Genomic DNA, 57,322 nt, shown 5'->3' on the forward strand with positions numbered 1-57,322 from the left:
GCATGCGCTCTAGCGGGGCCTTGTTTACTTTCAGATATTTAATCTCTTCTTTAAAAGATTCAATTTCAAGTTTATTATTCACGCCCGAAATGAGCATCGAGAAGAAATCATAAGGATCAAAGATTACAAGCAAAGTTTGGCTTACAGCCTTTTTCATTAAAGGCGCCAGGTTCTGTTGGCTCAGTAAAATATGATTAGACACAACAGACATATAAGTAGCCAATGCTTCTTTAACTTCCGGATGCTCATAATCAAAGTATACACTTTTATTTTTCCGGGTCTCCTCCTTCCAGGCTTTAAACAACTCGCGGATTACAAAAAGATTAACCTGGTGAACACTGGATAATGACAAAATTTCTTTCCCGGTTATCTGATCTTTATCAGAAAAAAAACTCCGCATTACTTTATCCGAATAAGCATCTGCATAACGGGCAATAGCGTCTAAACTTATCTTCTCATCCATAATTAAAGATATGCCATTAAATAGCGTAATTGGCAATTATAAAGTTAAAACTTCTTGATTCAAATTAAATACCAATTTATCCATGGCCAAGATCCTCATCCGAAACCTTTTTGGGAAAATGATTGAAGTACAGGATCGTAGCAGAACGCTCTTACAACACTTTCATGATAATAGAATTGATTGGATGCATGCGTGCGGTGGAAAAGGGAGGTGCACCTCCTGTAAGGTAATTGTTGAACAAGGAATGGAGAATCTGGGAGATCTAAGCGTACCGGAACAGCGATACCGGCAAAATAATGGGCTAAAAAGTAATGAAAGACTCTCCTGTCAATCAAAACCAATTGGCGATATTGTCGTTTCAGCGCCTGCATTCTATAAATTACCCCATGTAGCATACAGCGATTAACACGCTTCCGGCTTATTGATTTAGACAACCATCTGTTAAATTGCACCATGTTTATTGAACCACATCTGGGCAGCAAAAGACACAACGAAAGGGTTGGATGGATAGAGGTAATATGCGGATGCATGTTCTCCGGAAAAACGGAAGAACTTATCAGAAGGCTCAACAGGGCTCTTATAGCAAAACAAAAGGTAGAAATCTTTAAACCGGTTGTCGATAAAAGATATCATCCCGAAAACATCGTCTCTCATAACGAAAACACCATCCGGTCAACACCTGTTAATTTTGCAAGTGACATTCTTCTTCTCGCGGGCGACTGCGAAGTGGTCGGTATTGACGAAGCCCAGTTTTTTGATGATGCAATAGTTGAAGTATGTAATTCCCTTGCTAATAGTGGAAAGCGGGTTATTATAGCAGGCCTCGATATGGACTATGAAGGTAAACCTTTCGGGCCCATGCCTTATCTGCTTGCAGTAGCAGAATTTGTTACAAAAGTACACGCTATCTGTGCCCAAACTGGCGAACTTGCATCTTTCTCTTATCGCTTTAGCGATAACGACAAACAGGTCATGCTTGGCGAACAGGGTGAATACGAAGCAAGAAGCAGAAAAGCCTTTTTCGAAGGAATGAAAGCAAGAAAGAAATGACGTCTAGAAAAAACACGATCCGCCTTTCTCAGATCTTTAATTTCATTTTCTCCTTTCTGTTCTGCCTTACCATCAATCATACAAAGGCACAAACCGATATCCCTGTTGGTACGTGGCGCATGCACCTTTCCTTCAATAACATCAAAGCCATTGCCCAAGGATCTGATAGGGTTTATGCAGCGTCTGACGTAGCTGTTTTAATCTTTGACCGCACAGACAATAGTTTAGACACATATACAAAACTTTCAGGACTAACAGGTGCAGGCATAACAGACATTGCCTACAACGAAAATACCAATCAGCTCATAATCGCTTATGAAGATGGCAATCTCGATCTTATCAAAGAAAATGAAGTAGTAAACTTTACACGACTAAGAGACCTCAATACCATTGTAGGTTCAAAAAGGATTAACCACATCACTATCAGTAACCGAATCGCTTACCTTTCTACGGATTATGGAGTCGTTCTCCTGGATCTAAACAACAACGAAGTAAAAGAGACCTGGCGCGACTTAGGCTCACAAGGTACAAATCTGAGCATATTTAAAAGTATCATCTACAAAGACAGCATAAGCCTTGCAACAAGTAAAGGTGTACTCATTGGTAGCTTAAAAAATAACCTGCTAGATTACAACAACTGGAAACGGATTGACAGCGGCGAACTTGCAGATACTGTTCACTCAATAGCAACGTTTAACAATACCCTCTTCATTGGTATAAATGGCAAAGGACTTTACCAGTACAATAACCAGGCTTTCGTTAATACAGGTTTGTTAAATGACATCAAGTTCCTCGCGCTTGAAGGAGCAGAAGAAAATCTGGCAATTACAGGATCGCAAAAATTATGGTTGTTAAACAAAAACAATCAACTACAGCAAATTGCTAATGACAACCTTCCTTCACCACAAAAAGCAATAATCGATCAGCATGGTTACTACTGGATTGCCGACGCTAAAAATGGACTCGTATCTAATATCAGTGGCACCTTTACTTCCTTCCTTCCCAACGGACCAACAATTACAAGTGCATTTCGCCTTAAACACATAAACAACAGACTCTATGCTTTGAGCGGAGGTTATACATCCTTAGGTATACCGTTAGGGAACGATGGCCACATCAATTATTTCGAAAATGGTCAATGGAAGTTATCCTCTTTACCTTTAACAGATGTTACTGACATTGCCGATTTAAGTAACACCACCTTTACTGCCTCCTATGGTAGTGGTATTTCCGCTGAAACCTCTTCCGGTTCTACAATCTATAACAATACCAATAGTCCGCTGCAAAACATCAATCCTGATGGAAAAGGCATCTATATAACCGCACTGGAAAATTCTTCACAAGGTGTCTTTGTGGCTAACTACGGCGCAGCTTCTCCCATCCACCTTCTTAAACAAGACAACACCTGGAATTCTTACATAGTTAATTATGCTTTGGGCAGATATCCCTTGCGGGTCGCGTCAGATTTCAGCAGCAACTTATGGATGGCTATAGATCCAAGACAAGGTGGTGGAATTATTGTTCTGAATACACAAACCGGAGAGAATATTTGGCTTAATGAAAGTGCAGGATCAGGAGGTTTACCCAGCAGAGCTGTTCGATCACTGGCACTGGACCGCGAAGGTAACATTTGGGTAGGAACCAACTCGGGCATCGCCTATTTCTATTCGCAAAAAGCAGACGCTGTTAAACCAGTTTTTGAAAACAGATTTCTCTTAAGAGACGAAATAATTACAGCAATTGCTATTGATGGAGGTAACAGAAAGTGGATCGGCACACAACAAGGTGCCTGGCTTTTCAATCCTACCGGCGAATCATTAGTGCATCGTTTTACTACTGAGAACAGTCCGCTCCCATCTAACCACATCTCCGACATATCCATCAACCACCAAACGGGTGAAGTATTCTTTTCAACGGATAAAGGAATTATCTCGTACAGAAGCGATGCTACCGTAGCAGAAGTAAAGCCTGACAACATCAAAATATTTCCCAATCCTGTCACTCCTGAATTTTCAGGAACCGTAGGCATTACAGGCTTAAGCGAAAATGCTTCTGTAAAGATTACTGATGTTAGCGGTAAATTGGTTTGGCAAGTACAAGCCAATGGCGGTACTGCCACCTGGAACGTTCGTGACTACAAAGGAAGAAGAGCTGCCACTGGCGTGTATCTTGTTTTTGCATCGAAAGATGATGGCTCAGAAAGCATGGTTGGAAAAATAGCAGTTATTGAATAAGCCGTGGTACATAAAACACGAGGTATTGTTTTCAGATTTGTTAAGTATGGAGAAACCTCTATAATCGTAACAATCTTTACCGAAACTTTCGGATTGCAATCCTACATTGTCAACGGTATTCGAAGCAAGAGCGCAAAAAACAAAATAGCCCTTTACCAACCCCTCACGCTCCTTAACCTTGTAGTATACCACCGCGAAAATGCGAACATTGAAAGAATAAAAGAGATTCAATGCTTCCATCCCTACACTACCATTCCATCCGATATAAAGAAGTCTACCATTGCACTTTTTCTTGCTGAATTATTGAATAAGATAGTCAAAGACGAAAGCCACGCTAAAGACCTATTCGAATTTATCAGCCAGTCCTTCATTACCCTCGATCTACTTGAAGAAAACTTCGAGAACTTCCACCTTCAGTTTATGCTTAAACTAAGCCGTTACTTAGGCTTTGGGGTGCAAAATGTCAACGAAGTTTTAGGAGGAAGGGTAACAAGCGAAGAAATTGAGAAAATCCTCGCCACGGTCTTAAAATCAGACTACCAGACTGCCATTAAAATGGCCGCAGATCAACGAAGAGAACTACTCGACTTGCTTCTAAAATTCTATGCAGAGCACATAGAAACCCTGGGAGAAATGAACTCAGTAACCATCCTGAGGGAAATTCTGCACTAACCAACTTTCCCAATCCTCACTTTCCATTTTTCTTAGACTTATGGCCAAAAGTGGCAATACTTGCCTTTTTAACCCTATTTCCCGACGTCTCACCTCCTATCAGATTCCCAGTTGAGCGGCTATTAACCTGACATCATCCCTAGGATGCTTCGAGGATGCTTCGACCATGCTTCGACTATGCCTCGAGTATGCCACGACTTTGCCTCGAGTCAAGGTATCTACAGGTCAATATCAGACCTGCATTAAGTTCACCGTACCATACACCACAGATACCTATAATTCTTACCGAAATGCTGGTTTTGCTTTAACAGGGCCTTAGAAGTAGCGCTAATAAAAACTGACCACCCTTTCTGGGATTAGTAGTCAGCAGGAAAAAAAGAATGTAGTGGTTATACACCCCGTACCTCAATACCAGGTTTTTCAGCAATAGGAATCGGTGCTTTGGTTATATAACAGGGGCTTCCTGGGAATACACTGGGTAAAGACTGTCAAAAAAGTGCGTTCTATCGCCTTTTCAATTAAAAAATGTTGACGATGTTAATTTTCTATTACTCTATCCGTAATAGTTAGAATCGATCCTGAAAGTTGCGTCTCGTATGTTCTTAGGGGTCGCCATGCCGCACCACTGGTAGGAGTTCCAGTAGCAAAATCAAATGTAGAATTACAACACGGATCAAACATATAGAGGTTAGAGGCATGTACCTCTACAGTAGAGCAAGCTTCGTTAGGTCTATAAGAGCAATTTCTCTCGTAAGCAATAAAAGTAGTAGGATTAGCCTGGTAAAGAATAATACCGCGTACACCACCACTGTTTATATAAGTATTACCAGAGGTTCTTAATTTTTGGTATTCCGGAAGATTCAGGTTAATCGAAATGGTACCAAAGCTGGCAAAGGGAATCTGATCATCCGATAAATCACGATCACACGACAACACTACCATAAGCATTACCAACACAAGCACGTTCCGTACCTTGTCAAAGCAATCTGTATTAAAATATCTCATCATCATTTCGCTATGTCTTCCTGTTGCCATTGTGAAATTTCAATTTAGCATCAGCAAGCGGTACATAGGTAACGGTCTAATCCTTTTAATTGTATAGAACCTTTCTGGTATTCTTAGTGGGAATGGCGCAGCAACACCAATCATCAAACAATGCCTTCTGTGTGAAACTGCTTAAGGAAGCGAATATCGTTTTCAGAATAAAGTCTTAAATCATTAACCTGGTAGCGCAGCTGGGTAACCCTTTCAATACCCATACCAAATGCAAAACCAGTAAACTCCTCAGGATCTACACCACAGTTTTTCAATACGTTTGGATGTACCATACCAGCACCGGCAATCTCTACCCAACCACTCTTTTTACAAACAACACAACCACTGCCTTTACAGATAAGACAAGTTACGTCTATTTCAGCACTAGGTTCTGTAAATGGAAAGAATGATGGTCTTAAGCGAAGCTTGATATCTTTACCATACATCTCTTTTGCAAAGTGAAACAAGGTCTGCTTAAGGTCTGCAAAGCTCACATTCTTGTCGACATACAATCCTTCAACCTGGTGAAAGAAACAATGTGCCCTTGCAGAGATAGCTTCATTTCTATAAACCCGCCCTGGCATAATAGCACGAACAGGAGGGCGTTGTTTTTCCAGCAAACGAATCTGCACATTGGATGTATGTGTTCTTAACAATATATCTCCACCTTCCTTATTTGATTTTTCAATAAAGAATGTATCCTGCATTTCACGGGCCGGGTGATTCTCAGGAAAATTCAAAGCAGAGAAGTTGTGCCAGTCATCTTCAATTTCTGGTCCATCTGCTACATTAAAACCCAGACGCTCGAAAATCTCAATAATACGTAGCCTTGTAAGTGTTAAGGGATGAAGATTTCCTACCTTATTTGGCACAGGAGGAAGCGTGAGATCTATATCTATATTACTACCGCCGGAAGACTCAAGGGCTTCATTAAGGGCAGCAAACTTGCTCTCAGCAGCCTGCTTTAACTCATTCAATACCTTTCCTACCTGCTTTTTCTGCTCAACAGGTACTTTCTTAAGATCTTCAAAAAGCTCAGCCAATGCACCCTTTTTGCTGATATATTTAAGCCTGAAATTCTCTAGTTCCTGTTTGGTGGAGGCAGCGAAATCTGATACTTCCTTTAATAACACCTGTATTTTTTCTTCCATTTCACCTGTTTTCGAGGTACAAACTTAAAGAATCAATCAGATAACCGCTATTTTTTATAAAAAGACCTTATTTTTTCACAGATATATCCAATCTGATTTTCCTCAAGCTCAGGATAAATAGGTAAGGAAAGGATATCCTTTTCTAATTGATTGGCGATAGGGTAATCATTTGGATCCAAATCTAAATACCTATAAGCTGGCAGGTTGGTTAGTGCTTGAGGATAATGAATCATAGTTTGAATGCCATGTTCAAGAAGATAGGCACTCAGCTCGTCTCTTAAGGCTGCTCTAACAGCATAGATATGATAAGTATGCCGTGATGAAGGCCTGACAAAGGGAACCGTTATTTCAGGTATGTCTTTTAACCCCTCATTGTACAATAAAGCATTCTTTATTCTCTTAACAGTCCAATCCTCTAAGTAAGGAAGCTTGATTAACAAAACGGCTGCCTGTAGTGTGTCCATTCTGCTGTTAAAACCCTCCATCAGATGGTCATCTTTCCTTAAAGCTCCATGATTTGCCAGCCTTCTAACTTTCTCAGTCAGTACAGGGTCGCTTGTTGTTATACAGCCTGCATCCCCATAAGCTCCGAGATTCTTTGTTGGATAAAAACTAAAGGCAGCCAGATGACCAACACTGCCAGCAACTTTGTGGTTATCTTCAGTTAGATGACCCTGCGCACAATCTTCAATTAGCGTTAGCCCGTGCGCATTACATAGATTCTTTAAATCTTCCGCGGGAGCACCCTGCCCGTATAAGTGTACGGCAATAACAGCTTTTGTCTTCGTATTGATCTTCTTCTTTACAGCATCAACATCAATGGTATAACTTCTGGAATCAACATCAGCAAAGACCGGCCTTGCACCACATGCTGAAACAGTTTCGGAACTGGAAATCCAGCTCCATGCGGGCGTAATGACTTCATCCCCTGCTTTAATGTCAACTGCTTTTAGGGCCAGAAAAAGAGAATCTGTGCCGTTACCTGTATTAATGCAATACTTGGATCCGACTATCTTAGAGAATTTCTCTTCAAACTCAAATACTTCCTTACCCTTAGCAAACTGAAAATTAGCTACCGCTGATAAAAGCCCTGCATCCATTCGCTCTTTAAAGGATTCATACTGCGCTTTTAAATCAATGAAGGGAATGTTCATATTAAGTTTTCTTGTCTCAATTGCTTAATCAAAAAGAAATGCAAAAGAAAACTTAATGTAAGAGATAACGCAACAACAAAGAATAAGACAGTCAGCTCCGAAATAGACTTCATCATCAACGCTCCGCTTATAAAGAACAAATGGATACTGGTAAGCAGTAATACAGCCTCTTGATGGCTCAACCCTATTCGTAACAATGAATGATGGATATGCCTTTTATCAGGTGTTAAAGGCGAAACTCCCAAGGACAACCGAATGATTATTATTCTTATAGTATCAACAACTGGAATTATAATAACAGATATTGCTGTTGAAACCGACGCTTCAAACCTGACGATACTGTTTAATGGCAAATCATAATTTATGTTGATGAATTTAATTGCAGCGATGGATATCATCATGCCGATAAGAAGCGCACCTGTGTCGCCCATAAAAATCTGAGAAGGTTGCCAGTTGAAAATCAGAAAACCGATAATCGCGCCAACCATTGCGAAACAAATAATACTCAGGTAAGTTTCTCCTACTACATAAAACCAGGTTCCAAAGAAAATAAGGCACACAACCGAAAAAGAACCTGCAAGGCCGTCAATTCCATCAATCAAGTTAAAAGCATTTGTAAGAATAATGATGGTAAAAATCGTAAGCGGATAACTAATCCAATCATTAAAATGAATATTACCAAAGAGACCATAGAAAGAAGAGAGCTTTATGTCCAAAAGAAAAAAGGCAACACTACCGGCAAGAGCTTGCCCTAGAATTTTTACTAAAGGCTTAATTTGAACCAGGTCGTCGAAAAGGCCTAGAACAAATGTGATAGATAAAACGGCAAGAATTATTTTCAATGCAGGCCATTCAACAGCATCGATCCAGAAAACTGATGATGCAAGGAAACCAGAGAAGATTGCAACCCCGCCTATGGATGGCGTTACCTGTTTGTGAATTCTCCTCCCGCCCGGGACATCAACAAACTTTTTTTTTTAGAATACTTAATTAAAATCGGGAATATTAAGACCGATACAATCAAGGAAGTTAGTACAGCACCAATAACACTGGTCATAAAAAGTATACAAGTCTATAAAGATAGACAATAGTATACTACGTGAGGCCAAGGTGTAATATTAGTACGCATTTTGATCTCCTTTAGCCATAGAGATCACTGTTGCTATAATAATCTTAAGATCCAAAAGGAAAGACCAGTTTTCTATGTAAAAGCGATCAAGCTTAACGCGGTTTTTCATCTCAATTAAATTCTGCGTTTCACCTCGATAGCCCTTACTTTGTGCCAGTCCAGTAATTCCTGGCTTAACATTATGACGAGCCATAAACTTGGTAATAAGCCGCGAGTACTCCTCCGTATGTTTTAACATATGAGGTCTTGGACCTACAACAGACATGGCACCTTGAAGAACATTGATAAATTGCGGCAATTCGTCCAAACTAGTTCTTCTCAAGAAAGCTCCAACCTTCGTAATCCGCGAATCTGATTTTGTTGCTTGTTTAGAGTCTGCCTCATTGTTAACATACATAGTTCTGAATTTGAGGCAGAGAAAATCATTATTGTCTTTACCAGTTCGTTTTTGTCTAAAGAAAACTGGCCCTTTAGAATCCAACTTGATTAATATCGCTATAAGAGGAAACAACCACGATGCAATAAATAGAAGGAATAACGAAGAAAACATGATATCGAATCCACGTTTTACTATTTGATTCTGCCTGTCATCCAGAGGAATCGATGAGACATTTAAAACCGGTATATGGTCATACCTCTCTAATTCCAACCCCTTGAAAGAGAAGGCCCTAAAATCTGTAATCACTTTCACTTTTATAAGCTGGTTCTCACAGTAATCTATTATCTTCTTTATTTGGCCGTATTTAACATAAGGAAGGCAACAGTAAACTTCATCCACAAGAAGTTTATTAGTCTCAATATACTCCTCCAATTCATTAATGTCTCCTAGCTTCTTTTTACCATTTGCATGATCATCAAAATAACCAACAAACCTGTAACCATATTCTGGATGTACAGCAAAAAAAACCTCAAGTTGTTTTGCTATTGATCCAAAACCAATAATCACAACATTTCTATAATTATAGCCTCTCGCTCGATATATACTAAGAGAATAGTACAAACTGAGCCTCCAAAATAGTACAATAATTAGAAATGCAAAGTGAACAACCAGAGGTCCCCATTTATGCACAATAACAAAATCTAATAGATATATGGCAGTACACGTAATTAACAAATGCTGCCCAACTGAGTATACGATTGAACTACTAAGCTTCAACAGAGAATTAACTCTGTTTGACTTATAAGGGTTAGCATAAAAAACTATTGCAAGCCAAGAAAGATTGAGAACCGCTAGAAAAAGAAACCATGAATTTTCTGATGTATCAATTATAAAATGGCCTGTAAGATACAATGTTAATACCAATCCATTCAGAGCTAGGATATCACCCAAAAAAGTAAGGATTCTTAGATATTTCGAGTACCTGTGATGTTGCATAGAGTGGGTTTTGGCAAAATTAAAAAATAAAAACCAATTTAAAATCCATCTCAATAGCTTAGACACAATAGACTTTAATTTAGTTGGAATAGAACTTATAATAGAAGAGTTTTGTATTTGTATTAAGTTGTAATATTAATTGCTGGCGATGTACTTAAGGAGTTTTACAGAAGAACAATGAGCTAAAGAAAGTAAAAAAGATAATTCCCTTATTTACCTCAAGCATCGATTCTGTAAGTGAGGCAATTGAGAATAGTACCAAAAATGATAGAAAGAGATAATCTTTTGTTCTAATCGCTCTGAAAATCAGATATAAAAGGCTGGAAAAAAGTAAAAACAAGCCTAATACACCCAAATCTATTGTAGTTTCCAAATATTGGTTATGAGCATTATAGGAAATATCTGGATAGAACAATAATGCTGCGTAATTTTTAGCTCGATAACACTCTTCCAACTCGTCTATCGCATCTCCTGTACCCACTCCAACAAATAAATTTTCCTTTACAATATCAAAGCCGCAATCCCACATCAGCAACCGTTCTGCCCTCCCACCCCATTGTTTTTCTATTGTATACTCTGATTTATAATTTATTGCCTCTTTAAATCTCTCCCTATTTATGGGATTCAAAAAAACCAACACCAAAAAAATTAAGCTTAATACACCGAATGAAATAAATGCTCTTAACAATTTCTGCTTCTTTTTAAAATAGATAATTAAGAATGCAAATGAAATAATGTAAAAAGCTAATATCTCAGCTCTCGCTGATAATAAAAAAAGAAAGATTATGAGATAAATTAAGACAAGATAAAAAACTAAATGACGTATAGCTTTATCCGTACCTTTTGGCCTGTAGAAATAAAAAATTACAAAGCAGGAAAAACAAATATACATTGCAAGATATATAGGATGAATACCTATTACCTCTACTAACGGATAATAGAAAAAATATTCAATTGAAAAATTTAATAGGAAACGATAAATAGCGTATGAGAGACAAATTAGAGAAGAGAGAAGACATGCTACAACAAAAACAGTTAAGATATTTTTAAACGCTTTAGCAGTTAATCCCGGTAAACTGGATAGCAACACGGGAAAAATTATAAAGGTCATTTTCTTCTCCAATTCAAAAAAGGCTTGCCTACTATTATCTGAGTAGAAAACACCTACAAAATGAAGTAAATAGAATAGTGAGAAAAATAACACGAGCCCGTTTTTAATATGTAGATTTCTTTGAAATAGCCAGTTTAAAGCTAAAAGAATGATAAAAAAGTTTGTTATTTTAGGTAACGATGTAAGCGGTAATGTGCCAACTATAATCGATAATAAAATGATATTTAACCTCTCCGAGTAGCTTTTTATCTCGCTAATTTTCATATACTTCTATCCTTAGCTCTACCCTGAAGCCATTCCTTAATTATCAAAAAAATGAATAACGTATTTGTAAATAAATAGCGTTTCCACATTCGCTTTGGCTCCTGGATTAATCGATACAGCCATTCAAGAGATAGTTTTTGCATCCATTTTGGAGCACGCCTCTTCAGTCCAGCAAAAACCGCAAATGCTCCTCCAACACCTAAAAGTGGAGCATTAATCCTTTCTGAGTATTTAGCCATCCAAGTTTCCTGTTTCGGGCACCCCATCCCAACTAACACAAGATTTGCATTAGACCCGTTTATTTGTTTAACATAGCTCTCCGCTTCCTCTTCAGAGAATTCATTAAAAGAGGGAGAAATTCTACCAGCTATTTTGAACGCCGGATAAAGGATTCTAAGTCGACTCTCAATTGCGCTCAGGACATCCGGTGTAGATCCAAATAAAAAAACCGAAAGTTCATTTTCAGCACATGCCTTAATAATAGAGGGCATAAAATCCATCCCTGCAATCCTGTCCTGCTTCACACCATAAAACAAACGCAGCACCTTTACTATAGGCATACCATCCGCAAATAGAAAGGTGGCGGCATTGACAGCCTGGGAAAATGTTTTTTTCTTATACGCCTCAATGGCCATATGGGCATTAACAAAACATGCATATCCTGCTTGTTTTGCGCGGCCTAATGCTATAATACTTGTAATGGCATTGTTATAGCGTATCAAATCGATGTTAAGAACGATCACTTTTCTCCTTTCTGTAGAAGCTGGCAGTAGCATAGATGGAATCCCGATGATATCGAAGTTAAAAAGACCGTAAACTATTATTTTTGCAACTTATATAATTGAGTTTAGAAACTAAATATCTATTACAGAATTAAGTTTCAAAATTCCTCTATCAATTGGAAACATGTTATAGTCAATATTACATGGATTAACTGAGGAGTTCTAGACCTTAACAACTCAACTTCATCACCTATTCCTCAAAATACACCTAAACAACACGAAGGGCACACCTTTAATGTTAGCAACCTATCACATTATTGAAGAGTAAACAGACAATAGTTATCACTGTTACTCATAACTCAGTAAACCTCAGTCTTTAGCAAATAATAACCTCTAAGCAGCAATTAAAAAGTTAAACTAGTAAGAAATAGCTAAATTGTTAATAGAGAATTCTCTATATTTCTATAATAGGATTGTAATGTAAAATTTTTCAGAAACAATGACCTCCCACGTGCGCCCATCTCCCTACGTAAGTCACTATTTAAAATCAAATCCTCCAGGTATGCAGCAACCTGTTGCGCGTCTTTTATTGAACACAGAAAGCCATTATCTCTGTGGGTAACAATGGAGGGAATACCGCGCCATCGTGTGCTAACTATTGGCAAACCAAAAGAGCAAGCTTCCAGCAATACCACCGGAAAACTCTCTGCTTCATAGAAGCTTGGAAAACAAAAGACATCGCTATTTAAATAAAAAAGGTATTTATGCTCACCTGTAACCACCCCATGAAAGTGAATATTCTCATTTAAAAAAAGAACCCTCACTATATCCCTTAACTCCTTTTCAAATTTTGCGGACTCAAATTTTCCGAGTACATCTAAGGCAAAATCAATTCCTCTAGCCTTCAATGAATGACAAGCTTCTAAAAGAATTTTTATCCCCTTACTTTCCGTTAACAAGCCCACAAAAAGCAACCGACATTTAGTTGACCTACCAGGATTTGTACGACGTGTATTAAAATGATCTTCTATTCCATAGGGTATTATAGCTTGTTTTTTTATTTGCAAAGGAAGGCAGTCGTCCGTGCTGTGTTGTGAAAGTCTAATACCCAGATCTGCAGAAAAATAGGCTTTTCTAAAAATGAATTTTGAAAAGGCGTCCAGCGACGGATATAATTCTGAAATGCCCGCTGCATGAAAGTGGAAACAGACTTTTTTAAAAAAAGGTCGTGTTATCGTGAGAACAATTGCATCACGGTAAAAGGCAATCAATTTGGGTCCAGTTGGAGGAAAATATAAAACAGGGATGCTGTAACGAAAGCGTTTATAAAGGATCTGAATAATGACCATAAAAAGATGGAATACCTTCCTAACATTAAAGCGCCCGATAGCATCAAGGTCTTTCGAGAATGCCATGCGTACATGATAGAGCGAAATCCGATTGTAGTTTACTTTCAGCATTTCCTCGATCATAATAGCTTGTCCATGATACGGAGGAGGAGTTTGGCCAACCACTAGTATTTTCCTTTTTATTTTGCTCATTTTATTAAAGAGGTGCTGTGCTTACTGCTGTTGAATATCTTTATTTCAATAGTTTTGAAAATAAAAAGGTAAATCATCACTATTTCGGGATATTCTAAAAAATTGTCTGTAAACAAATTTAGGACAAAAAAAATGGTCAGAAATTTAAGAAAATATAAGTTAGCTGAATAGGATCCCTGATCATTTTGTTGTTTCAATTTCTGAAGGGTAGATCGATACTTATTGCTCGCTAACATTGAGATGAATAGAGAAACGATAGCTCCAAATTCAGCAAATAAAGCAACTATTGATGAAAACGGTTGGTTACGGGTTCCATCCATATACTTTCCCGTATTCGTTGAATTCCAAAGAGGATAAACATACTTCTGAGCGTATCTCGGACTATGTTGACCAAATAATTCAATAACAAATTTATGTTTTGAGTAGTCGCCGTTTAAAAGGAAGTAAGACCTGCTATTGAAGGTACCTGGTCCACTCCCTGTTAAAAATAGAATTGGTTCCCTCAGATAAACTTCGACATAATTTCTATACAACATTAACTTCCGGGGTATTTGATGAGCATTTTTTTGGCCGTCATCATTCCTAAAAAATAGTGCAACACGCTGAAGATTTTCATAATTGTAAAGGAAGGTCTGATATCGGAATGTATAGAGCAAACCTGTAAACATTACCATTACAAGAACAAAAATAAAGATCGATCGAAAAAAAGCCTTTAACGAAAATTTATATATGAATATAGATAGTATGAAGATAATAAGACCTAGTCCATAAAAAGACAAGATAGCTGAAGAAATAAAAAACAAAAAAAGAAATAGTTTTATTTTGGACTTTGAGTGCTGATAAGCTAAAAAATAATAAGCACATACAATAAAGTTAACAAGAGATAAAGTATGTGGTCCCAATCCCCCGGCACCATAAAAACCGATAAATGCATCATCGTTTACGGCTGGGGCGTACATAAATTGAACAAGGCCAATGATGTTATTAATCACCAGTACTCCTGTCAGCACCTTTATAAAGTACTCAAAGTAGTTTTTATCCTCCACTTTTGGCGTTGTGAAAAAGATTATTAAGACCGGTACGATTAAAAACAGTGATAAAGCAATATTAACAAAATTAAATTCACCTGTGTATAAAGAGCTCGCAAAGACTGAAAAAAAAAAGATTACCATTAACAAGAAAAGTACATTGTTAACCAAACGAACTTTAAACAAAAGAATAAACGAAATTGTAACAATAGGAAGGAGTGGGATAAACAGTGGTCGTAGCACTAATGCTAAAATGGACAAACCAACGAGAAACGATTTAACGAAAAAACTTCTGTGTACAGCTAAACCACCACCGACATACGAACTATCTATTTTCAAACTAATAGTTTAAGTAGGTTAAAAATTAGTTAAATGTATTTATCTTTCCCTATTTAGCAAGCAAATCAAGCATTACCTTTTCATACGATGGTATGATTTTTTCAAAATCGTATTTATCTACAGATTTTGCTATTATAGCCGGTTTATTAACAGGTAAACTAGCAACTGCAGTAATGGCTTTTGCTAATCTCTCAATATTTCCATTTTCAACTAACCATCCATTACGGTTTTCCTCTATAATCTCATGCATTCCTCCTGGACTATCAAAGGCTAGAATAGGAATTCCCAAAGCATTTGCCTCTATCGCTGCATTGGAAAAGGCTTCTGTACGAGAAGTAATTAACATTAAATCACTTTGTTTAATATATTTATAGGGATTATTTGTAAAGCCCAGAAATGTTACCTTTTCAGTCAATCCATATTTTGACACTAAATTTAATACATAATCACGGTACCCAGGATTTTCAGTTGTTTGTTCCCCCAATATTGTTAAATGAAAATTGCTTAACGTTACTTTAGCCAATGCTTCTATAAGAAGATCGTATCCCTTAATGTAAACAATTCTTCCCACAGCAATAAGGTTTATTACATTCTCCGGGAGAAGACGTTCATCAGTCATTGCGGCTTCACTTAAATCTTTTATGCTAATTGGATTATTAATAACAACAATTTTTTCTGGATTGACAGAAAAATTAACAACCAAGTCTTGCCTCATATAATTTGATTGAGATATAATTGTATCAAATCTTTTGAAAGCTAATTTGTAAAGAAATTTTCTTATCCCTACTAAAGGATAATTATCTAAAAAACTACTTAAAATGACCGCTTCACGGGTAATAAATTTTATATGAGCAGGCAGAAAAAAAGATAAAAGCGCAATAACAAGATTCATATTGTTCACATCAAAAACAAAAACTAACTCTGGATTTAGTTTCTTTATAAATCTGTAAAGTTTAAAAGCAGCGTAGCGTACTCTTGATGTGTTTAGATAAATTTTTGTGACTTCCTGTGGCACATCGTTATAGAATTCACCCTGACTTGTAAGTACACATAAGGTACAATCAAAAATATCTTTAGAAATTTTTTGAAGTAAAATTGATAGAACTTTTTGTGCTCCACCTGCGTCTAATGCAGGGATAATAAATAAAACTTTAGTTCTTATTTTTGCTTCTAATGACATTTATCTCATTTACAATTATCCAAAAATTAAAAAAGGTTTCTCTTAATCAAAGCTTTCACTTTGTTCTTAAAATCCTGAACATTTTTTATTCGTTTTATCTTGTAAATTGTACGTTTCCACGCGCCGTGATATAAGGTATAGGTTCTAAGCAATTTGTCGGTTTTAATAACAGAATCGGCGTTATTATTATTTTTAAATAATAATGAATTTAATCCGTCTTTATACTTACTTTTTAGTTCCCGACTACCCAACAAATAACTCCATAATTCTATGTGCTTTATTGCGTAGTCTTTCCACGTCCAATGTGCAATTGAATTAATCAACATTTGCTTTTCCTGTGTTAAATGGGCCAAAATATTTACTAGTTCTTCTATTGTATTAAATGAATGCACGATTCCGTTCTCAGCGTCGAGATGGTAGCCTTGCGGTGTTACAATTGTTTTTACGCCTGCAGCCAATGCATCAATAAAGCCCATAGAACCTTCGTCCTGTCCTAAATACAAATAATAGTCAAGGGTAGGTATTAATTTAACGTATTCTTCGTAATTAAATTCAGGGTAATACGTGACATTAAAACCTCGATCATATAATTGTTTAATAACCTTATCCCATCCGGCGCCCATAATTTTAAAATGATAGAATGCAGGATTAATATAAGCTGATAACTCTACCAGCATACCTTCTCTCTTACAACCATCGGGCTGAACTTTACTTGTTATCCCAACAGTGTAGGGTTTAATGGAAACAGCACCATCATGTGCAGGATTAACAAAACATAACTTATTGGCGGGTATTCCATCAATAACAAGTTGATCCATGACTTGTTTGGACATGCACACACCAACTGAAGCGACCTCCAATTGTCTTTTCAATTGCTTTAACTTTCTTATATCATCGATATGGGTGATCATGAGTGTATCCCTGTGGCTACCTCTCATCTCGTCATAGTTAATATAGATGATATGATGGTTTATATCTGCATCCGGATCTGAAACATTGCTAATATCTGCATCCACGCCCAGCTTGTTCAGCTCTTCATTAAGTTTACGCGCAAACTTACCGAGTATCCACGCATTCACATCTTCATATGAAACAATCCGAACTCTCATGTTATCCAATTTTTCTTGCAATAATACTGATATTCCATTCCTGTGGCGTTACCACTTTATCCATATGCATAAACGGGCTTATCTGTAAAATTTCAAACCGGTGCGATTGAAGCAGATTCTTCATTTCAGAAAAATAGTAATAGTGCAAATGATGGATTTCCTCAAATTCCGCTAAACGAACATTATCACTAAAGTAGTTGCAGGTAAATTTTACGGTGGCGCTCTGCGCAACCTGATCCAGGTTTGTTTCTGAGATACGAATAATCTCAGCATTCTCCTGCTTTTTTCTTAGGATCTTCACAGGCGAGTAACTTTCTGTTACGGCACAACCGTTCCAATAATCGAAGATAAACAAGCCGCCACTATCAAGAAGCTTATGAACATTAGACAATGTTTTACTTTGATCAGCGTAAGACGTAAGATAATTGATTGCTGAAAACATTGAAATCACAACGTCAAACGTCGCATTTATTTTATCTGATTCCTGAAATGAGTAGTTATAAAATTTAATATGCTTGCCGTTTGCTTCTGCGTTCTTTTCTGCGACCTCAATCATTGACTTTGATATATCACTACCCGTGAGAGCAGCAAAACCTTTTCCAGATAATTCAATTAAATGCTTACCTGTGCCACATGCGAGGTCAAGTAAAGACGTAGTGCTTTTATTTTTATCTAAAAACTTTGTGATGAGTTGATCAATGTAGTGCGCCTCTCCACGATAATCCTTATCCTTATACAAAAGGTCGTAAAACGCTGCATAAACATTAAATTGAGAATTTTCTTTCATTATCTTATTTTAAAATAGCTCTAACAGCATCACAAACAACATCAATATCATCGGGCCTTAATGCCAATCCACTAGGTAAATAGAAACCTCTGCGTGCAACTCGTTCCGACACTGGGTACGTTTCATTTTTAAACAGTCCCATTTTATGAAAAACCGGTTGTTCATGCATAGGCCAGAAAAAGGGACGCGTGCCAATTTTTTTTTCTGCCAACTTCTTCATTGCTCCCTCAGCATCAAAACCAACGGTGTCGTCTAAAACAATAGCATAAACCCAATAAATATTCTCTGCCTCATTGTTCTTTTCTAGAGGTAACTGAATGCCTTTAACGTCTTTCAACAACGAAGTATATTTTTTACCCATAGCTCTCTTGATGGCAATAAATTCATCGAGTCTTTCCAACTGCGCCAAACCCAATGCAGCTTGTAGGTTAGTCATCCTGAAATTGAACCCGAGATCGTAATGTATAAATCGCTTCGCAGGAATAAAACAAAGATTACGGAGTGATCTACATTTCTCTGCAAGCGCTTCATCATCGGTCATGATCATTCCACCTTCCCCTGTGGTAATGTGCTTATTGGGATAAAAACTAAATGTGCTTATTTCTCCAAAGCTTCCAATAGGTTTTCCGTCATATAGTTGACCATGCTGTTCTGCTGCGTCTTCAATGATTTTTAAACCATGTTTTTCCGCAATAGCAATAACAGCGTTCATATTTACGGGCAATCCGTATATATGAACCACCATAATAGCTTTTGTTCTGTCAGTGATTTTCGCCTCAATCTCATCTACGTTCATATTCCAATCGTCCGGATTACAATCAACCAATACGGGTTTGGCACCAACCCTTACAATTGCAGCCGCGCAGGAAACAATAGTAAATGTAGGCATGATTACTTCATCACCTTCTCCGATACCGAGGGCTAGAATAGCAGCGTCAATAGCCACGGATCCATTAGAAACAGCTATACCAAATTTTCTCCCTACCTTAGCAGCCATTTTTTCTTCAAATTCTTTAATAAAGGGACCCTCGGAAGAAATCCATCCTGTGTCAATACATTGGTTTAGATATTTCTTTTCGTTACCGTTCAATAGCGGCTCATTTACTGGTATCATAATTAAAAGTGGGTTTTATCTGCTTCTACACCATTATACGGACCTTGTTTTACTTCAAGCATTTCGCAATCTTCGAGCATTTCGAAGCCGTGGCCCCCTGACGCCAATAGAATGACGTCTCCTTCCGACAAAATTACACTAATAATGTACTGGAGGGCATGGTCAAAAAGGTTGACCTTAACTTTTCCCCTCCTGATAACCAATACTTCCTGGGTGTAGTGTACTTCCCTTGTAACTTTATTGTGATAATGTGGTTTGATGGTGCCGCCTTTGGGATATTTAATTAGCCCAAGCTGTTGCGAGTATTCTCCTGGGGTAAAAAACTCAGTCCTTATAGGTTGATAAGAACCCCGAATTATGTGACAAATGGGAACACTATGATCTTTGTCATATATCACTTCTACCCCTTGAGCTAATTCCTTTACCATAATTGCTTTAGTTTTATTCAATTTAAACTTCTTTAGACTGAAGCATACCTTTTACTGTTTTGATTATGACGGATGCATCAGAGATTTTGAGTACAAAGAAAATTAATATTATGTAAACCATAATAGCTAGTACGCCGCTCAAAAAAGTAGCAATCCATTCAGGAAGAACATTTGTGGCTTGGTAAAAGGTATGTGCTACCAGTCCACAAAACATTGCGCTTAATAGTAGCTTTACTGTATCAACAAAAAGACCAGTAATACGAACGAACTTCCACTGAAGCAGAAATGCCAGTGATGCTACAATTGTGAATCCCGTGCTTAGGGTCAAGGTGAACGCAAGGCCAAGGTAGGTATATTTTAAGGACAGGATGTAGCCAACAACAATATAGATACCTACTTCGGCAATGGCTATTAACGAAATCGTTATTGTTCTATTAGCGATATAGAATACCTTAACAACAATATTACCCAAACTTCCAAAAATAAAGGCGCCCATTAAAAGAGCCATAGTATTTGCCACTGCATGAGTGGCAACATGATCAAATGCTCCCCTTTCAAACAATATTGCTATTACCTGCTCCCGCATCGCAATAAGTATGGCGGCAATGGGCAAAGTTATGATAAGGATGAGAGTAATACCACGATTAAATGCATTATTAAAATCAACTTTATTTTCGGAGATCCACGCATCTGACATCAACGGATAGAAGGTAGTTACAATACTACCAGAGGCAATTGTTGCTAGAAGGAGGTATATCTGATTTCCATACCCAAGATAGGAAACACCGCCAGGTGGCAGATTAGACGCAATAACTCTTTCTACAATAGTTGTTGAGCGATAAATCGCCCCTGAAAAAAAAAGAGGAAGAGCGTTGCTAAACAATGTTATTACATCTGCGTTAGCTTTCTTTGAAGTGGAGATACGAATTTTTTTAGAATACCGAAATACAAATGGGAGCAATAGAATTGCACTAATTACTGATCCTGTTAAGGTCCCTATAGCTAAACTCTTTATTCCAACACTGTGAAAGAGCAAAACCACGATTAATGCAGTTATTGGTATCATAATTGGACTAATGGCAGGCAAAAGAAATTTACTTTCAACATGATGAAAAACAGCAATGAAGCTCGCCAATGATTGAAAAACCAAAGTGAAAATAAGGATATTGAATAATTCAACAGTGGCATTTAATTGAGTCTGGTTAAAGCCTGGTGCTATCAGGTGTACTATTTTCTCTGAAAAGAGAAATCCCAAAAGGGCAATTAACGTGAGACTTGCAAAACATAATAGTAAGACGCTACTAATAAAATTCTCTAGTTCCTCTTCAGATCTTCTCTTCTTTAATTCTATGAGAAAAGGAAGAAACATAACAGTTACAGAGCCTGTAAATAGTGTAGTAAAATATGTAGGAGCCGTTATAGCTAAAAAATACGAATCTCGCTCTTCCGTTGCTCCAAAGAAATAGGCTAGTACAATTTGTGAAACAAAATTAATTCCCACAGAAAGAAGAGAGAGGCCTGTAATTAGAATATTTGATCGTATAAATTTTGCAGAACTCAAAATGTGTGATTTAATTTATATAGCAAGTTATAGCAATGATTGGATTTTTACTTTACCATTTCTAGTCCTGGCTCTTTAAAAAATCATTAGGTCATTATGTATTTTTAAATTTTAAGACTTTTCTACCTTATTTACCTTTTTATTTTGTAGCTCATAAAGAATATAACTCTCCGGGCATGTTGCTAGTCCTTTTTCGTTAAAGATAAGCTTATGACCAAACTCACTCATCCATCCCACTTGCCTTGCCGGGTTTCCTACCACTAAAGCATAATCAGGTACATCTTTTGTTACCACTGCTCCAGCTCCTATAAAAGCAAAGCGGCCAATATCGTGACCACAAACAATAGTTGCGTTGGCACCAATAGTTGCTCCTTTTTTTACGAGGGTTTTAGCGTATTGGTTTTTTCTATTAACAGCACTTCGGGGATTAATTACATTTGTAAATACCACTGACGGTCCGAGAAAAACATCGTCTTCACAAATTACACCAGTGTAAATAGATACGTTGTTTTGAACCTTTACATTATTGCCCAGAATTACCTGAGGAGAAACAACAACATTCTGACCTATATTACAATTTTCTCCTATTTTACAATTAGGCATGACATGGCAGAAGTGCCATATCTTAGTCCCTACTCCTATTTCAGATCCTTCGTCAATTACGGCCGTTGGGTGTGCGAAGTATTGATTTTGTTCTTGCATAGCTGCTTAGAAGCTGGAAATAGTTTCGCAAATATAATCTAATTCTTCTTTTTCCATTTCAGTATGCACGGGAAGTGAGATGACAGTTCTCGAAAGTTTTTCTGTAACAGGAAATGAACCTTCATCGAAACCCTCCCTTCGATATGCCTTTTGAAGATGTAAAGGCACCGGGTAATAAATCATGGAAGGGATGTTTTTTGAAGTCAGGTACTTCTGAAATTCATTTCTATCCCTGTTTACAACCTTTACTGTATACTGATGGAAAACATGTGTTGTGTTGATGGCACGGTAAGGTAAGCTTAGGAATGATTTAGGTAAATGCTGGTCGTAATACAGAGCCACTTCATTTCTCTTTTTCTCGTACTCATCCAGATATTTAAGCTTTACATTTAAAATTACTGCTTGCAATGTATCTAATCGGCTGTTAACTCCGATGATGTCATGATGATATTTTACCCTTTGACCGTGGTTAGCAATCATCCTGATTTTTTCAGCCAGCGTTGGATCATTTGTCATGATTGCCCCTCCATCGCCATAGCAGCCTAGGTTCTTGGAAGGAAAAAAAGATGTAGTGCCAATTGTACCAATAGTTCCGGCATTTTCTACTGTCCCATCTGAGAAAGTGTATTTTGCACCTAAAGCTTGTGCAGTATCTTCAATAACAAATAATCCGTACTTATCTGCTATTTCCATGATAGGCTCCATGTCGGCGCACTGGCCGTATAAATGTACGGGAACAATAGCCTTTGTTCTTCGGGTTATTTTGTTTTCAATCTGATTGATATCGATGTTAAAGGTATCTTCATCAACATCAATAAAAACAGGAGTAAGTTTTAACAAGGCTATCACTTCAGCAGTGGCAACGTATGTATGTACGGGAAGAACTACTTCATCTCCAGGCTGAAGATCTAATGCCATCATTGCAATCTGTAAAGCATCGGTACCATTCGCACAGGGAATCACATGATCAACATTAAGAAATTTACTTAAGGAAGACGCAAATTCATTTACTTCCGGGCCGTGTATAAATGCCGTTGAAGTAAGCACCCTTTCGATTGCCTGATCTATTTCTGGCTTAATGCGCAGATACTGCTTATGCAGATCCACCATCTTAATCCCTGTCATTGCTAAGTGAGGTTCTTTCGTTTATTGATTATTTAGACATTAACTTCTTCTCCCATTGCCATGCGTGAAGCAGCCCCTCAGCCATTGTATACCGGGTTTTCCAATTGAATGCCTTGTTTAACTTATCGGCATTAGCATAAACCTTCTCTACATCACCTGGTCTTCTTGGCCCGATTGTATAAGGCAAATTTACGCCGGTTACTTTCTTAAATAGTTCCACCAATTCAAGTACTGATGCTCCAACACCTGTACCAAGATTGAAGACGTCATACAAATTTTCCTTTGGTTGACCATCTAAATACTCCATTGCTTTGACGTGTGCTGTAGCTACATCTACTACATGGATAAAGTCTCTGATACATGAACCATCGGGTGTGTTATAATCATTTCCAAATACAGTAAGCTTCTCTCGTTTGCCCGCAGCTGTTTGCGTAATAAAGGGCACCAAATTACCTGGCACTCCTATCGGCAATTCTCCGATTAATGCAGAAGGGTGAGCTCCGATAGGATTAAAGTAACGGAGTGAAATGACTCTATAGCCTGTCTTGTAGGCATCTTCAAGAATACGTTCACACATTTGCTTTGTCGCGCCATAGGGAGACTCAGCCTTTTTAAATGGCGTATTCTCATCTACTTGTACTGAATCAGGTTGACCATATACGGTACAAGAGGAAGAGAATATGATATCAGCAACGTTATTTTCCTTCATCACCTCGAGAAGCGCAATAAGGGATCCAACATTGTTGCGATAGTATGCTAATGGTTTTTCAACAGATTCATTTACGGATTTAAAAGCAGCAAAATGCAATACACAGGAAAAAGGTCCTTGGGTGGAAAATATGTTTTGAAGAAATTCTTTATCCGTACAATCTCCCTCCAAGAACGTTGGTTTTTTTCCAAGTATCTTCTCCATGCCGTCCAAGAGCGTTCTGTCACTTTTTGAAAAATTATCTACTATTACTGTTTCATAACCAGCTTGTATAAGCTCGACTGCTGTATGGGCACCAATAAATCCGGCACCACCTGTTACAAGGACCTTTTTATTACTCATCATTTTTATAATCGTGCTGTTATATCTGATTTTTTCAAAAAGCCTTTTACGTCATAAACTACAGCGCTTTCATGCTTTAGTTTATTCAGGTCTAGGTCTGCAAACTCTTTATGACTAACCGCCAGAACAATGGCATGATACTTCTTGCTAATGGAGCTTATCATTGTTAGGCCATATTCATGAAAAACCTCTTCGGCTTTTGCCTGAGGATCGTATATATCTACTTTAGCCCCAAAACTTTGCAACTCTCTAATAACATCCACTACCCTACTGTTTCTGATGTCAGGGCAATTCTCTTTAAATGTTATGCCAAGAACCAGCACTTCTCCTTGGTTAATTGGAAGATTATTACGGGCCATGAGCTTGATAACATTGTTTGCGATATGAATACCCATGTTATCATTAATTCTTCTTCCGGCTAGTATCACTTCCGGATGATATCCTAATCCTTCTGCCTTATGTGTAAGGTAATAAGGATCAACACCAATGCAATGACCACCTACGAGGCCCGGGCGAAAGGGAAGAAAATTCCATTTAGTACCGGCTGCCTCAAGAACCTCGATTGTATCTATGCCCATGCGGTCGAAAATAAGAGCAAGTTCATTGACAAAGGCTATATTGATATCACGTTGCGAATTCTCAATAACTTTAGCAGCTTCTGCAACTTTAATAGATGAGGCCTTATGTGTTCCAGCCTTAACTATCTTTTTGTAAAGGAGATCAACTTTTTCAGCTACCTCTGCCGTACTTCCGCTGGTTACTTTTTTAATTGTACTCACACGGTGTAATTTATCCCCTGGATTGATGCGTTCCGGCGAGTAACCACAGTAAAAGTCTACGTTAAACTTTAATCCGCTTGTCTTTTCGAGAATAGGAACGCATACTTCTTCAGTGCAACCTGGATATACTGTTGACTCGTAAATCACAATATCCCCTCTTTTTAAAACGCTGCCCACTGTACGGCTGGCACTTTCAAGTGGCCTTAAGTCAGGCTTTTTAAAATCATCGACCGGTGTTGGGACTGTTACTACAAAAAAGTTAGCACTTCTAAGATCGTTAGTATCAGAAGAATAAGAAAGATTGGTAGATAAGCTTAATTCTTCTCTGTCAACCTCACGCGTGCGATCAATTCCTCTTTTTAATTCTTCAATCCTTTCTTTATTGATATCAAAACCTATTACGTTCAATACTTTACCAAATTCCACAGCGAGCGGTAGGCCTACGTAACCAAGACCTATAATTGCAATTTTCTCCATGTAAACAAATAAACTGCAAAACTAATAGATTAGGGCGATTTTATAATATTTTATATTTTCGCGCTGTAATTTGTCAAATGGAAGCTAGGAACACGAACCCGGACGAAATCGATTTACTTGATCTATTCTTAAAATTCGTCCTAATCATTAAAAATAACGCCCTGACAATACTCCTTTTCTTTATCGTTGGTACTGTTATTGGAACGCTATATTATTATTCTTCGAAAAAGGTATATGAAAACGGGTTGCTTATAAGATCAACTATACTAGCGGATGCCTCCAGTAAAGTGATTTTTGAGAATCTGAACAATTTCCTTAAAGAAGATAATAAAGCAGAAGCTAGCAAGTTATTGAACTTAACACCTGAAGAAGCTGCTAATATATCATCAATTAAAATTGACGATAAAGAATTAAGAGAAAGCATGCCTCAAAATCCAAAAGAGAAACCTGCAGTTCTATTTCTTATCAAAGCCAGAACATACAACCAGGATTTTCTGCCGAGGCTTGAAAAAGGAATTATATACTTCATTGAAAACAATCCATACGTAAAGATTCGGATTGAACAGAACAAGAAGAATCTAACCGAGTTGGTTAAAAAATCGGAAGAAGAGATCAAGTCATTGGAAAGCTTGAAAGAGCGGTTCTATGAGGGATCTTTCTTTAGAGAGAAGAAGGACGGCAGTATTTTATTTGATCCGACAGAAATCAATAGCAAAATTATAGAGCTTACTGAAAAGAAGCACGAGTATCAAAACGAGTTAGACCTGGTACAGAGCGTTCAGGTAATTCAACCATTCATTGCCCTTCAGAATCCCGTTTCTCCCAACCTGGCTCTTACTATTTCAGCAGGTGCCTTTTTCGGAATGGTGATGGTGGGAATTTTCATTGCTTTTAAGTCTGTAAGGAAACTTGTGCGAATGGCAGAGGCTAACCAGTCAGCAGCTTGATTTATAGATTAATAGTTAAAGAATTTACACTAGAACTAAGACGAAAATCGGTCATTTCCGGTATTGCGCTATACCTTATAAGCCTGGTTTTTATTTGTTACCTCTCTTTCAGCTTAAGATTAAGTGTTATATCTGAAGCCATATGGTCTGCATTATTCTGGCTCGCAATTCTGTTTTCCGTTATTAACAGTGTGGCAAAAAGCTTTATAGGCGAAAAGCGCGGGCTGTCCCTTTATTACTATACTATCGCCAGTCCTAAAGCTATTATCATTTCAAAGATTATCTACAACTCGCTACTTTGTTTTATACTCTCGCTTCTCGGATATGTTTTATTCCAGGTATTTATCTCTGATCCTGTTCAAGACACTCCGCTCTTTTTCCTAACCCTTATCCTTACATCAACCGCATTTTCTTCGGCGCTAAGCCTTATCTCCGGAATAGCGTCAAAAACCAATCACAGTAATATTTTGATGGCTGTTCTTAGCTTTCCTATTATCATAAGCATTCTTTTAATGGCTATTAAAGTCACTAAAAATGTTCTTGATGGGCTGGATTGGTCTGCCAGCTATGACGAGCTTCTTAACCTCATGGCAATTAATTGTATTTTATCAGGGTTAGCGTACCTACTCTTCCCGTATATTTGGCGGAGCTAAAACCAGGCACTAAAGCAATCATCAGTAGCCAAGTCTACCCAGTTGCTAAAGCCACCAGATTTTATGAAAACATGGATTAAAATACTCGGCGTCCTACTTCTTTTCTACGCTCACATAGCCGGTTTATTAATGGAGGTCCCGAGATTGAATATCGTTAATGAAACTATAAGAGCCACCTATTTTCACGTGCCAATGTGGTTTGGGATGGTCTTTTTATTCCTGATGTCGTTATACTATTCAATTTTGTATCTGAGAAAACCATCTCTCGAACTAGATATAAAAGCAGAATCTTTTGCTCATGCTGGTCTTGCATTCGGGATTCTTGGAATTCTTACAGGCATGATTTGGGCAAACTATACATGGGGATCGCCCTGGCATGGAGACCCAAAGCAGAATGGTGCTGCCATTGCAACCCTGGTCTACCTTGCCTATTTCGTATTAAGAGGTTCAATTGACAACATGGAGCAAAAGGCACGACTGAGCGCGGTCTATAATATTTTTGCCTTTGCAGCTATGATTCCGCTGATCTTTATAATTCCACGACTCACTGATTCGCTTCACCCCGGAAACGGAGGCAATCCTGGTTTTAATATGTATGACCTTGATAGCAGAATGAGATTGGTACTTTACCCAGCTATAATGGGATGGTTTATTATTGGGTATTGGATGGTTTCGCTTCGCATTAAACTCAGCAAACAACTTGATATTTTATTAGATCTCGAAGATGAAAAACTTAAATAAAGCACTGTTAAGTCTCCTGTTGACATTTCTAATCACATTCTCATCTCAAGGGCAAGATGCCGAAATGGCAGATGTAATGCGATCAGAAGGAAAGATATATGTGGTTGTAGCTATCATTCTCCTTGTTTTGGCAGGACTTATCCTCTATCTGTTCCTGCTTGACAAAAAGGTTACTAACCTTGAACGGATGATTAACGAGAAGAGGAAAACTAAATAACCCGAGACATCGTTGTTAAATTGATTTTAATACTGCACATCCTGAAGTACCTTTGTCTTATATTTTGATTGTTATCTAGTCATGAAAAAATCTCACATCATCATTATTATTGTTATAGCTGCTGCTATTGGTATTCTTGTATCTACAGCTGGCGATGCAAGTACTTATGTTGGTTTTGGTGAAGCATTTCAGATGGCGAAAGCGGGTAGCAAGAAAGAAATTCACGTTGTTGGAGAATTAAAGAAAGACAACGCAGGAAAAGTGATTGGCATTGAAGAAGGAATGGACAAAGTTTCGTTTTCATTTGTGATGATTGACGAAAATGGCAAAGAACAGAAAGTTGATTACAATCAGCCAATGCCTCAGGATTTTACTAAATCAGAAAAAGTTGTTGTGATCGGGGCTTATAACGGCGATACTTTTAAAGCAAGCAAAATACTTCTTAAGTGCCCATCCAAATATCAGGAGCAAAAAGTTAATGTTTAAAGCTTACATCATGAGCTTTAACATTAACAAAACAACCTTTTCAAAAGACTCCTCAAATTGTATTAATAATTCGAACCCAGTAATTTATATATTGTAATGATTCATTACTTCATAGGTGACTTAGGTCACTTTTTTGTTGTTACGTCTTTCATAACAGCGATAGTTTCCGCCTTCACCTATTTTAAAGCTGCTACCAGCACTTCACCACTAGATGGCATCTCGTGGAAACAAAATGGCTTAGTGAGTTTTTATGCTCACGCCATTTCGGTTTTAGGTATATGCGTTACGCTGTTTATTATTATTGCTAACCACTACTTTGAATATCATTACGCTTACAGTCATTCCGACAAAAAATTACCTGCTTACTACCTGATATCTACTTTCTGGAACGGTCAGGAAGGGAGCTTTTTACTATGGATGTTTTGGCATGCTGTACTGGGTATTGTTATTATACATACAAACAAATTTTGGGAGGCTCCGGTAATGACGGTCTTTGCGCTTGTACAGGCATTTCTTGCCTCCATGATTTTGGGCGCTGTAATTCCTGGTATTGACTTCAAGATAGGCAGCTCGCCGTTCATACTCCTTCGGGATGTAATGCAAAATGCACCCATCTTCATAAGTAATCCTGAATTTGTGCCTAGCGATGGAAATGGATTAAATCCGCTACTTCAAAATTACTGGATGGTTATTCATCCTCCTACACTCTTTTTGGGCTTTGCTTCTACGCTTGTTCCTTTCTCCTATTGTATTGCTGGCTTATGGCTTAAGAAATACCATGAGTGGGTAAGGCCGGCTTTGCCGTGGGCTTTGTTCTCAGCTGCAATACTTGGACTTGGTATTTTAATGGGTGGGTATTGGGCCTATGAAACATTAAACTTTGGCGGCTACTGGAACTGGGATCCTGTAGAAAATGCGGTATACGTTCCGTGGTTAATTCTTGTAGGAGCTATCCATACAATGATCACCTACAAGAACAGTGAGACAGCTTTGAAAGCTTCTATTATTCTTGTTATTGCCACTTTTGTATTGATCCTGTATTCTACGTTTCTCACGCGCAGTGGTGTGTTAGGCGAATCTTCGGTTCATTCCTTTACTGATTTAGGTTTATCAGGACAACTACTCATATACCTCTTGTTCTTCCTTTTTGCGGCTATTGTTCTTTGTATTATCAGATGGAAAGAAATACCATCAACAGAAAAAGAAGTAGCAACTTATTCAAGAGAGTTTTGGATTTTTATAGGTGTACTAGTGCTTTGCCTTATGGGTTTCCAGGTACTTATGCCAACGTCTATCCCGGTGTGGAATAAGATCGTAAATCTTTTTGGAGGCGAGTCTAACATGGCGCCGCCCACTGACCAGGTTGGGTTCTACACTAAATTTCAATTATGGTTTGCTGTATTGGTAGCTATTCTTTCTGGTATTGGCCAATTTTTCTGGTGGAAGAAAATGGAACCGAAACAACTTATTAAAGAAGTGCGGGGACCTCTCTTGCTCGCTTTGATTATTGTTGTTGTACTCCTTCAAATCATAATCTTCCAATACGGAACGGATGTTGTAACGAAACCGGGCTTTCTTTTCATTCTGCTATCGGGTGTTATTACTGTTACATTAAATAGTAAGATACTCCTCGCACTACTTAAATCCAGTCCTACGCTTTCAGGTGGGTCCATATCACACATTGGTGTTGGTCTTATGCTTATTGGCATTATGTTCTCTTCGGGGTATTCAAAGGTTGTATCATTAAACAATACTGGATTAATATACCGTCGTGAGGCTAGTGACGAATTTAATCGTGAGAGTCTATTGCTATTTGTTAATGAGCCAAGAACAATGGCTAATTATAAGATCGAATTTAAAGGCGAACGTCTTGAAGCAAGAGAAAGAAGTGGCTATGTGAATCCAAGTGATGTTGAGTTTATGGATGACCCGTACATGGTGGTTGCGAAGAAGGATATAATTTATAATGGGAAAAAGCTCTATCCTGCTAAAGACACTTTTGAGATCTTTCCTGAGAACAGGTACTATGAAGTAAAGCTTACCTCTCAAAGCGGTAAAGAACACAGGCTTTACCCGAGAATACAAGATAACCCTAACATGGGATTGGCTTCATCTCCTGATATAAAAAGAGATGTAACGCGGGACCTATATGCGCACGTGGTTGACCGCAGCCCTCAAGAGGCTGAATGGAGTAAATTGGAAGAGATGAAGATCTCTCCGAACAAAGAGTTCTTCGCTAACGATTATGTTTCTGTTCTTGAAAAGGTAGAACGTATATCTACAGTTGGAGGCGTTAAGCTTGACTCCGCAGACATTGCAGTTAAGGCTTTTATACGCGTTAAGGGTGAGTACCAGGATTACGTGGCAGAACCTGTATTCATTATCAGAAACAGGATGATTGGAAGAATTCCGGATGAAATACGTGACCTGGCGATTCAGTTTACGCTATTGAACATTCACCCTGAAACAAACGAGTTTAGTATTGGGATAAACACAAGGCAAAAAGATTACATTGTGTTAAAAGCACTCGAGAAGCCGCTCATTAATGTGTTGTGGATGGGTACGGTAATGTTGGTAGTTGGCTTTGGAGTTGCTATTGTTAGACGGTATAGAGAATTTCAGAAGATGAAGTTAAAAGGATTGGAGTAAGGGGCCCTCCTAATCTGATTTTGAGACTAGAGATTGGAGACTCGTAGTAGTCATCTTATCCTTATTGTTATCCTATATTGGACGAGAATGACATTATTTCCGACTGTGAAATTTAATTCGGCGCTACTGCCCTGGTTCTCGTTAATCCTGGCTCCGTCCTGGTTCCGTCGTAGCTCCGTCCTTCCTTCGTCCTTACCTTACTGGCTCCTTTTTAAGCCGTTTTGGCAGTAATTCAAAATATTATTTGGAGAAAGAAAAGCTCTTCTATATATCAATAAAAAGCCCTCACAAGGAGGGCTTATATTTCAAGGGATGAAATTGCTTAAGAATTCTTTCTTAGGTAGCTATGGAATCTGCTATATGTGAAATACACAACCAGACCAATTGCCATCCATATTACGGCTACCATAATGGTATATGGATCTAAGCCGGCGATCATTAAAGAACATACGATGATACCTAAGATTGGAACCAAAGGTACAAGTGGTGTTTTAAATGCTCTTTTCAGTTCAGGATTTTTAACCCTCATTACCCAAACCCCTACACAAACCAGAACAAAGGCAAACAGGGTACCGATACTGGTTAAATCTCCGGCCATGCTTCCTGGAACAAAACCACTGAAAACACCTACAAATACAAATAGAATCAGGTTAGACTTATAAGGTGTTCTGAATTTCGGATGAAGGTCAGAGAATACTTTAGGTATAAGACCATCATTTGCCATCGAATAGAATACACGAGACTGTCCGAATAACATAGCCAGGATTACAGAAGAGAATCCGGCAAGGATAGCAATGCTGATTCCTACTTCGAGCCATTCATAGCCTTGCATGTAAGTCTTTATAGCATAAGCAACAGAAGCTTCTTTACCTACAGTTTTAAACTCTTGCCAGTTAGAAATACCGGTGAGCACGTGAGAGAACAATACGTAAAGTATCGTACATACTACCAGTGATCCTAGGATACCAATTGGCATATCGCGTTTTGGATTTTTTGCTTCCTGTGCTGCTGTAGATACGGCATCGAAACCGATGAAGGCGAAGAACACGATACCGGCTCCACCAAGTACGCCTCCCCAGCCAAACTCTCTCCATGTATCATGACCAGGAGTGCCTGCAGGAATAGTATATGGAACGTAATTCTCGGGTTTGATATAACTCCATCCTAAAAAGATGAATACAAGAACAATTACAACTTTTATAAATACGATAATGGCATTAAGGCCTGCTGACTCTGATGTTCCTTTGATAAGGACCAATGTAAGAACAAGAAGGATGATAAGCGCGGGAAGATTCATGATACCCTGATGAACAATGGCATCACTAGCCAGCACCTCAGTGGTAGAGATCAACTTCAGTTCACCTCCAATCATACGGTTTACTGCATACTCGAAAGGTGAGTGACTTAACGAATATGGTATTACACCTCCCAGTAAGTTATTAAGATATTCGCTCCAGGCAATAGAAACAGTAGCCGCACCAAGAGCGTACTCAAGAACCAATGCCCAACCAATAATCCATGCTACGAGTTCGCCCATGGTAGCATAGGCATAAGTGTAAGCACTACCGGCTATCGGAATCATCGATGCAAATTCAGCGTAACATAACCCGGCAAATGCACAACCAACAGCCGCTATAATAAAGGAAATAACTACGGCAGGACCTGCAGCTTCACCTGCAGCAGCAGCTGTTCTTACAAACAGACCAGCACCAATGATGGCACCAATGCCTAACGCAACCAGGTTGCCTGCACCAAGGGTACGTTTTAGTCCCTTGTCAGAATCTCCAGCCTGTGCAAGCAGTTGCGCTAAAGGCTTCTTGATAAACAAACTCATGTAGCTTTTAAGGATTTAGGTTTAACGAACTTCTAAAGGTAATAAGAATAATGAATTTGACTAACAGGCGTTTAGTGAATGGTAGAAAATACTACGTATTCAGGTAAAATTCTTATTGAGGTGGAGAAGGTGGTTTTGAAAGAGAATAGAAAGAGAATAAAAAAGTCTGACCATTTAGATCAGACCTATATTTTAAAATTTCTCATCAAGGTTTGATTGTTCTCCTGGTATCGTCCTTCCCCCGGGCAATACATCATTATCTGAAGTATCGAGTGGTGGGTCTAAGGTATGTTCGGAGAGATGGTCTTCTGCATCTCCCAGTCTATCTTCGTCGTGCTTTTCTTTAAAAAACCTTCTTTGAAACAGAAGTATAATGACAACACCTACGAAAATTGAAGAATCAGCAATGTTAAATACGGGACTAAAAAACAGGAAGTAATCACCACCTACAAACGGAACCCATTCAGGCCAATATAACTCGAAGAGCGGGAAGAATAACATGTCAATTACCTGCCCATGAAACCATGGTGTTGGTGAATCTGCAGGGTGGTTGTTTAACAACACACCATAAAAAGTACTATCAATTACATTACCAACAGCACCACCCAGGATTAAGGCCATACACCAAAGGAAACCAGTATGTGCACCTCTCCTTGCCATCTTCCATAAATAGTAACCGATGCCAATCATGGCAGCGATACGAAACACTGTTAACGCCAGTTTTCCAAATTCGTTGTTCCAACGAATTCCGAAAGCCATACCTGGGTTGAGCAGATAATGAAGACGAAACCAATCGCCAAGGACATTGATCTCCTCATGGAGATACATGTTATTATATACCAAAAGCTTTGATGCCTGATCGATAATAATAACCAGAACAGCAAGAATAAAATATCTGTAAATCTTCATGAGGAGAATAGGCGGCCTATTTACTTATTTATTAACACTGATTTTTACCTTCAACATAAATTCATCCATATCAACTTCAGCAGCATCATTTACCTTTTCTCTGAGTTCAAGGGTTAATGCCTGCGTTTCAGTGCTAATATAGTCTTTAAAGGTATTCAGTGCAGATGTTACCATCTCTCCATCACGCTCTACTTCAATGTTTATCTTATCCAATACCTCGAGACCCATGTCCTTACGAAGATTCTGAATCCGGTTTACAAAATCTCTGGCTATACCTTCTTTTTTCAAATCTTCGGTAACGTTAATATCAAGCGCCACTGTTACACCAGATTCAGTAGCTACCGCCCATCCTGGTATATCTTCTGATGTGATCAGAACATCTTCAAGAACAAGATCAAACCCCTCACGTGATAATTTACCCTGTTTTTCTATGGCAGCGATGTCTTCTTTTGTAAAAGCGGTGATTACAGCAGAGACCTCCTTCATTTTAGGGCCATATTGTTTTCCTAAACGTGCGAAGTTTGGCTTTACCTTTTTCACCAATACACCGGATGTATCATCGATGTATTCAATGCCTTTTACGTTTACTTCTGAAAGGATGATCTCCTCGACTGTTTTAATACGCTTTGCAAATGACTCGTCCAGCACAGGCAGAAGGATCTTCTGCAATGGCGTACGCACTTTGATCTTATGATTCTTCCTGATTGAGTGCACCAATGAACAAATACGTTGTGCATAAGCCATTGACTTCTCAAGTTCTGAATCTATAAGATTCTGATCAGGCTTAACCAGGTCTGTTAAATGAACAGATTCATGACGAAGGGCAGTGTTGTGGGCAACCGCCTTATCCCTGATATTCTCTGTTAAACTTCTATATAAGTATTCGCTAAAGAATGGCGCTATCGGCGACATTAATTGTGAGCACGTAAGAAGACAATCGTACAGTGTTTCGTAGGCTGCTTTCTTATCCTCACTCATTTCACCTTTCCAGAAACGCTTACGATTTAAGCGAACATACCAGTTGGATAAATGATCGTTTACAAAATCTTGTATAGCGCGTGCAGCACGTGTAGGTTCATATTCCTCATACGCCTTTGTTACTTCAATAATCAATGATTGAAGTTTTGAAAGTATCCAACGATCGAGGTTTGTTAAGTTTTTAGGTGATACCTTGTTCTGCTCATCTTTTACATAACCATCGATGTTAGCGTAGAGCACGAAGAAAGAATAAGTGTTTGAGAGTGTGCCAAAGAACCTACGCTGAACTTCTACGATGCCATCAAAATCAAACTTAAGGTTATCCCACGGCGGTGCATTCTCGATCATGTACCAACGCACTACATCAGGGCCATACTTTGCAAGTGTTTCAAAAGGGTTAACAACGTTACCCTTACTCTTCGACATCTTGTTTCCGTTTTTATCAAGAACAAGACCGTTGGAGATTACATTTTTGAAAGCAACGCCACCGTTGTTCACCTTCTTATTAACCGATTGTATTTCGGTGCTGCTTTCGTTAATCATGGTGGCGATAGCATGCAAAGTGAAGAACCATCCGCGTGTCTGGTCTACACCTTCGGCAATGAAATCAGCGGGATAATTCTTTTCAAACACGTCCTTATTCTCGAAAGGATAGTGCCATTGTGCATAGGGCATCGCACCGGAATCAAACCATACATCGATAAGGTCTGTTTCACGAGAAAACACCCTCTCATAAATTTGAGGCCCATTATTCCAACTACCATAAGCCTCCATTTTTTCTATAAAAATCACGCGATCAATATATGGCCTATGCAAATCAATACTATCTATTACAGTTGAAACTGGTACTAGATATTCTAGATAAACTGATGAAGGGATTCCCTTTAGATTCAACTGTTCAGGAGTAATACTTTTTAACTTGCTAAGTTTATCGATTAAAACATTACTATCAAGCAATGAACGTTTCACATTTATACTTGAAGTATCCTTGTAAGCTTCATAGGCAGAGATGAATTTATCAAATAAATTACCTGACTTATTCCTTATCTGTGACTCTAATTCAAAATATTTATCCTCTAGATAAAACCATCCTTGCTGATTAAACTCCTTTAGACTTCCTACTGCAATTAACCTATTTTCATTATCTATAAAGCCTACTTCGGTACGCCAAATAGGAAGTGGTGTTCCCCAATAGCGTGAACGCGACAGGTTCCAATCAACAAGGTTTTCGAGCCAGTTACCAAAACGACCGGTACCTGTTGATTCTGGTTTCCAGTTAATGGTTTTATTAAGTGCTACCATTTTATCCTTTAGTGCCGTGGTTCTGATAAACCATGAATCTAACGGATAATACAGAACTGGTTTGTCTGTTCGCCAGCAATGCGGATAGGTGTGTTCGTATTTCTCGACCTTAAATGCCTTATTCTCTTCTTTAAGGATGATGGAGATGATGACATCTGTATTCTTATAGTCGGGGTTTGACTCATCCTCGCTTGTATAATTCTTTACATAGAAGTCGTCGGCACCAAGAGGCTTGTGTGTTTTGATCTTATACTTCGCTACACCTTCCTTCAGCTTTTCGCCTATGACAGTGATGAATCTTCCTTTACGATCTACAGTAGGCATTTCGTTGCCCGCTTCATCTTTAACAGTCATTGCCGGGATACCATTTTGTTTGGCTACCCGGAAGTCGTCAGCACCAAAGGTTGGCGACGTATGAACAACGCCGGTACCATCTTCTGTAGTAACGAAGTCGCCCGCTACTACCTGGAATGCTTTATCTTCATCATAAAGTGGTTTAACGTAAGGCATGAGTTGCTCATAGCGTACGCCTACCAACTGCTTACCTGTTAACTCCTGCACGACCTGATAAGGTATTGCCTTATCACCAGGTTTATAATCTTCTATTTTAAGATCCTTATTTTTTTCTGAGAAGTACTTACCTACAAGATCTTTGGCCAATACCACACTTACTGGCTTATGCGTATAAGGGTTAAAGGTGTTGAGTTGAACATAGGTGATCTTCTCTCCAATAGTTAATGCTGTATTTGAAGGAAGCGTCCAAGGTGTTGTTGTCCATGCCAGGATGTAAACGGATTTAAAGTCACCTTTTAATGCACCAAATAAGAATTCAGATTTTGCATCTTTTTTAACCTCAAACTGTGCTACTATTGATGTGTCTTTAACTTCCTTATAACAGCCGGGTAAGTTTAGCTCGTGGGAGCTAAGACCTGTTCCGGCACCTGGGGAATAGGGCTGGATGGTGTATCCTTTATATAGTAATTTCTTGTCGTAAAGCTGCTTGAGCAGCCACCATAACGATTCGATGTATTCTTTCTCGTAAGTGATGTATGGACTGTTGAGATCGACCCAATATCCCATTTTACGGGTAAGGTCATCCCACTGATCTTTATACATCATTACCGTTTCGCGGCACTTCTTGTTATATTCTTCAACAGAGATCTTCTTGCCGATATCGTCTTTAGTAATACCGAGCAGTTTCTCAACCTGCAATTCCACAGGCAAGCCATGGGTATCCCAACCGCCTTTACGTTTTACCTGGAAGCCCTGTAATGTTTTGTAGCGGCAGAAAATATCCTTAACGGTACGCGCCATTACGTGGTGAATACCGGGAGTACCATTTGCTGATGGCGGTCCTTCATAGAAGGTGAAGGTTTCGGCACCCTCTCTATTTCCTACAGATTTCTCAAAGATTTGCTCCTTGTTCCAGAAATCCAGTACTTCCTCAGCAACTTTTGCAAAATTAAGCTCCTTAAATTCTTTGTATTTTCCTGCCATGATGTTGAAAAACAGCGGTATAGTGTGAATAAGACCGCAAAGATATTCTATAAAAAACGAATTTCGAAGTAAGAATTACGATCAATACGATCCAATGTAGTCAATGGTCAATAGTCAATGGTAAAACCAGGACTTCTACTTGTTTAACTCTTTTTATATAGAATTAGTTGAGGAAAATATAAATTATCCGATTCATTGACCAATGACTGTTAACTGACTATTCCGCAGCAGAATGTCTGTTATGGATGGTGATGCGGCTTAGGTCTATTTCTTCGTCGTCTTGCTCGCCGTAGAACGATGAATCAAAATCATCGATTAGGAGGTATTCGCCTTTTTTCTTCTTGGGTTTATCAAAAGTCATGATAAGCGCCGGTAAAAGAATAAGGTTTGTAAACATCGAAATAACGAGCGTGGTTGACGTAAGCAATCCAAGTGCTATTGTTCCTCCAAAATCAGAGAAGGCAAAAATGATGAACCCGGCAAACAACACGATGGAAGTATACATGATACTCTTACCCGTTTCGAGGATGCTATCGGTTATTGCCAACGGTATATTAAACTTATTTGACAATATCTCCTGACGGTATTTTGCCAGGAAGCGAATCGAGTTATCTACTGAGATACCAAAAGTGATACTGAAAATAAGGGCAGTACTGGCTTTAAGCGGAATATTGAAAAAGCCCATAAGACCTGCGGTAATCATTAACGCCAAAAGATTTGGAATAAGGGAGATGACGATCATTCTTACATTGGCAAAAAGTACTGCCATGGAAAGTGTAATAAGGATAAACGCCAGCAATAAACTCTCCTGAAGGTTCGCGATCAGAAACTTGTTTCCTTTGATGAAGATCTTAGTAGATCCTGTTATGGCCGTGGTGATCGAATCCTTTTCTGTTGAAACAAAGATTTCCTTCATCTTTGGTTCAATTGAGTGATGCACCAGTGAATCGAGCTTTACAGAACCGATATCCGCAATCTGGCATGAGATCCTGATCTTACTGAATGTAGAATCAACAAAAGATCTGACGAGACTTCCTTTCGTATTATTCTTTGCCGTTTCACCACCCACTTCTATTTTGTTTTTGGCGTCTGCGCTAAAAACATCACTCTTCATAATATACTTCTGTATAAAAGCCCCCTCACTTTTACTTGAAGGAATTGCATATCGTGATGGGTTGTTATTATAAAAAGCTTGCTTAGAAGCTTTCACAAAACTTATCAGTGACACTGGCTTCGACAATTGAGGAAGAGAATCCAGGTAAGTTTCGAATGCGTCAACCTTCTGCATATTGTTTAAATCGAGCACTGGACGCCTCTTTTTTGATTTAAATTCCACCACCATTTCCAACGGCATAATACCGCTGAAGTTAGCTTCGAAGAATTTTAAATCTCTTTTTACGGGACTGTCTTCAGGAACGTCATCAACCATATAAGAAACAGAACGCAGCTGTAAAATGCCTATTACTGATACGATTGCCAGCACAACGGATGTGGCATAAATTGCAACTCTTTGCTTACGTACAATGAGGTCTATGTCTTTCAGGAATCGCCCCATAATCCTGAAATTCAAATGTCGCAGGTGTTTTTCAGACGGTGTAGGAAGCCATGAAAAGATACCAGGGATCATGATAAGGCTTACAATAAACAGCACCATGATGTTAATTCCGGCAACTATACCAAACTCACGAAGGATAATAATATCGGTAGCAAGCAGTGTAAGGAAGCCAATTGCAACGGTAAGGTTAGTGAGAAATGTAGCCAAGCCCATCTTCTTCACTACACCTGTGATTGCTTCTACTTTGTTTTGCGTTTTGGCGAATTCGAGATGGTATTTATTAAGCAGGTAAATGGCATTTGTAATTCCTATGGTTACAATAACAGGTGGTATTAAGCCACTTAGCAGTGTGATCTTGTAACCGAAGATAGCGAGGGTACCGAGAGTCCATATTACTACAATGGCAATAATGATCATTGAAAAAAGAACGGCTCTGAATGAGCGGAAGAACAGGAACATGATAAGTCCTGTGATAATTGCCGACGCGATAAGAAAAAACCTCATTTCATTCTTCACCTGCCCAGCTACTAGGGCCCTAATAAACGGAAGGCCTGCATAATGTAGTTGTATTTTTGAGGTTTCTTCAAACTGTTTTCCCTTCTCTAAAAGAGAGGTGATAAGTGCTTCGCGCTTTGAAGAGTTCATTACCTCTTTTTGAACAGAAATGAGCATCATGGTGGCGCCATTAGCAGAATTTACAAGCTGGCTCATGTAAAATTTCTGATCCCCTGCCTTACTGAGAAGACTATCAAATTCCGCTTCTGAATTTATCCTTTTAGGAAAGGCATCAGCGAGATAAAATTTATCTTCAACGGTGTCTTTCATGATAACCTTCATGACAGGTAATGCGATTACCTCATTAACACCAGATAACTTTCTTACTTCCTGAACGAGCTTTCTGAATGCCTCAAAGTTCTGCAATTGATATACGGAACTATCTTTTACCCCTACAGCAATAATATTCCCATCTTCACCGAACTGGGCTTTAAACTGGTTTAGCATCACCATGTCAGGGTCATCAAGAGGAACTGTTCGGGCAAAATCGTAGCTCATTTGTACCCGTGAAGCGTAGTAACCCATCACTACGGTAATGAGTCCTATAACAACAATGAGGGCTAAACGGAACTGAATAACAAAGCGGGCAATACTATTCCACATGATGCAGAAGATGAAAGATTAAGTCGGCAAAGCTAATGAATTAAATGGCAAAATTTAGATAGAATTTAAGCAATTAGAGCCAAGTACTATTTCTCATAATATTGGAAATTAAGTACTTATAATGAGATTAAAGACAAATAAAATACTTCTGACTCGCGGTTTACACGAGGAATCTTTTAAAGTAAACTAGAAATGTAGAACCTTCATTGGGTTGACTTTTAATATCAATTTTGCCACCCATTGCTTCTACCTGTGTTCTTACAAGATACAAACCTAAGCCTCTGCCTTCCATATGCAGATGGAATCGTTTGTATAAATTAAATACATTGTGCTTATGCTTTGAAAGATCAATGCCTAATCCATTATCAGTAATGCTTAAACATATGTATTCATCTTCAATGTGCGTCTCGAGAAGAATAAAGGGCATACGTTCCGGAGCGCGGTATTTAATTGCATTACTGATTAAGTTGTATAAAATGCTTTCAATATAGGGCCCAACAGCATATACACTTTCTGCTTCTGAAAAATTATCTGCTATTACTGCATGTGTGTCCTCAATCTCTTTCTCCAAAAAGCGCTTCACTCTTTCGAGGGTGTCGCGAAGATTAACAAGCGTCAGATTACTTGTCTGCCTTCTGATATTTAAAATTGTATTTAAATCACGGATAACAAAATCAAGATCATGCGTTGAGGCAACAAGTTTCTCCATGGCAATCTGCTTGTCATCCTCGGTATGACTGATCTGTATAAGATTAGCCAGACCCATGATCCGGGTAAGTGGCGCCCTGAGATTATGCGCGGCGATAAAGGCGAACTGCTCCAGCTGATTATTCTGTTCCAGCAGGTGTTTATTAGCCTCGCGTAGTTCTTCTGTTCTTTTCCCAACATCTGTCCTGAGTTGCTCATTCATTTGCTGGATTTCCTGATGCTGAAGCTCGATTGTTTTCTGGGCCTCATAAAGCTGTTTATTCTGTATGGCTAAAGCATCGCGATGGGCTGCAAGTTCTTCGCTTTGGGCTATAATCTCTTCGTTTTGAGCAGTAATCTCCTGTACGCGCTCATTTATCTTTCGTTCCAGTATTACGTTTTGCTCTAGCAAGATCTTGTTTCTTTCGTCCTGGGCTTCGCGAAGCATTTCTGATAGGTTTATGATACGGGCAGACCTTATTGCCGTATATATGAGCGTAGGCACACAAATAATAAAGAGTAAAATTTGAAGCAGTTGATTTCTAAAAAGTGCTGACTCATATTTTGCCTGTGCTCTTTTATCAAGCTGATCAATAAAATTGCCGATATGACTTTCAACCTGCAGATACATCCACCATAAATGCGCTCCCCTATCTTCAGCAAAGCTTGTTTTGAATTCCTCATCTTTTCCCTCATCCAGCAAGTCCATAAGACGAGCGCTGTAATTGGCATAGGAAATCAGTGAATCTTTGAAGATGTTATATTCTTCAAAATTGTAGTCTAGCGCTTTCAACGGCTTTTCGACATTGGTGAAAATGCTATCCATCCAGTGCATGCCGGTGCGCAGCGGTTGCCCGAACTTAGGTGTCTTTACAATGGCGTAGCCACGAAGACCAATATCGATAGAGTGAATAACAGATTTCCCTATTTGATCATAATAAATGCGGATCTTCTCTATTTCTTCCTGGACTTTTCTGTTTTCAGAAATAATGTTGTTATTAATTCCCGTAAGGATAATGTTTAGCACCAGCAGTATACTAATAAGTGCTACAACAAGGTAAATGATGTTTTTACGGGGCTGCAAACGCATTCAATAGGGTATAAAAATCGTTCTATATTTTAATACTTGTATAAATCTTAACTACTTAACTATTAATAAGAAGGTAAACCTCAGAAAGCGATCCCTTTAATTTTTCTGTATAAAGAAAGCGCATGCCTGTCGGTTAAGCCAGATATAAAATCGATAATGTAACGAAGCATAATATAGTTGTTTTGCGGATTTGTCTCAATAGTTGTGACAATTTCAGCAGGAAACAAAAGGGCAAGGTTGTCATATTTTCTAGAATTCTTCTTTTGCATCAAATAAGAACCAGTTTTTACAAACTCTTCCAGCAAACCGGGTAACACTTCATGGCCCGATGCTTCTATTTCGACAACATTCTTCGATCTATAAATCTTTTCTACAGAGACATTGATTATTTCCTTTAAAGCGGCTCTTGACGAGCAAACATCTGCCAATGCGGTATCGAAAGTACCTTCCAGAATTTGTTTTTCATGGTCGAGGAACAATGCCGAACATTCGCGTGTAAGGTCTCCGATTGCAAGGGCTCTTAAGTAACCTGTTTTCTCCTCGCGGCTTGTTAGCTGATTCAGTTTACCCAATTTATCGCGACTAAACGAAATTACACCTTCAAACAGATCCTTGGCTTCTGTGTAAGACACCAGCCCCAGGCTGCAACCATCTTCCAGATCGATGATGCTGTAACAAATATCATCTGCAGCTTCTACCAGGAAAGCGAGCGGATGCCTTATCCAACTTTGTGCTGAGGAGGGTATCAAGCCTAATTCATCGGCAACAAGCCTGAACATTTCTGCCTCTGACTGAAAGAAACCAAATTTCTTTTGACTTCTTTTCGACTTATCTCTCTCCTTAAATAAAGCCTGGCAGGGATATTTTGTGAAGGCACCTAGGGTGGCTGCCGTTAGTTTTAATCCGTATTGATTCTTGTTCAAAATCCTAAAACCTTGTGCATTGCCTTCAAATCGCATTAAATCTTCCCATTCTGCCTCATCTACGAGACCTTTAAACTGCTGTCCTACTGCATTTTCTATAAAGAAATCAGAGATGGCATTTTCTCCTGCATGTCCAAACGGTGGGTTGCCCAGGTCGTGAGCTAACGAGGCAGAGGCTACAATTGCGCCGATATCCAACGATGTAAACTGTTCGCGTAAGGCAGAGTTACGTTGAAGTATAACCTCCCCTACTGTTCTCCCCAGTGATCTTCCGACACTAGATACCTCAAGGCTATGCGTGAGTCTTGTATGTACGAAATCATGTATGGGCAGCGGATGCACCTGTGTCTTATCCTGCAACCTTCTGAACGGGTGAGAGAAAATAATACGATCAAAATCCTGTTCAAAAGCACTTCGAGACTGATGTGCATCTGAAGGCCTGCGTTGGCCAATGCGATGAGAAGAAAGCAATTTAATCCAATCCACTACTAAAAGTTTTAGCGGCAAGTTTAATACTAATATTCGGTTCTGTATGAATAAAAGACGCTGACTGGTAACGAATCGGGAAATTTACGTAATGAAGAACCCAGATCTCACACGTCAAGGTAACGTTACTTTAAATTATAGGAACAATTTTTTAACCAGTTGACTCATATAAAACACGGTGCTATGAGCGTGGATAAAAAACTTTTGGATGACATTAACAGTGAAAACAGAGTTAATGAAGTAATTGCACGTGACGAAGAAAAGAGAAACACGACGGAGAAGGCAATACCGCTGGCTGAAACAGAGGATTTGATTCGTCAGCTTCCAAAGGATCATAACGGAAGAAACAACTGGCTCTCACAGTTTGGTATATCCGATGAAGCAGAAGAAATTCGGCATGGCAGGAACGAATCTACTTCTTAGTTGGATGTTGCCTTGCCTGTTAGCAGAGATGTTAGGCGGTGCCTAAAGATTGTTAGGTTAAGAATTTTTAATCAGACTCTAAGATTTTTAATAAATGCTAATAACAAGCATTTTCAAAAAAAATATTTGAATAAGCACTCCATCATTCTATAGCTATGCTTTCAATTAATAAATTTGTAGAAGTCCTTAGCTTAATACATGACAACAAACTACAACGAGGCTGTCTCGACCAGGTATCACATTTATAACAGCCTTTTTTTAAATCTCCCATATTCCGGGATTTACAGAACAGGTACATTACTTCCATTACTGCAACAAGCTTGTGAGGCTGGTTTTGAAAAGGGAAAGGATCCGAAATCTATCATAAAAAAGTTCTTTAGCGATTTTACGCCGAGTGCTTCACGTGACGAACAATTCGATCTGCTATTCAATTTTATTCAATATACAGAACGTCAGGTAGTATTATTTGATTCTATTGAAGATGCTGCATTTGAAGAAATAAATGACCTTAACGGAAGAGGAACTATTAATGCGCTTTTAATACGTGCTCAATCAGAAGGTGTTATTGAAGATTTAAAACGAAAGCTACAAGATTTCAGTGTTCGTCTTGTTCTTACCGCACACCCTACGCAATTCTATCCTGGGAACGTTCTTGCTATTATTAATGATCTCGAAGAAGCGATAAGAGAAGGACGACTTGAAGATATTAATCTTCTTTTGCGCCAGCTTGGAAAAACTGCTTTTATCAATCGCGAGAAGCCTACGCCATACGATGAGGCTGTAAGTCTTTGCTGGTTTTTAGAAAATGTATTTTATCATACCATTCCTACCATTGTTCAAAAGCTATTTAGCGGCTTGCAGATAAATGCAGAAGAATGGAAGAACTTTGATCTTATCAAGATCGGCTTCTGGCCTGGTGGAGACAGGGATGGTAATCCGTTTGTTACCCATGAGATAACGCGCAAGGTAGCACAACATCTTAAAAGAACTTTGATGCGTTGCTACTATAGAGACGCCCGTTTTCTTAAAAGAAGATTAACCTTTAAGGGCGTTGATAGCATTATCGCTGATGTTGAGCGTAAGATATATCCATTGGCGTATGGAATAGGTGATGGTGAAGTGTATACAAATCCTAGTGAGCTCCTTGAAGACCTGTTAAAAGCAAGAAAGTTGCTTATTGAAGATCACCGAGGTCTTTTCCTGGATTTGCTTGATGAGTTTATTCTTAAAGTAAGGATCTTCTGTTTCAATTTCGCTAGCATGGATATCCGGCAGGATAGTCGCAAACATGGTTATGCATGGGAGGCTATTCTTAAACAACTCCAAGCTAAAGACAAAAAACTAAAGAACTTTAATCAGCTATCGGAAGAAGAACAAATTAATACACTACTTAAGCTGAAGTTTAAACCTGCGTCTTTAAAATTTGATGATCCCTTCGTTACGGAGCTTATTGAAAGTATTGAAGTAATCAAAGATATACAGGCGCAGAACGGAACCGAGGGATGTCATCGCTATGTGATCAGCAATTGCCAGTCTGCAGTAGATGTTATCAGGGTTTACCAACTCGCTAAATTACTTCTTGCCAAAGGCGATGAACTCAACCTTGACATTGTACCGCTATTCGAGACGATTGAAGACCTTGCTTCTGCAGCTGATGTAATGCGTTCTCTATACAGTATTCCTAAATATCGTGAACACATAGAACGCAGGGGTAACAAGCAAACTATTATGCTTGGATTTTCTGATGGAACAAAGGATGGTGGATATTTACGTGCTAATTGGTCGATTTTCAGAGCTAAAGAAAACCTGACACTGCTGTCGCGCGAGTACGGCATCACAGCAGTATTCTTCGATGGTAGAGGAGGTCCTCCTGCGCGTGGCGGAGGAAATACTCATGACTTTTATGCCTCTTTGGGTGATACTATAGAAGATAAAGAAGTTCAAATAACTATTCAGGGACAAACGATAAGCTCAAATTTTGGAAAGCTGCCTTCGTGCCAATTCAATTTAGAGCAATTGCTATCTGCCGGCATTGAGAATAGCGTTTTCAAGAAAAGAAAAGTACAATTATCAGATACGGAAAAGCAATTGCTTGAGTCATTGGCAGAGGCCGGCTACAAAGCTTACCTTGAATTGAAGCATCACAACAAGTTTGTTCCATACCTGGAGAAGATGACACCACTTCCTTTCTTTGGTGATACGAACATAGGATCGCGACCCGTAAAAAGAAATCAGGGCGATAGCCTTAAGTTCGAAGACCTTCGTGCCATACCCTTTGTTGGAAGTTGGGCGCAGATGAAACAGAACATCCCCGGATTTTACGGTGTGGGCAGCGCCTTACAGCAGATCAAGAAAGAAGGTAAGTTAAATGAAGTGAAAAGATTATATAACCAATCACTTTTCTTCAGGACACTGTTGGCAAACAGTATGATGTCATTAACAAAAACCTATTATCCTGCTACAGCATATATTGGAAAGGATAAGGAGTTTGGAGAGTTCTGGAAGATCATGCATGATGAGTATAAACTTTCCGTTAAAATGATTCTTGAGGTCTCTGGTCTCTCGGAGTTAATGCAGAACAACCCGATCAATCGTGACTCAGTTAAGCTTAGAGAAAGAATCGTGCTTCCGTTGATAACCATACAACAATTTGCGTTGCAGCAATTAAGAAATATGGAAGCTACGGAGAAGCAGTACGAGAAGCAGTATCGAAAACTTGCCTTACGATGCATGTTCGGAATAATAAATGCTGCACGTAATTCAGCTTAAGAGCTTTCAGATACAATCAATGGACCTTCAGCTTCTTATTAGAAACTATAGACGCGAAGAAATTACTATTAATCCTACAAGCGCCAACATCTACGCGGTGATACTCATGATGCCGATGATGTTGGCGCTTGGACTTCCCTACTATCTTTTATGGAAGGAAAACTTTACTGCGGAACGGATTACTGTCTTTGTTGCGGCAAATAAACAGTTAGTTACCTATAGTGCACCAATTATAATTTGTACCATGATCATTGGCGTTATCCTGCATGAATTGATACATGGCATAACCTGGGCCTGTTTTGCGAAAGATGGATTTAAATCAATCAAATTCGGAATAATATGGAAAGTGCTTACACCTTACTGTCATTGCACAGAACCATTAACAATTAAAAATTATATAACAGGAGGCATTATGCCTGCTGTTGTGTTAGGATTTGCACCCGCCGTCATTGGATTAGTAACAGGACATCTTGCTTTTTTTACTTTTGGCCTATTCTTCACTACTGCCGCCGCAGGAGATTTTATGGTCATCTTTCTTTTAAGGAAAGAGGATAAAAATAGTTTTGTTCAGGACCATCCGAGTAAAATAGGATGTTATATCTTCAGAAAATAGATGCGGAGTCTCTACTATCTAAACAGTCTGTTACTTTTTTCATTTTTTCGGTGTTTTTCCTTGGTTCTACCCCTTATTCCCTGACACTTCCCTGAGACTTCTCTGAGACTTCCCTGAGACTAGCCTGAGACTTCCCTGAGACTCGTGCTATTTTTCTCCTGCTTTATTACAAGTTGTAATTAAGGGTTATGGAAGAAAAGGCGGATTTAGACATCGGAGGGTTTTGTCAAGATTTAACAGAAGAGGTTTATTTGTGTGAACTAAAAAGGCTTTGTGAATTTATGAGGCGATATACATATTTGGGAGATAAGCTTACTGATGGAGCACTAAAAGGTGCTGGATGTTATGCCATTGAAAGGCAAGATGGAAAATGCATCAGGGGAAGGAACGGAACTATGCTGGTGTAGATTAACGGATATCGTCATGTAGTTATTGGCAGGTTATTAAGAAAAGTAGCCCATACATAACAATGTCCTCTATCAAGACACAAGCACCAAAATCAGCAATACTTTTCTATAGCCATAGCAACGCCATCTTCAATGCTTTTCAATGTTATTTCTTTAGCAATTGCTTTTACCTCATCACGTGCATTGCTCACTGCTATTCCAAGTCCGGAAATTTGCAGTAAGTCGATATCGTTATAATTATCCCCAAAAGACATAGCATCTTGTGGTTTCAAACCATACATCTTTCTCAGGAGAAGTTCTAAAGCGGTTGCCTTTGAAATCCTTTTTGCGGCAATCTCTAAATATGTTGGCCTTGAGCGATAGATGTTTAAGTGGCTACTTAGTTGTTGCCCGAGCTGTTTCTCCAGTACATCCATTTCTTGCTCAGGGCCCATAAACATTACTTTATGCGCACCAGAGTTAGTTGCGATCCAACCTTCTACTACTTTATTCGGATCCTTAATAACCGGTTCTACCTTGGTTATTTTTGCTTCTCGTTCAGCCCAATAATCCATAGCAGGTGCATACCAATTATCTTCAAAATAAAGACTTGCATGAATGGATGTCTTCTCTATCATAGACAACATGCCCGCGCAAATATCCGCCGGTATAAAAACAGATTCGAATACCTGGGGATTAAGAGATCCGTCTGCGTAATGAATCACATACCCACCATTATATGCGATGAGTGGGTAATGCAGAATATCCAACTGCTTTTGCAGATGCGTCATGGCACTGGGCATACGTGAGGAAGCCAGTATTACAGGAATCTTACTACTAACTTTTTTAATTGCAGCGATTGTGCGATCAGAAAGTTCTCTTCTATTATCAAGCAACGTTCCATCAATATCAGTACAAATAGCTTTAACTGCCACGAAATAGTAAGGGGTTTAATAAGTTATAGTATTATTATGATCAACAAGTGATTCAAAAAATGTTAATGTGGTTTTTAGTGTACGGTGATCAGGGTACGAGTCTGTTTTACCAATTGTCCGAAAGGTTTAATTGAAAGACCATTATGGCTAACAAGTTTTTCAAACGCTTCTGTATGTTGAGGTTCAACGGCAATCAATAGGCCACCACTGGTTTGAGGATCTGCAAGAATTGCTTTTTGTTGTTCTGTTATGGCACTGATCTTAGTACCATAGCTATCCCAATTTCGTGTTGTTCCACCAGGAATACTTTTCTGAGATATGTAGTTTTGAAGAAAATCAAATTGAGGCACTCTATTAAACTCTATTTCTGCTGACAGACTACTTCCCTCACAAACCTCACTTAAATGACCAAGCAAGCCAAAACCTGTTACATCCGTCATCGCTGTTACATAAGGAAGTTTTCCTAATTCCGCTCCGAATTTATTTAAGGTGAGCATAGTATCTGTAGCCATTTTCAAATGAGCTTCTTCAACAATTCCTTTCTTTTGTGCTGTAGTTACTATTCCGATGCCTAATGGCTTTGTGAGATACAGCAAGCAACCTTCTTTTGCTGTGTCGTTGCGCTTAAGGTTCTCCTTTCGCAATTTACCTGTTACAGCTAAGCCGAACACAGGTTCAGGGCAATCTATACTATGCCCGCCTGCAAGCGGAATACCTGCCTTTGCACATACACTGCGGCTACCATCCAAAACATATTTAGCAACTTCAGCAGGAACTTTGTTAATAGGCCATCCTAAAATAGCAATGGCCATCACCGGCTCTCCTCCCATGGCGTAAATATCACTAATGGCGTTTACGGAAGCTATTGCACCAAAAGTAAATGGATCATCGACAATAGGCATAAAGAAATCGGTGGTACTCACAACACAGTTTCCGTCGCCTAAATCATACACTGCGGCATCATCTTTAGATTCATTTCCTACCAATAAAGAAGGAAAAGACATTTTAGGAAAATCAGAATGTAGAATTTTATCTAAAATTGCAGGAGATATCTTACAACCACAACCAGCCCCATGGCTATATTGTGTTAATTTAACTTGTTCCATGAGTGCAAATTTATGAACTTATCGGTCGCAGAACCATTTATTGACAAATGACCGAAGAAAAAATTCCTGGGATTCATAACTATTGCGACCGTTGGTGTGAGCGTTGTGTTTTTGCAAATCGTTGCGCTATTTATGAAAAGGAGAGTGATGCAAGGCAGGAGCAACTGAATATTAAGAACAAAGCATTCTGGGAACGGCTCTCACAAAATTTCTCCAAAGCAAAGTCATTGCTTGAAGATGCCGCAAAACGACAGGGACTTGACCTCAATTTATTACAACAGGAAATTGAACTTAATCAGAAGAAAGAAGAGGAAATACGCGTTGCAAGTGAGGAACATCCTTTAAACAAACTAGGTATAGAATATGAAGACTTCACTGAGCATTGGTTGAAAACCCAACCAGGAATGTTAGAAAAGCTGAATACGTTAAAGGAAGAACTAACACTTGGAACTCAGAGTCATGATGTAGCCAAAGCGCAAACCGTAATTATTAAAGAAAGTCTTGCTGTGATACAATGGTATAGTACATTAATACCATCTAAGATTATTCGCGCATTGACAGGCAAATTGCATGATGACTTATGGGAAGAAGATTATAACCAACGTGATTATCTTGGCTCAGCGAAGATAGTTCTATTATCTATTGAGCGATCGATGCACGCATGGCTGAGTCTTTTTGAATTGCTTCCGACACAAGAGGACGAATTCTTAACTGCGCTTTCACTTTTGGAACGCATGAAGAAGGCTACGTTGCAAGAATTTCCAAAGGCGATGGCTTTTATAAGACCAGGATTTGACGAGTATATCGTATAGCTATCCTCTCAGGCGATTAGCAATATCTTCGATGCTATTTCCATTCCATGCAAATCGCGCCTTTATTCTATTCTGCTTTTTTGAAAGTCCAATAGAATAACTTTTGTCGTAGTAATTTAGAAGAATATCAATCGTAGAAGCCATATCACCTGCCAACAACTTTTCTTTTGCTGCCTGAAAGTGTTGCCCGCCTAGCTTTTTTACAATTCTTGACATCGCATCTAAGAACTCTTGTTTATCCGCTTTTCCATATTCTTCAACTAATCTTTGTACACGAGTTTCTCTATCTGCGTCGATATGTATAACAAGGCTGTTACACATCTGCCGCCAGAACGGTTCGGGCAATACAACATTTCCGATCGTTATTGACTCATCCTCTACCCAAATGGGTTTTGTTAAATCCAATTGCCTGATTCTTTCGAAGAGGTTATTCTGAAATTGTTCTGTTGTAGGCTGATGGGGTTGCATGAGTCCTCCGAAAACAGAACCTTTATGATTCGAGAGCTTCTCCAAATCAATGACTTGTTCTCCGTTGCGTTCAAGTTCACGAAGAATATCCGTTTTACCACTTCCTGTAAAACCACTTATGATTTGCAGGTTTAATGGCCTTTCAAAAGATGTTACAACTTCATGTCTATAGCCTTTATAACCGCCTTTCAGCTGGTGCGTTTTAATCCGCGCCATTTCAACAAATTTACAGAAGTTAGCAGAACGCATACCTCCTCGCCAGCAGTGCACGAGCATTTCATTGCCTTTAGATACCTTTTCCGCTTCGTTGATAATGTCAATAATACGTGGCCCAACAAGTCGGACTCCCGTTTTAATCGCTTCCTGCTGTCCGCGCTGTTTATAATCTGTGCCTACAAGAACCCTCTCCTGGTCATTGAGAATGGGAATATTAACTGCTCCGCGGATATGTCCCTCACCATATTCTTTTTCAGATCGCACATCAACCATGGGTAATTGATCGCGATATTTAAAAAACTCTTCTATGGTTATAATCACAACACAAATTTAACACTTATTGAGAAAAGTTAAGATTTACGTTCTTTTTAATGTGGATCTACGGTGGGAATCCTAGTCGGCAACTTTATTCGTGTAAACGAGACACCCTTTCAATTTCCTTAAATTTCCATTGGTATAAAATTAGTCGAAATTTTTTACCAATCCCTCTCCTATGAAAACACCTCTACCCTCCTTCACAGTAACAACCCTGTCACTGCTGCTTGTATGCTATGATAAAGCCGATGCTTTAAATAACCATCCAGGTTCTATATCACAAACTTCAGAACTTGAAGCTCCTGCATTCAGACCTCCGGAATATCCGGCATTTGAAAACGATCTGATCTTCGGGGTATTTAATCCAAACTATGAAAGCTTTACCGAGGTGTACCGATCGCGAAACAGAAATTCGGAATATGAGCTGGTAGCAACTATACCTTATAGTGATGATCACTATCTTGATAGAGACTTACGGCCCAACACTACCTACTTCTACAAATTAAGGGCTGTGCAAGACACCCTGTTTTCCGATTACTCTAATGTACTTGAATTAACCACGGGCTATAAATTATTTGCACCTTCCCTTACAGCTACCGCAATTAGTAGCACAAGCATATCATTGCAACTCACAGATAATAGTTACAACGATGTTTCGTATGTTATCTGGCGTGAAGAAGCAACACAGGCATTTAATGTAAAATCTATATCTGCGCCAGATTCAGGTGAAGTATTTACCATAGTAGACGAAAACCTGAAACCAAACACTACTTATAATTACAGGGTAGATGTACATGCACAAGGACCGGGTAACGTATTTTACCCTGGCATGGTGCGCGCTGTGGCAACCACCCCTCCCCCAACTCAATTAACAACGCCTGAATTTGGTCCTCCTGGAGAACCGGTATGCGGAAGCGTTATTGCATTTGGTTACATTAATACCAATCCAGAAAGTGAAACGGAGATCTATCGATCTCTTACGGAAGATGATGACTTCGAAGTTATTTATGTATCAGCACCAGGATCCGGAACATATATTGATGAGGACGTAAAACCCCGGACTACCTACTACTATAAACTAAGAGCTATCGGCGAAATTGATTCAGAGTTTTCAAACACGGTAGTGCTAACAAGCGGATCCGATTTTTATAATCCAGGATTGACGGCAACTGCCGCAAGTAATACCAGTATCGCGCTTAAAATAACAGACCGAAGTTATCTTGACGGATCGTATGAAATTTTCAGGGCCGAGACAGGTTCAAATAATTATACATATTTAGATGAAATTATTTTATCAGACTCCGGGCAGACCTATTCGCATATTGATGAAGGCCTAGCACCCAACAAAAGCTACACTTATCGTCTTGATGCAAGAGCAGGCTGTGAAGGATTGCCAACTTACTATAATGTTGCAACTGCTACCGCTTCCACCACAAACTTGCCTGAGGTTACGAGCTTTACGTTGGTACAACCCTTAAATGAAGAAGATATTATGGAGTTGTACGATGGCGTCTCCTTCAGCGCTGTTGGCCAACCCAATATCCGAGCGAATACAAACAATCGTACACAAAGTCTGGTGTTCTATCTCAACGGAAAGCGCTATGGTGAGAACCAAACACCATACGCATTATTTGGTGACTGGCAGGGAGACTACAGGCCGGGTAAACTTAAGCCTGGATCATATACCCTTACTGCTATACCTTACGGCGAGAACAATGCAAGCGGAATACAAGGAGATTCTCTAACTATTCATTTCACTGTTATTGCCGAAAACATTAACGCATTTGCAGCAAATGAATTTAATACATCTGGCAGTTCTGAACCTGTTTCTGTTTTTCCTAATCCGATTGTAACACAATCCACAATAGCAGTTCAGGGTGAGGCTTACTCAACTATTAGTATAAACATAACAGAGCAGGCGGGTAATCTCTCACATACACTACATCACGGTATTCTTGATAACAATGGAGTGTATAAAAAAAACATTGATGCAATAAACTTCAAACAAGGCGCCTATGTAGTTACAGTAAAAATCAATGAACAGATCTATTCGAAGAGGCTTATTATAAAGTAATCACAGCCTCTTTAAGGATGAACACTTAAATGGTGTTGCTTGCGTTGCCATGTCTTAATGTACATGGATACTATTCCACCTAAATTTTCAATTAATGAATAAACAAATTCAAAAATCCTCCTATGACAAAAATTTTATCCAGAGTAACATTAATAATGGTTGCATTGATTATCGGACTTGTTCCTGATACTCATTCAACCGAGTTTGCAAAATTCAGATCCGGCAAAACGGAACATGTAACAAATTCGAATTTAGAAGAGAGAATTGAAGTAAACAGGCCAATTGAAACACAGGAATTTGTAGAACCACCAACAATCCAGCACCCACAATATGCCCTGTATGGAACAACGATTGATCTCGACATAAAGAATAATAATGAAGAAGGTGTTACCGAATTGTACCGGTCGAGAAACGCCAACGATGGCTTTCAGCTGATTGCCACGCTGCCCCACAATGTAGAATTCTACAGGGATGAGAATTTGAAACCAAGAACAGAATTTTTTTATAAGGCTAGAGCAAAAAAAGGTAATGAGTTTTCTGAGTTTTCAAATGTATTTTCATACACTACCCATTCTAACTATTATGATCCTGAGTTAACAGCAAGCTTACAACCAGATGGAGTTGGTGTTGTATTATCTTTAAAAAGCCATACGTATGCTGATGTTAGCTTTGAAATTATAAGATCCAACGAGGGATTTGATGACCTCATAGGAGAAATCGCAGCAGATTCAGGAAGCACTGCAACTTTTGTAGACGAGGGAACTCATCCCAATACGACTTATACGTATACGCTTAATGCAATATTTCCAGGCCCAGATCTCGGCCCTATATATGGCGTTGCTTCTGTAACCATTGAAACGCGCGAGCCGTTGTTTAAACCTTCTATTCAGACTTCCGAAAATTCTATTTTCTATACTACGCTTAGATTTCATGTAGAGAATCTTAATGAAGGAAGTTCTTCTGAAATATATAGATCAACCAATGCAACAGAAGGATTTCAATTAGTAGGAACGATTGGTTTGGGTGAAGAATTTATAGATGAGAACCTGAAACCGCGCACCAGCTATTACTATAAAGCCCGAGCAAAAAGAGACACACAGCTATCAGAATTTTCTGATGTCGTAGAACTCACAACGCAGTCGCTATTTTTCAATCCGGAATTATCAGCAGTCTTGCTTCCCAACGGCGCAGGTGTGAAACTTACGATAAAAGATCATTCGTATGCTGATGACTCTTACGATATTTTAAGGTTTGATGTTGATGAAGAAACAGAAGAACTTATCGGAAGTATAAGCTTGCCTGATTCAGGAAGCACCGGAACTTACGTTGACGCTAATGCACTACCCGACAAGAACTATATATATTCACTTAATGCACACCTTACTGATCCGAGACTACCGATACAATATGGTGTTGCTTCGGCAACCATCACTACAAGTTCTTTAGCGCCACCTTCTTTATATTTTACAGAAGAGCCTCCACATACTTTTGATTGCGGCAATGAAATTGGTATGGAATTTATGAATACTAATGAAGGAAGTATCACTGAGATTTACAGATCGAGAACACCGGAAAGCAACTTTGAACTTATATATAGTGCTGTTGGATCGGGTAGTTATAAAGATGACAGTCTGGTTTCTTTAAAAACTTATTACTACAAGGCACGTGCTGTAAAGGGAGACTCTGTGTCAACTTTCTCTACAGTTATCTCCAAGCAAAGTGGTTATGGATTTTATGCACCTGAGTTTACACTTACTGTATTGCCAGATCAATCAGTAGAAGTTAAAGTTACCGATCACTCTTATCTTGACTATTCTTACGAGCTCTATGGGTGGAACCAGCAAGATGGAGTAGGCACAATTTCAACAGGATTTCAACTGCTCGACTCAGGCAGCACCTATACAATAATTGATACAGAGGTTCTGGCAGGAGAAACCTACACCTATCATATCAACGTTAACTTAAATTGTGACGGACAACCTCGTGTTGGAGAGTTTGTATCAGACCCTGTTACTATAGGATTTACTGAACCCGTGACAACCGCATTTGCTCTCATCGAGCCGAACACTGATCAAGAAGTAGGTACATTATCTGAAAATGATACCATTCCTGCATCACCAAGATTTAATATCAGGGCCATTACAGGGCCAGGTGCTCAAAGTGTAGTCTTTTATCTGAATGGGGTGAGGTATGGCGAGAACCAGGAACCTTACGCTTTATTTGGTGACTCGCAAGGTAATTACAAATTAGGTAGATTGAAGCCAGGTTATTATACCTTGTCGGCAAATGCATATAGTGATAATGGTGCAAAAGGAAAAAAGGGAAGTACTTATACAATTCACTTTACAGTAATAAATGATGGTAATGCAAGCACGGATATGCATGGCGATTATAATGCAGTAAACGTATATCCAAATCCTGTAGTAACTGCTTCTGCTATTGAGGTAAATGGTGAACCAAACAGCTCGTTAAGAATTAATATCGCTGATCACTTTGGCAATTTTAACCAAACCATTTACAAAGGAACCTTAACCGAGGAAGGAACATTTGTGCATGCTATAGGTGATACAAAACTAAAAAAAGGCATTTACGTAGCCCTTGTTACTATTAACGACAAAACGTACTCAAAACGATTTATTGTAGAGTAAGTGTTTTCAATGTTAATACAAGAGGCTATCTTAAAATAGATAGCCTCTTTTTATGTGTTATCATCCAAACAATTGATCTTAAAGCAAGAGTAGATATACGTACGATAGATATAGTATAGGTATACCCTAAATATAGGCTACCTTAATCCGTTCTCCACTCTTGTTGCACTCGTTCTCCACTCGTCCTGCACCCTGGCTCAACTTTTCAGGTGTATTATTCAACAACAATAGGTGGGAGGAAATCAATACGTAGAAAGAACCAGAAGATAACAAATTTCGAATAAAAACTGAAGCATTTTAAGATAATTATCGCATTACCATCCGGATTGTGATTAATCACTAAACGATACGGAGATATTAGTAGCTATACCAATACGAAATCCATAATCCTGATACTTTCCATTTTCAAAAGATGCTGCAGCCTCAAGTCTGAACATTCTCAAGATCCCGTCAATAGAATAACCCAATTCTGTGTAATTCAATGAAGTCGGCGTCTTCAAATAATTAACAAAAATGTTTTCTCTAATACCTGCAAGACGGACATAGGGTATTACTGTAAGTATAAATTTTCTGAACTGGTAGCTAGCATTTACCACCAAATATTGATCGGATGTGCTGTGTCTGTAGTAATCAAGCAACCTGAAAGTAGCAACGGGGTCGCTGGTAACAAAAGGAGTTTGATTACCGAGGAAGTGTTTGAAGTCCATAAAATACATTTTATTTGCATTCAAAAACTTACCTGCCTGCAGGTTGAATATCACTGATCCTTTTGCTCCTAGATCGAAGCCATAACGAAAGCCTAACTCTACCAGGTCGTAGTCTACATCGCTACTCAGAACATTGTTAAAGCCTTTGGTATACCTG

At 38.8% G+C, this 57,322-nt stretch carries 45 protein-coding genes and 2 pseudogenes; 17 read left to right on the forward strand and 30 right to left on the reverse strand.

The window, feature by feature from the left end:
* A pseudogene (locus tag KK060_RS14730) lies at nt 1-463 on the reverse strand (hypothetical protein); the annotation flags it as partial.
* Between the two features lie 82 nt (nt 464-545).
* Between KK060_RS14730 and KK060_RS14735 the strand changes: the two are divergent.
* Genes KK060_RS14735 through recO form a run of 4 tightly spaced genes read left to right on the forward strand, consistent with a single transcriptional unit; the run spans nt 546 to nt 4,419 of the window.
* Nucleotides 546-869, forward strand: a complete 324-nt coding sequence (locus KK060_RS14735) for a 2Fe-2S iron-sulfur cluster-binding protein (protein WP_254154519.1) — start codon at nt 546-548, stop codon at nt 867-869.
* A 47-nt stretch (nt 870-916) separates the two neighbouring features.
* On the forward strand, nt 917-1,513 hold the full coding sequence (locus KK060_RS14740) for a thymidine kinase (protein ID WP_254154520.1): 597 nt from the start codon (nt 917-919) through the stop codon (nt 1,511-1,513).
* Nucleotides 1,510-3,747: a type IX secretion system anionic LPS delivery protein PorZ gene (gene porZ, locus KK060_RS14745; protein ID WP_254154521.1), complete on the forward strand. Its 2,238-nt coding sequence runs from the start codon at nt 1,510-1,512 to the stop codon at nt 3,745-3,747. Before KK060_RS14740 ends, porZ begins: the two co-directional genes overlap by 4 nt.
* A 3-nt stretch (nt 3,748-3,750) precedes the next feature.
* Nucleotides 3,751-4,419: a DNA repair protein RecO gene (recO, locus tag KK060_RS14750; RefSeq protein WP_254154522.1), complete on the forward strand. Its 669-nt coding sequence runs from the start codon at nt 3,751-3,753 to the stop codon at nt 4,417-4,419.
* A 537-nt stretch (nt 4,420-4,956) separates the two neighbouring features.
* On the opposite strand, the gene KK060_RS14755 is transcribed toward recO, so the two are convergent.
* The 19 genes from KK060_RS14755 to KK060_RS14845 form a co-directional block, all read right to left on the reverse strand.
* On the reverse strand, nt 4,957-5,454 hold the full coding sequence (locus KK060_RS14755) for a Rieske (2Fe-2S) protein (protein ID WP_254154523.1): 498 nt from the start codon (nt 5,452-5,454) through the stop codon (nt 4,957-4,959).
* A gap of 113 nt (nt 5,455-5,567) precedes the next feature.
* The gene (gene pheS / locus KK060_RS14760; protein ID WP_254154524.1) at nt 5,568-6,605 is read right to left on the reverse strand and encodes a phenylalanine--tRNA ligase subunit alpha; all 1,038 of its coding nucleotides are present in this window, start codon (nt 6,603-6,605) and stop codon (nt 5,568-5,570) included.
* A 47-nt stretch (nt 6,606-6,652) separates the two neighbouring features.
* Entirely contained in the window at nt 6,653-7,759 is a 1,107-nt protein-coding gene (locus KK060_RS14765; RefSeq protein ID WP_254154525.1) for a DegT/DnrJ/EryC1/StrS family aminotransferase, read from the reverse strand.
* On the reverse strand, nt 7,756-8,601 hold the full coding sequence (locus KK060_RS14770; RefSeq protein ID WP_254154526.1) for an MraY family glycosyltransferase: 846 nt from the start codon (nt 8,599-8,601) through the stop codon (nt 7,756-7,758). Before KK060_RS14770 ends, KK060_RS14765 begins: the two co-directional genes overlap by 4 nt.
* Nucleotides 8,602-8,877: 276 nt before the next feature.
* Nucleotides 8,878-10,263 carry an undecaprenyl-phosphate glucose phosphotransferase gene (locus KK060_RS14775; protein ID WP_254154527.1) on the reverse strand — a complete coding sequence of 462 codons (1,386 nt, stop codon included), beginning with the start codon at nt 10,261-10,263 and terminating at the stop codon, nt 8,878-8,880.
* Between the two features lie 154 nt (nt 10,264-10,417).
* Nucleotides 10,418-11,638, reverse strand: coding sequence for an O-antigen ligase family protein (locus KK060_RS14780; protein ID WP_254154528.1), 1,221 nt, complete (start codon nt 11,636-11,638; stop codon nt 10,418-10,420).
* Entirely contained in the window at nt 11,635-12,414 is a 780-nt protein-coding gene (locus KK060_RS14785) for a WecB/TagA/CpsF family glycosyltransferase (protein WP_254154529.1), read from the reverse strand. Before KK060_RS14785 ends, KK060_RS14780 begins: the two co-directional genes overlap by 4 nt.
* A 377-nt stretch (nt 12,415-12,791) precedes the next feature.
* Nucleotides 12,792-13,901 (reverse strand): glycosyltransferase family 4 protein, encoded by a 1,110-nt coding sequence (locus KK060_RS14790; RefSeq protein ID WP_254154530.1) that lies wholly within the window; start codon nt 13,899-13,901, stop codon nt 12,792-12,794.
* Nucleotides 13,898-14,947, reverse strand: coding sequence for a hypothetical protein (locus KK060_RS14795; protein ID WP_254154531.1), 1,050 nt, complete (start codon nt 14,945-14,947; stop codon nt 13,898-13,900). Before KK060_RS14795 ends, KK060_RS14790 begins: the two co-directional genes overlap by 4 nt.
* Before the next feature lie 370 nt (nt 14,948-15,317).
* Nucleotides 15,318-16,448 carry a glycosyltransferase gene (locus tag KK060_RS14800; protein ID WP_254154532.1) on the reverse strand — a complete coding sequence of 377 codons (1,131 nt, stop codon included), beginning with the start codon at nt 16,446-16,448 and terminating at the stop codon, nt 15,318-15,320.
* A gap of 26 nt (nt 16,449-16,474) precedes the next feature.
* On the reverse strand, nt 16,475-17,557 hold the full coding sequence (locus tag KK060_RS14805) for a glycosyltransferase (RefSeq protein WP_254154533.1): 1,083 nt from the start codon (nt 17,555-17,557) through the stop codon (nt 16,475-16,477).
* Nucleotide 17,558: 1 nt separating this feature from the next.
* On the reverse strand, nt 17,559-18,344 hold the full coding sequence (locus tag KK060_RS14810; protein WP_254154534.1) for a class I SAM-dependent DNA methyltransferase: 786 nt from the start codon (nt 18,342-18,344) through the stop codon (nt 17,559-17,561).
* A gap of 4 nt (nt 18,345-18,348) precedes the next feature.
* Nucleotides 18,349-19,458 (reverse strand): DegT/DnrJ/EryC1/StrS family aminotransferase, encoded by a 1,110-nt coding sequence (locus KK060_RS14815; protein ID WP_254154535.1) that lies wholly within the window; start codon nt 19,456-19,458, stop codon nt 18,349-18,351.
* Nucleotides 19,459-19,460: 2 nt separating this feature from the next.
* Nucleotides 19,461-19,886, reverse strand: a complete 426-nt coding sequence (locus KK060_RS14820) for a cupin domain-containing protein (protein WP_254154536.1) — start codon at nt 19,884-19,886, stop codon at nt 19,461-19,463.
* Nucleotides 19,887-19,908: 22 nt separating this feature from the next.
* Nucleotides 19,909-21,447 (reverse strand): murein biosynthesis integral membrane protein MurJ, encoded by a 1,539-nt coding sequence (gene murJ / locus KK060_RS14825; RefSeq protein ID WP_254154537.1) that lies wholly within the window; start codon nt 21,445-21,447, stop codon nt 19,909-19,911.
* A 111-nt stretch (nt 21,448-21,558) separates the two neighbouring features.
* On the reverse strand, nt 21,559-22,149 hold the full coding sequence (locus KK060_RS14830; RefSeq protein WP_254154538.1) for an acyltransferase: 591 nt from the start codon (nt 22,147-22,149) through the stop codon (nt 21,559-21,561).
* 6 nt (nt 22,150-22,155) lie between these two features.
* Nucleotides 22,156-23,274, reverse strand: a complete 1,119-nt coding sequence (locus tag KK060_RS14835) for a DegT/DnrJ/EryC1/StrS family aminotransferase (protein WP_254154539.1) — start codon at nt 23,272-23,274, stop codon at nt 22,156-22,158.
* A 28-nt stretch (nt 23,275-23,302) separates the two neighbouring features.
* The gene (galE, locus tag KK060_RS14840; protein WP_367397492.1) at nt 23,303-24,328 is read right to left on the reverse strand and encodes a UDP-glucose 4-epimerase GalE; all 1,026 of its coding nucleotides are present in this window, start codon (nt 24,326-24,328) and stop codon (nt 23,303-23,305) included.
* Nucleotides 24,329-24,330: 2 nt separating this feature from the next.
* Nucleotides 24,331-25,581 (reverse strand): nucleotide sugar dehydrogenase, encoded by a 1,251-nt coding sequence (locus KK060_RS14845; protein WP_254154540.1) that lies wholly within the window; start codon nt 25,579-25,581, stop codon nt 24,331-24,333.
* A 77-nt stretch (nt 25,582-25,658) separates the two neighbouring features.
* Between KK060_RS14845 and KK060_RS14850 the strand changes: the two genes are divergently transcribed.
* From KK060_RS14850 to ccsA (KK060_RS14875), 6 genes and pseudogenes are all read left to right on the forward strand, one after another.
* Entirely contained in the window at nt 25,659-26,528 is an 870-nt protein-coding gene (locus KK060_RS14850) for a hypothetical protein (RefSeq protein ID WP_254154541.1), read from the forward strand.
* A complete protein-coding gene (locus KK060_RS14855; RefSeq protein WP_254154542.1) occupies nt 26,525-27,181 on the forward strand; it encodes a heme exporter protein CcmB in 657 nt (218 codons plus the stop codon). The genes KK060_RS14850 and KK060_RS14855 overlap by 4 nt, the downstream gene beginning before the upstream one ends.
* Nucleotides 27,182-27,217: 36 nt before the next feature.
* Nucleotides 27,218-27,922, forward strand: a pseudogene (gene ccsA / locus KK060_RS14860) (cytochrome c biogenesis protein CcsA); the annotation flags it as partial.
* Complete coding sequence (locus KK060_RS14865) at nt 27,906-28,139, forward strand: CcmD family protein (protein ID WP_254154544.1); 234 nt, start codon at nt 27,906-27,908, stop codon at nt 28,137-28,139. The pseudogene ccsA (KK060_RS14860) and the gene KK060_RS14865, both read left to right, overlap by 17 nt.
* An 81-nt stretch (nt 28,140-28,220) precedes the next feature.
* Nucleotides 28,221-28,625 (forward strand): cytochrome c maturation protein CcmE domain-containing protein, encoded by a 405-nt coding sequence (locus KK060_RS14870; protein WP_254154545.1) that lies wholly within the window; start codon nt 28,221-28,223, stop codon nt 28,623-28,625.
* Between the two features lie 96 nt (nt 28,626-28,721).
* Nucleotides 28,722-31,274 (forward strand): cytochrome c biogenesis protein CcsA, encoded by a 2,553-nt coding sequence (gene ccsA / locus KK060_RS14875; protein WP_254154546.1) that lies wholly within the window; start codon nt 28,722-28,724, stop codon nt 31,272-31,274.
* A 322-nt stretch (nt 31,275-31,596) separates the two neighbouring features.
* On the opposite strand, the gene KK060_RS14880 is transcribed toward ccsA (KK060_RS14875), so the two are convergent.
* The 6 genes from KK060_RS14880 to KK060_RS14905 all read right to left on the reverse strand — a co-directional run bounded on the left by KK060_RS14880 (nt 31,597) and on the right by KK060_RS14905 (nt 43,693).
* On the reverse strand, nt 31,597-33,108 hold the full coding sequence (locus KK060_RS14880) for an amino acid permease (protein WP_254154547.1): 1,512 nt from the start codon (nt 33,106-33,108) through the stop codon (nt 31,597-31,599).
* Between the two features lie 192 nt (nt 33,109-33,300).
* The gene (locus KK060_RS14885) at nt 33,301-34,017 is read right to left on the reverse strand and encodes a lipoprotein signal peptidase (RefSeq protein ID WP_254154548.1); all 717 of its coding nucleotides are present in this window, start codon (nt 34,015-34,017) and stop codon (nt 33,301-33,303) included.
* Nucleotides 34,018-34,041: 24 nt separating this feature from the next.
* Nucleotides 34,042-37,794, reverse strand: coding sequence for an isoleucine--tRNA ligase (locus KK060_RS14890; RefSeq protein WP_254154549.1), 3,753 nt, complete (start codon nt 37,792-37,794; stop codon nt 34,042-34,044).
* Nucleotides 37,795-38,011: 217 nt separating this feature from the next.
* Nucleotides 38,012-40,507 carry an efflux RND transporter permease subunit gene (locus KK060_RS14895; RefSeq protein ID WP_254154550.1) on the reverse strand — a complete coding sequence of 832 codons (2,496 nt, stop codon included), beginning with the start codon at nt 40,505-40,507 and terminating at the stop codon, nt 38,012-38,014.
* Between the two features lie 160 nt (nt 40,508-40,667).
* On the reverse strand, nt 40,668-42,284 hold the full coding sequence (locus KK060_RS14900; RefSeq protein ID WP_254154551.1) for a sensor histidine kinase: 1,617 nt from the start codon (nt 42,282-42,284) through the stop codon (nt 40,668-40,670).
* A gap of 80 nt (nt 42,285-42,364) precedes the next feature.
* Entirely contained in the window at nt 42,365-43,693 is a 1,329-nt protein-coding gene (locus KK060_RS14905; protein WP_254154552.1) for a deoxyguanosinetriphosphate triphosphohydrolase, read from the reverse strand.
* A 183-nt stretch (nt 43,694-43,876) separates the two neighbouring features.
* Between KK060_RS14905 and KK060_RS14910 the strand changes: the two genes are divergently transcribed.
* The 4 genes from KK060_RS14910 to KK060_RS25065 all read left to right on the forward strand — a co-directional run bounded on the left by KK060_RS14910 (nt 43,877) and on the right by KK060_RS25065 (nt 47,905).
* Nucleotides 43,877-44,116 carry a hypothetical protein gene (locus KK060_RS14910; RefSeq protein WP_254154553.1) on the forward strand — a complete coding sequence of 80 codons (240 nt, stop codon included), beginning with the start codon at nt 43,877-43,879 and terminating at the stop codon, nt 44,114-44,116.
* A gap of 198 nt (nt 44,117-44,314) precedes the next feature.
* The gene (locus KK060_RS14915) at nt 44,315-46,885 is read left to right on the forward strand and encodes a phosphoenolpyruvate carboxylase (RefSeq protein ID WP_254154554.1); all 2,571 of its coding nucleotides are present in this window, start codon (nt 44,315-44,317) and stop codon (nt 46,883-46,885) included.
* Nucleotides 46,863-47,498: a DUF3267 domain-containing protein gene (locus KK060_RS14920; RefSeq protein ID WP_254154555.1), complete on the forward strand. Its 636-nt coding sequence runs from the start codon at nt 46,863-46,865 to the stop codon at nt 47,496-47,498. Before KK060_RS14915 ends, KK060_RS14920 begins: the two co-directional genes overlap by 23 nt.
* 281 nt (nt 47,499-47,779) lie before the next feature.
* Nucleotides 47,780-47,905 carry a hypothetical protein gene (locus KK060_RS25065; RefSeq protein WP_302180094.1) on the forward strand — a complete coding sequence of 42 codons (126 nt, stop codon included), beginning with the start codon at nt 47,780-47,782 and terminating at the stop codon, nt 47,903-47,905.
* Between the two features lie 92 nt (nt 47,906-47,997).
* On the opposite strand, the gene KK060_RS14925 is transcribed toward KK060_RS25065, so the two are convergent.
* Both KK060_RS14925 and selD read right to left on the reverse strand, forming a co-directional pair.
* The gene (locus tag KK060_RS14925; RefSeq protein WP_254154556.1) at nt 47,998-48,819 is read right to left on the reverse strand and encodes a Cof-type HAD-IIB family hydrolase; all 822 of its coding nucleotides are present in this window, start codon (nt 48,817-48,819) and stop codon (nt 47,998-48,000) included.
* A 74-nt stretch (nt 48,820-48,893) separates the two neighbouring features.
* Nucleotides 48,894-49,925, reverse strand: coding sequence for a selenide, water dikinase SelD (gene selD, locus KK060_RS14930; protein WP_254154557.1), 1,032 nt, complete (start codon nt 49,923-49,925; stop codon nt 48,894-48,896).
* 47 nt (nt 49,926-49,972) lie between these two features.
* On the opposite strand from selD, the gene KK060_RS14935 reads away from it, so the two are divergent.
* Nucleotides 49,973-50,737, forward strand: a complete 765-nt coding sequence (locus tag KK060_RS14935; protein WP_254154558.1) for a hypothetical protein — start codon at nt 49,973-49,975, stop codon at nt 50,735-50,737.
* On the opposite strand, the gene mnmH is transcribed toward KK060_RS14935, so the two are convergent.
* Nucleotides 50,738-51,742 (reverse strand): tRNA 2-selenouridine(34) synthase MnmH, encoded by a 1,005-nt coding sequence (gene mnmH / locus KK060_RS14940; protein WP_254154559.1) that lies wholly within the window; start codon nt 51,740-51,742, stop codon nt 50,738-50,740. It abuts the gene before it with no gap.
* A gap of 172 nt (nt 51,743-51,914) precedes the next feature.
* On the opposite strand from mnmH, the gene KK060_RS14945 reads away from it, so the two are divergent.
* Both KK060_RS14945 and KK060_RS14950 read left to right on the forward strand, forming a co-directional pair.
* The gene (locus tag KK060_RS14945) at nt 51,915-53,810 is read left to right on the forward strand and encodes a T9SS type A sorting domain-containing protein (protein ID WP_254154560.1); all 1,896 of its coding nucleotides are present in this window, start codon (nt 51,915-51,917) and stop codon (nt 53,808-53,810) included.
* A gap of 122 nt (nt 53,811-53,932) precedes the next feature.
* Nucleotides 53,933-56,458 carry a T9SS type A sorting domain-containing protein gene (locus tag KK060_RS14950; RefSeq protein WP_254154561.1) on the forward strand — a complete coding sequence of 842 codons (2,526 nt, stop codon included), beginning with the start codon at nt 53,933-53,935 and terminating at the stop codon, nt 56,456-56,458.
* Nucleotides 56,459-56,790: 332 nt separating this feature from the next.
* Here KK060_RS14950 and KK060_RS14955 read toward each other — a convergent pair.
* A partial coding sequence (locus tag KK060_RS14955) for a DUF5686 family C-terminal domain-containing protein (RefSeq protein WP_254154562.1) occupies nt 56,791-57,322 on the reverse strand: 532 nt, incomplete at its 5' end.

Origin of the sequence: Chryseosolibacter indicum (assembly GCF_018598585.1) — a bacterium.
Classification (GTDB): Bacteria; Bacteroidota; Bacteroidia; order Cytophagales; family Cyclobacteriaceae; genus Chryseosolibacter; species Chryseosolibacter indicus.

What these genes read in the sequence shown, in the direction of transcription:
- KK060_RS14735 (WP_254154519.1), top strand. Translation starts at nt 546, where the DNA reads ATGGCCAAGATCCTCATCCGAAACCTTTTTGGGAAAATGATTGAAGTA.
- KK060_RS14740 (WP_254154520.1), top strand. Translation starts at nt 917, where the DNA reads ATGTTTATTGAACCACATCTGGGCAGCAAAAGACACAACGAAAGGGTT.
- porZ (WP_254154521.1), top strand. Translation starts at nt 1,510, where the DNA reads ATGACGTCTAGAAAAAACACGATCCGCCTTTCTCAGATCTTTAATTTC.
- KK060_RS14755 (WP_254154523.1), bottom strand. Translation starts at nt 5,454, where the DNA reads ATGGCAACAGGAAGACATAGCGAAATGATGATGAGATATTTTAATACA.
- pheS (WP_254154524.1), bottom strand. Translation starts at nt 6,605, where the DNA reads ATGGAAGAAAAAATACAGGTGTTATTAAAGGAAGTATCAGATTTCGCT.
- KK060_RS14765 (WP_254154525.1), bottom strand. Translation starts at nt 7,759, where the DNA reads ATGAACATTCCCTTCATTGATTTAAAAGCGCAGTATGAATCCTTTAAA.
- KK060_RS14775 (WP_254154527.1), bottom strand. Translation starts at nt 10,263, where the DNA reads ATGCAACATCACAGGTACTCGAAATATCTAAGAATCCTTACTTTTTTG.
- KK060_RS14780 (WP_254154528.1), bottom strand. Translation starts at nt 11,638, where the DNA reads ATGAAAATTAGCGAGATAAAAAGCTACTCGGAGAGGTTAAATATCATT.
- KK060_RS14785 (WP_254154529.1), bottom strand. Translation starts at nt 12,414, where the DNA reads ATGCTACTGCCAGCTTCTACAGAAAGGAGAAAAGTGATCGTTCTTAAC.
- KK060_RS14790 (WP_254154530.1), bottom strand. Translation starts at nt 13,901, where the DNA reads ATGAGCAAAATAAAAAGGAAAATACTAGTGGTTGGCCAAACTCCTCCT.
- KK060_RS14800 (WP_254154532.1), bottom strand. Translation starts at nt 16,448, where the DNA reads ATGTCATTAGAAGCAAAAATAAGAACTAAAGTTTTATTTATTATCCCT.
- KK060_RS14805 (WP_254154533.1), bottom strand. Translation starts at nt 17,557, where the DNA reads ATGAGAGTTCGGATTGTTTCATATGAAGATGTGAATGCGTGGATACTC.
- KK060_RS14810 (WP_254154534.1), bottom strand. Translation starts at nt 18,344, where the DNA reads ATGAAAGAAAATTCTCAATTTAATGTTTATGCAGCGTTTTACGACCTT.
- KK060_RS14815 (WP_254154535.1), bottom strand. Translation starts at nt 19,458, where the DNA reads ATGATACCAGTAAATGAGCCGCTATTGAACGGTAACGAAAAGAAATAT.
- KK060_RS14820 (WP_254154536.1), bottom strand. Translation starts at nt 19,886, where the DNA reads ATGGTAAAGGAATTAGCTCAAGGGGTAGAAGTGATATATGACAAAGAT.
- KK060_RS14830 (WP_254154538.1), bottom strand. Translation starts at nt 22,149, where the DNA reads ATGCAAGAACAAAATCAATACTTCGCACACCCAACGGCCGTAATTGAC.
- KK060_RS14835 (WP_254154539.1), bottom strand. Translation starts at nt 23,274, where the DNA reads ATGACAGGGATTAAGATGGTGGATCTGCATAAGCAGTATCTGCGCATT.
- galE (WP_367397492.1), bottom strand. Translation starts at nt 24,328, where the DNA reads ATGATGAGTAATAAAAAGGTCCTTGTAACAGGTGGTGCCGGATTTATT.
- KK060_RS14845 (WP_254154540.1), bottom strand. Translation starts at nt 25,581, where the DNA reads ATGGAGAAAATTGCAATTATAGGTCTTGGTTACGTAGGCCTACCGCTC.
- KK060_RS14850 (WP_254154541.1), top strand. Translation starts at nt 25,659, where the DNA reads ATGGAAGCTAGGAACACGAACCCGGACGAAATCGATTTACTTGATCTA.
- KK060_RS14865 (WP_254154544.1), top strand. Translation starts at nt 27,906, where the DNA reads ATGAAAAACTTAAATAAAGCACTGTTAAGTCTCCTGTTGACATTTCTA.
- KK060_RS14870 (WP_254154545.1), top strand. Translation starts at nt 28,221, where the DNA reads ATGAAAAAATCTCACATCATCATTATTATTGTTATAGCTGCTGCTATT.
- ccsA (WP_254154546.1), top strand. Translation starts at nt 28,722, where the DNA reads ATGATTCATTACTTCATAGGTGACTTAGGTCACTTTTTTGTTGTTACG.
- KK060_RS14880 (WP_254154547.1), bottom strand. Translation starts at nt 33,108, where the DNA reads ATGAGTTTGTTTATCAAGAAGCCTTTAGCGCAACTGCTTGCACAGGCT.
- KK060_RS14885 (WP_254154548.1), bottom strand. Translation starts at nt 34,017, where the DNA reads ATGAAGATTTACAGATATTTTATTCTTGCTGTTCTGGTTATTATTATC.
- KK060_RS14890 (WP_254154549.1), bottom strand. Translation starts at nt 37,794, where the DNA reads ATGGCAGGAAAATACAAAGAATTTAAGGAGCTTAATTTTGCAAAAGTT.
- KK060_RS14895 (WP_254154550.1), bottom strand. Translation starts at nt 40,507, where the DNA reads ATGTGGAATAGTATTGCCCGCTTTGTTATTCAGTTCCGTTTAGCCCTC.
- KK060_RS14900 (WP_254154551.1), bottom strand. Translation starts at nt 42,284, where the DNA reads ATGCGTTTGCAGCCCCGTAAAAACATCATTTACCTTGTTGTAGCACTT.
- KK060_RS14910 (WP_254154553.1), top strand. Translation starts at nt 43,877, where the DNA reads ATGAGCGTGGATAAAAAACTTTTGGATGACATTAACAGTGAAAACAGA.
- KK060_RS14915 (WP_254154554.1), top strand. Translation starts at nt 44,315, where the DNA reads ATGACAACAAACTACAACGAGGCTGTCTCGACCAGGTATCACATTTAT.
- KK060_RS14920 (WP_254154555.1), top strand. Translation starts at nt 46,863, where the DNA reads ATGCTGCACGTAATTCAGCTTAAGAGCTTTCAGATACAATCAATGGAC.
- KK060_RS25065 (WP_302180094.1), top strand. Translation starts at nt 47,780, where the DNA reads ATGAGGCGATATACATATTTGGGAGATAAGCTTACTGATGGAGCACTA.
- selD (WP_254154557.1), bottom strand. Translation starts at nt 49,925, where the DNA reads ATGGAACAAGTTAAATTAACACAATATAGCCATGGGGCTGGTTGTGGT.
- KK060_RS14935 (WP_254154558.1), top strand. Translation starts at nt 49,973, where the DNA reads ATGACCGAAGAAAAAATTCCTGGGATTCATAACTATTGCGACCGTTGG.
- KK060_RS14945 (WP_254154560.1), top strand. Translation starts at nt 51,915, where the DNA reads ATGAAAACACCTCTACCCTCCTTCACAGTAACAACCCTGTCACTGCTG.
- KK060_RS14950 (WP_254154561.1), top strand. Translation starts at nt 53,933, where the DNA reads ATGACAAAAATTTTATCCAGAGTAACATTAATAATGGTTGCATTGATT.